Below are 57,671 nucleotides of genomic sequence, written 5' to 3'. Positions count from 1 at the left end.
CGAAAGATGAATGCGTGAAAAATTCGCAGGCAATGTTTCTTCCAGCTCCTTCATGCGTTTGTACACGACATGTTTCCCACTGCTTGTATGAAACACAACATAATCTTTCAGTCCTTCGATGATATAAACATCCTGGTATTCGAGCTGTACGATTGCACGCCCTGTTTTGAGGAATAATTTCTGAGGCGCAATGGTAGTAGGTTGTGGCTGCTCCGTACTCAGAGATAACTGGCTACTGGCTTTCATCACGGCTTTCAGAAACCGGTCAAATGTGATGGGCTTCACCAGGTAGTCGAGTGCATTTTTCTCGTAACTCTCTGCTGCAAATTCAGAATAGGCGGTAGTGAAAATGAAAAGTTGTTTGGGCGGCAACAGGCTGGCCAACTGCATGCCGGAGAGATGCGGCATATTGATGTCGAGAAAGATTAGATCGGGTCTGCTGCCTTTGAGAATTTCCAATGCTTCCAGGGCATGATAGCATTTGTGCTGCAATTCCAGGTAAGGAACCTGCAGGATGTATTCCTCCAGCAGGTTCACTGCATAAGGCTCATCATCTATCACCATGCATTGGATCTTCATACAGGAAAAATAAGCGATACTTTATAATGGTTACCGTCTTGTTCCGTTGTCAAAGTAAAATCATTTCCGAACAATAGCTGCAACCGCTTGCGTAAATTATCCAGTCCAACCCCGCTTCCGCCGGACTTTTCAACGGGATGCACAGTATTTCTTGTATTGAAATGCAGTTTCCCGTTTTCCATTTTCAGTTTGACACAGATCTCATTTTCAGGAACGGATTTATCTACTCCGTGTTTATAAATATTCTCCACAAGCGGGATCAGCAGCATCGGTGGGATGCGGACCATTTCATCCACTCCTTCATGATCAAAACTGAGCGTAGCAGCACGCAGCATCCTGATCTGTTCAAGTTCGATATAATTCTTCAGGAAGTTGATCTCTATTGAAAGCGGCACTTTCTCTTTCGGCGCCTCGTCCACAAAATAGCGCATGATACCGGAGAGCCTTGCGATCACCGTTGCAGCAAGATCACTTTTTGTATACGCGAGATAATAGATATTGTTGAGTGTATTGAAAAGAAAATGTGGCTGCACCTGCGCTTTCAGCAGGTTGAGCTCTGCAGCGGCCTGCTGCAGCTGCATGGACTCCTGTTTGCGTTGAAGATGAAAATAATCATCCAGGATATTCAGTATGGCGCCCAGGAAGAATGCCAGACTGATGGTGATGGTGCTGAACAGGAATTGAGCGAGGCTGAATTTATAGAAACCAAGCTGAGGATGATAAGGAAAAAGCAGCCAGTATTCAAAGGTCATTCGAAGGAAGATCAACGGCAGAAGAAAGAGAATGGAATAGATAAAGAATTCGGTTTTCCTCTTCCTGCGCCAGAATTTCGGCATCAGCCAGAGTGCATTGGTGTACACACAAATTATGTAAGAGCCCACTCCGATAGCACAGGACGTTACGGCCAGGTAAACCGTTTCCCATTTCTGCACACTATACAGCAATAGAAAAAGGAAAAAGAAGATCCACGTTATGCATTGCAGCCATATCAGTTTCCGGGTAAACACTACAAATCGTTTTAGGGCTTAACAAATTACACAAATTAACGGTCTGATCCACAAACAGTGATTTTCCTTCGACCCATTCCCTGTTTTTTTCGATCCATTGCACAAAAGGATTTCGGTCGAAAAAAAACGGGAAGGCAGCGAAGCCGTTTTAACACCCTGCGTCAGACATCTAATATTGCTTCACAAACCTTACACCTGCAAAATCACCTTAAAAAACAAGACAAATGAAAAAACTGGGATCTATCCTGTTCACTGCAACACTGGCCACTGCCCTTGCTGGCCAGGCGCATGCACAAAGGAATGACGAAGAGGCTTCTGTACGGGCCTGCCTGGCGCTCTACCTGAGCTTCGACGCAGCGCAAATGGAAAAAGCCTTCCATCCTTCCGGAACGGTGAAACATATCGATAACAAAACGGGAGCATATAAAGATGAAACGGTGGCTGCATTCCTTGCCCGCGTAAGAGCTATCACCACAAAGCCTGAAAGAAGATCGGAGATCGTTTCACTGAACATCGAAGGAACAGCCGCACAAGCTAAGATCAGGATCGAACAGAAGGAACTGATCTTTACTGATTACATGAACCTGCTGAAGATAGATGGTACCTGGAAAATTGTGAGCAAGATCTTCCAGCGTACAGATAAATGATATGGATGCAAGGGTGTAAGATGCCCTTACTTTGTGTTTTAAAAAAACGGTCGTCCTTTCCAGGACGACCTAATTCATTTAGGGGGATGCATTATTAATGCATACCGGGGAACATCGGCCTGGACCAGGGAATAGTGGCCAGCATAATGAGCAACGCAATGAGGAAGCACCAGAATGCTTTCTTATGTGCGGCTGCGCTGGTGGCTCTTTTTACAGCACCACGACCTACAGTGATCAGCACGATCGCAATGATCATACCGGTGATATGTTCAACAGCGAACTGGCGGTAGGCGCCGTTTTTCATCACTTCTCCCATACCCACGTTCTGGATCAGCTTCAGACCCCATGGTCCGGCGAACCACTGATACAAACCAACCAGCAGAGTAATGTGCGCGGTGATCATCAGGAAGAGATCGATCTTTTTGTCACCCGCATTCACTGGTCTTTTACTGTTCATACCAGATAAATGTCTGAGAATGGCAATGACGATCAACACGAGGATCACCCAGCGGGCGAGATTGTGTAAATGAAGAAGACCATTATACATAGCAAGAAATTTGCGTGAAGGTACAGCGCAAATCCTAATTAGACCAGTTTTTTAGCAGTGTGCTGCCAGTCGCTCGCCTCCGGCGAGTGACTTATATTTGTTCGCCTCCGGCGAACACTGTGTCGCCGGAGGCGACAAAAAAGAAATCGCTCGCCGGAGGCGAGCGACTGGTGGCAAGCCGATCAATCTTCCCAGTCAGCAATGAAAATATTGGTATCCCTGGTGCCTCCATTATTACGGTTACTGCAGAAAACGATCTGCCTCCCGGAATAACTGAACATGGGGAATGCGTCGAAACCTTTGTCCCTGCTCACTTTCTGCAGGTTACTTCCGTCGCCGTTCATCGTATACATATTGAAGGGAAATCCTCTTTTGTATTCGTGATTGGAGGCAAAAATGATGCGCTTGCTGTCAGGCATGAACGAAGGCGCCCAGTTGGCCTGTCCCAACCTGGTAACCTGCTGTACATTTTTTCCGTCTGCATCGGCAACAAATACTTCCATATTGGTGGGAGCCACCAATCCTTCCGCCAGCAGGGCTTTATATTCAGCCAGCTCTGTTTCGTTCTTTGGACGTGAGGCGCGCCAGATCAGTTTCTTTCCATCCGGGCTGAACCAGGCGCCGCCATCATACCCTGGCGTATACGTGATCCTTTTCTCTTTTCCTGTTTTCAGGTCCATCACATACAATTCAAGATCGCCATCCTTCACACTGGTGTACACCATCTTTTTTCCATCGGGGGATAAAGTGGCTTCAGCATCATATCCCGCACTATGGGTGAGTTGCTTCACGATCTTTCCATTGAGGTCCGCCATGAAAATATCATAACTGTTGTACAAAGGCCAGATGTATTTGTTACCGTATTTGGAGCGGTCGGGGACCGGCGGACATTCATCGCCTCCCAAATGCGTGGAAGCATAAATGATATGTTTGCCGTCTTTGGTGAAGAAGGCGCAGGTGGTGCGTCCCTTGCCTGTGCTGATCATTTTGTATTCGAAAGGTTTGCCGGGCTCCGGAATACGGCCCGCAAAGATCTGGTCGCAGTTCAGACCGTCTTTTGCACTGGTCCGCTGGAATACCAGCCATTTCCCATCAAAACTGAAATAAGCTTCCGCATTGTCGCCGCCGAATGTGAGCTGACGGATATTCCTGAAATGTGATTCACCCGGAAACTGAATAGTATCCCTTATTCCAGCCCATTCGGGGATCAATTGAAAAGGTTTACTGAACGCACTGAAAATGCAGGCGGAGAGAAGGATGGCCGCAGGTAACAAAAAGAACTTTCTCATGATTCACAAAGTTTAAATTGCGGGGTGTGAAGGCGGGGCAAAGGTATTTTTGTAAACCACTAATTTTGTCAGAATATTGTCATAACACACTTGCATAAAAACGGTTAGCTTTGCTGGCCTGCTGTTTGTTTGCAGGATCGATTCAATGAGCATTATGATCAACACCAGGAACAGTTTCATTTTCGGCATCTGCCTGATTGTATTGGCAGCCTGCGGAGGCTCAGACCAGTCGGCAAACAGCCTGCTGAACAAAGCGCCATACAAGGGATTGACAGATTCAATCGCCCGTTTTCCGGATGACGCGGACCTGTACAAGAAGAGAGCCGTGCTGCTTTCTCTCAATAACAAACATGAGCTGGCCACTGCCGATTACCAGCAAGCCTGGAAAATGGCGCCTGATGAAAATACAGGTCAGGAATTTGTTGCGAATCTCCTGCTCGTGAACCAGCCACTGGAAGCTGTTGCACTCCTGAAAGAATGCACCATCAAATTCCCGGAGAATCCTGAATTCAGGCGAAGACTCAGTGAAGTGCTGATCCATACCGGCAATAATTCCGCGGCACTGAAAGAATACGATGAGATAATCCGGCTCGATTCCGCCAACTTCGAAGCCTGGTATGAAAAAGGAGTGCTGTTTGCCAGAACAGGTGACACTGCGGCAGCCATCACCTCACTGCAACGCGCATACGAATTACAACCGATCTATTTCATCGGCAATACACTTGCAGACATCTATGCGGCCAGTTTGGACCCACGCACAGTTCCCTTCTGCGATACACTTATCGCCAGGGACTCTCTCAAGATCCAGGTAGAACCACATTTTATCAAAGGAAGATATTACGCTGATTCGAAACTTTATAAACAAGCCCTGGAGGAATTTGAAACCTGCATCCAACTCGACTGGAAATTCACCGATGCGCATCTCGAAAAAGGACTCGTGTATTTCGAAATGAAGGATTACAAAAAAGCATTGGAGACCTTCACCTTCACTACTACTGTTTCCAACAGCAACCCCGATGCTTGGTTCTGGATGGGACGTTGCTATGAAGCGATGGGAGATAAAGAAAATGCCATCCTCAACTACCGCAAGGCCTATGCGCTCGATAAAGGATTTTTGGAAGCCAGGGAAAGAGCCAAACAACTGAACAACTAAACAAATCATTATGCCCATTATTGCCCCCTCTTTGCTCGCCGCTGATTTTCTACATCTGCAGTCAGCATGCGATATGCTCAATAAAAGTGAAGCCGACTGGTTCCACCTTGATGTAATGGACGGCAGATTTGTTCCCAATATCAGTTATGGCCTGCCCGTGATTGAGCAGATCCGCAAAACCACCAAAAAGGTTTGCGATGTACATCTCATGATCCTCGAACCGGAAAAATATGCTGAAGCATTCAAAAATGCAGGCGCCGATATCCTCACCGTTCATCTCGAAGCCTGCGTACACCTTCACCGGAACCTCCAACAGATCAAAAGCCTGGGAATGAAAGCCGGTGTGGCCCTCAACCCGCATACACCTGTGAGCCTTTTGCAGGATGTGATACACGACATTGACCTGGTGCTGATCATGAGTGTGAACCCAGGCTTTGGTGGACAAACATTCATCCCCCATACCCTGGAAAAGCTCAAACAACTGCGCCGCATGGTGGATGAAAAGAAATTGTCTACCGTCATCGAGGTGGATGGAGGCGTAACGCTGGATAATGCGGCTTCCATCGTTCAGGCCGGCGCCACCGCACTGGTAGCGGGCAGTACCGTGTTCAACTCCTCCGACCCCATCGCTACCATCGCCCAATTGAAACAGGTTGGGTGATCGGGAAATTTCTACTAATTTCGACTGCACAAAAAAATACTGCCGGTGAGAGCTATCCTGCTAACGTTGGTTTACCTGATACTTATCCTTCCCCAGGCTGCCCTTGCCCAGAAAAAACCTGCAACACTTTCAGGGAAAGTGGTGGACGAGAACGAAAATCCACTGGCCCGGGTGTCTGTAACCATATTGGGTAAACGAAATGGCGTATCCACTTCCGATTCCGGCACATTCACTATCCAGGCGCCTTCAAACAAGGCTTTCGCACTGGTATTCTCCTTCACTGGTTACAAATCCGTTCAGCGCAATTTCCTGCTCAGTGAGAACGAAGCTGAATTTGTGGTAGTGCGCATGGAACGCGGCACCGGAATGCTGGACCCTGTAGTAGTTACTGATCAGCGGCAAAGACGGGAAGCAGGCCTCGTACTCATCAATCCAAAGAACGCCATCAATATCCCCTCTCCTGGCGGCGGCATCGAAAGCCTGATCAAAGTATTTGTAGGATCGAATAATGAACTCACTTCTCAATATTCCGTGCGCGGTGGTAATTACGACGAGAACCTCGTGTACGTAAATGATTTCGAGATCTTCCGTCCTTATCTCGTCCGCAGCGGACAGCAAGAAGGTCTCAGCTTCATCAACCCCGAGCTCGCACGCAATGTGAGCTTCTACAATGGGGGCTTCCAGGCGCGCTACGGCGACAAGATGAGCTCCGTACTCGATATCCAGTACAAGAAACCCAAAACATTCGGCGGCTCCGTGTATATCGGGTTACTGGAACAGGGCCTGCACCTGGAAGGCGCTTCGAAGAACGGCAAATTCACCTATCTCGTTGGCGTCCGCAACAGGAGCAACCGCAACTTGCTCAGCAGCCAGGAAACCAAGGGCAATTATGTTCCCTCTTCTGCCGACCTGCAGGCGCAGCTCACTTACCAGATCAATCCCCGCAATTCACTGGAACTGCTCGGAAATATCTCCCAGACCAAATTCACGCTGCTGCCGGAATACAGCCAGCTTACCAGCAGTGTGTTCTCCCCGCTTTTCAGCGCCAACCTGGGCCTCGACATCTTTTTTGAAGGAAAGGAAGAAGATCGATATCGCACCAATATGATCGGTCTCGCCTGGATCCAGCAGCCCAACAAAAACCTTCGACTCAAATGGATGGCCAGCCGTTTCGAGAATGATGAAAAAGAATCCATCGATATCATGGGCGCTTACCTCTTCGGCGATCGCTCCTTCGATAAAGGCAAGCCCGAATTCGGCATGATCACCAATCCGCTGGGCGCAGGTGTATACCAGAATTTTGCACGCAACAAACTCAATATCGCACTCTATAATTTCTCACATAAGGGAAGCTACAACCAGGGCAAACATTTTATTCAATGGGGACAAACTGTAGAACGGCAATCCATAACCGATAAACTCAATGAATGGGAATACCAGGATTCTGCCGGTTACAATATTCCCTATAATCCCAATATGTTCGAGCTCAGCAAAGTGCTGAAAGCAAAAGCTGATATCGATGTGCTGCGCCTGTCGGGCTATATCCAGGACAATATCATTTTCCAGGATTCGTCCGACTTCACCTTACAGGCCGGCATCCGTTACAATTATAATGATCTCAATAAGGAGTTCCTGCTCTCGCCCCGTATCGGATTCAGCTGGAAACCCGGCAACTGGGAACGCGATATCATTTTCCGCGGAGCAGCAGGTCTCTATCATCAACCTCCTTTTTACCGTGAGCTTCGCCGTTATGACGGCAGCATCAACAAAGACCTTAAAGCACAGAAAAGCTGGCAGATCGTGGGTGGCATGGATTACAATTTCAAATCCGGCAATCGCCCCTTCCGCTTCACCGCAGAAGCATACTACAAGAACATGTGGGATGTTGTTCCCTACGATATAGACAATGTGCGTATCCGTTACTTCGGCGAGAACCGCGCCAAAGCCTACGCCACCGGCCTGGAGCTCCGCCTCTTCGGCGAACTGGTGAAAGATGCAGAAAGTTGGGTCAGCCTCGGCTTCATGCGCACGCGCGAAGACCTCGACAAAGACACTTACTATGATTATACCCTGGACGATAACAATAATCCCACCGACAGCACCCTCAAAGAAGGAGGCTGGTTCCGCCGTCCATCCGACAGGCTGATCACTTTTGGCATGTTCCTGCAGGATTATCTCGCCACCAACAAGAATTTCAAGGTTTACCTGAACTTCCTTTATGGCAGCAACCTGCCTTACAATATTCCCAACAGCGTGAAATACCGCAATGCACTCGAGATCGATCCCTATATCCGCATAGACATTGGCTTCAGTGCCCTCCTGCTCGACAGCGAGAAGAACAACCGCCGAAGTCATAATCCTTTCCGCAACTTCGAGAATATCTGGGCCACGCTGGAAGTGTTCAATCTTATCGATCGCGACAATACCATTTCCTATATGTTGATCAAGGATTTCTCCAACACAGTTTTCGCCATGCCAAACAGGCTAACACCCCGCTTGCTAAATCTTAAATTGATTGCGCGTTTTTAGAAAATTCATCAAATTGTCACTTATCCATTATCGTTATTCAGCAGTTTCCCGCTGATGGCATCAGATTTTATAAAGGTGATACATAACCGTAATGCTCGTCCATTTTTCTTCCCAATTCCCACCCCATTCCCGTTCCGGGACTGATCCAGCCCGTGCCAATCCTATATGTAATTGATAATCAATAACTCCAAACTCTGGCATCAGTTTGGCAATTTGATAAACATCAACCGAACCGGAAAAATAACATCAAGATATTGAATAGAGGATAAGGTAAGGTTGAGGACTCTGGTTGTAGCATTTGCTGTCTCGGGTTTGTTCGATTGAGGTGAGGAAACAAACCAACGCGGGAGGTTTTTTATTGAGCTTTTGTAGAAGAGATGGAACGGTGGAACATTATTCAACTTCTTCGCTTTTGTTTCCAGGACCTCAATCGAACATACCCTCGTCAGCATCTCTCCGAATGTGCATCATTCAATGCTGATTATTCAGGCCATCACTTAATATTTAATTTTTCTATGAACACTCAAACAGTGTTCATTTTTTTTATTTCTATTTTCCCTTTCAATTAATCAAGCAATTACAAGCTACCACACTTCTTCAACCCGCTACAGTTCTTCACTTCAGTGAATCTGTCTCCTGCTCACCACAGATGTATAGAAAACACCAATTATTGAAATACGGTTAATCATTAACGTTACCACTTTATATATTTCACATTTTAGATCAGCCAGGCAATTCAAATTCAATTACTGCATTGTTCAGAGCAATTTTTGATTTATTGATTCATTAAATTAAATCATGTACAAGATCAACTCAGAATCATCAATTGAATTCAAATATGAGCTTCTTAATTTTTTGTCTGATACTTTTCCTTAATCTTCCAAAAAGAAAAACTGCCGCACTTCCAGCCCATAGAGCAAAGGGATAATGAAAAGCCGGCCTTGAAAATGTAAGCGAAGCAGCCCGGTCATATTCTCCTGTCCCATCTTTCCCCACCCTGCTCAATAAACATCCTCCTGCGCCGGTTCATTTTCCAGCCGGCGTTCATTTCCCTTTGCGACCCCATTTTCCCAGGCTTTTCCATTTCCGGGAAAAAACAAACAGCTGGCAAGATCACAATCATCTAAAAATCAATCTTATATATTTCTGGCATCTCCTTAGCATATCTCTTATCAGAATAACAAATCGAAACTTATGATCAATGAAATGCTGGTAAATCCTGATCCGTTTGCCAGATCGTTTACGCTAGAAATCAGTTGTGATCAGAATTTACACGCCATTGTCCGGTTAATTAATTCGGAAGATCGAATTATCAAGTTATTCTCCTGGTACCTGCTCAAGGGAGCGAACATCACAAACATCGATGATATTTTATTCACCAGTAGTGGTAAGTGCAGACTGGATGTGATCAATCAGCATGGTGAATTGTTACACAGTATCGATGTAACCCAATCAGATCAGGATAGTAGCAACACTCTCTGAAACCCGACCCCTAAATCCTAAACCGTAGGTCACATTTTTCATAGTTCTTCATAGGTTAATGGTTAATGGTTAAATGGTTAATGGCTCTTGATTTAAATGGCAAGCACTACATCCCCTTGCCCTAAACCGTAACAGTATTTTTGCTTGATCCCTACCCATGTCCGCTGCCTTGCATCTGAAGGCAGCTTTTTTTTATAATTTTGGGCATGGCAAAACTTAGTGTCAATATCAATAAATTCGCTACCCTGCGTAATAGTCGTGGTGGCAACAATCCCGATGTAGTGAAAGCTGCTGTGGATGCACAGTTGTTCGGCGCTGACGGCGTAACCGTTCATCCCCGCCCTGATGAGCGACATATCCGCTACCAGGATGTACGCGATATCAAGAAGATCATTACCACTGAATTCAATATTGAAGGCAATTGCCGCGAACAGAAATTCATCGATCTGGTGTTGGAAACAAAACCACACCAGGTGACGCTTGTTCCGGATGCTGAAGGACAGCTTACTTCCGATCATGGATGGGATACCATCAGGTACAAAGATTATCTGAAAGAAGTGATCCCGGTTTTCCAGCAGGCCGGCATCAGGGTTTCCATCTTTGTGGACCCTGTTGTTGAAATGGTGAATGGCGCCGCAGAAACAGGAACGGATAGAATTGAACTTTACACTGAGGGATATGCGAAATCATTCCATGCAGGAAAGGAACAGGCTGTTGCTCCATATGTGGCCGCTGCCAAACGCGCTGCTGAGCTGAAGCTCGGCATCAATGCAGGTCATGATCTGGACCTGGAAAACCTGGCATGGTTTGCGCATCAAATACCGGCGTTGGATGAAGTGAGTATTGGTCATGCATTGGTTTGTGATGCATTGTACCTGGGGTATGAGAATGCCGTGCAGTTGTATAAAAGACAATTGAGCAAGATGAAGTAGTTCGCCGGAGGCGAACAAATAGAAGTCACTCGCCAGAGGCAAGCGACTGGCCACAGGCTGACAACTGATAACAACAATAAACAAAAAACCCCGGTCAATTGCTGTGCCGGGGTTTTGCATTGTAATTATGGGTATCAGTTATAATGCAGTTTGAGTTCCACTCGTCTGTTCTTTGCACGACCGGCAGTGGTTTTGTTGTCGGCTACAGGACGATCCTGCCCAAAGCCTGCAGCGTTGATGCGATCATCGCTCACACCGCGCTTCACGAGATAATCATGAACAGCCTGCGCACGTTTTTCGCTCAGCGTAAGGTTCTTATCGGCTTTGCCGGTATTATCTGTATGACCTTCAACGTCCAGTTTGAGATTGGGATCTTCGTTCAGTAGTTTCGCCACATCATCCAGGGATTTATGGGATTTTGCCAGCAATTGATAACTGCCTGTTGCAAAGAAAATATTCTTCGCAGCCACATCGATCCTTTTCTTTATTTCTTCCTTCACTTCAGGACAACCCTGGTTGGAAACAGGTCCGGGAAGATCTGGACATTTATCTTCTTCATCATTCACGCCATCTTTATCGCGGTCTGGAACCGGGCAGCCATCGTAGCGGGCAACACCTTTCTCGTTGGGACATTTATCCACTTCATCATTGATGCCGTCCCCATCCGTATCAGGAATAGGACATCCCTGGTAACGTGCAAGACCGGCCACATCTGGACATTTATCTTCAGGATCAGGGATTCCGTCTCCATCCTTGTCAGGACAACCTTTGAACTGCGCCAGTCCGGGAATATCCGGACAGGCATCCAGGCTGTCTACGATACCATCGCCATCTGTATCTTTTGGTGGCGGTGGAGGAATGGGAACAGGAACAGGCGCGGCTGCTCTTTTCTTTTTACCGATCACACCGGCCAGGCCGATGCTGTGATAGAAATGATAATTGGCAGATTCGGTTACTGGTATACGGTACTGGGAGTTCACCACCAGGAAGGCTTCATTCAAAATGTTGAACTGAACGCCCACACCTGCTGGAATGAATGCACCGAATGTGCCTTTGTACATTGAAGCACCCAAACCCGCCTGCAAATAAGGCGATACCACGTACTTGTTGGAAAACATTTTGCCGCGTACTGAAACATCGCCTTCCAGGAGGAAATTGTCTTTTCCGAAAGTAGATCCATCCCTGCGGATATAATCCAGGAAAGAACCGGCAAGCGTAGTGGTAAAATCGAAATGCCTGTTGAGGCCTTCCATGTAATTGATAGCAAGTCCCGGACTCATGTCTTTGATCTTGCCAAACTTTTTGTCTCTCAATGCAGTTCCCAGGGAAGTGTTCCTTATATTCTGAGCCGACTTGAAGTCGTTAAAGAAAAAGTGGACGCCTAAAGTGGGGTTCTGAATATCGTCATCCTGGCCAAAAGCAATCTGAAATGAGATGAGAAAAAAGAAAAGGTGTAGTAGGATTCTCTTCATAACGAAACAGTTTTGTAATCGTATAGAACAAAAATAGCGGGGTACCTATTAAAATGAAAAATAATTTATTAACTGCGGTTAATAAGTAAAGGGCCGGTAAAGATTTGCTCACGCCTGCAACAAAACGGGCATTACGGGGTGGCTGGCTTGTTCTTGCCCAGATATTCCACTTTCACGCGCGTTAGCCCGTGACCGGTATACCCGAGTGTTTTTGCTGCAATATGACTTAGGTCAATCAGACGTTTGTTCAGGTGATGCATTCGGTCTGTGATCCTGAGGATCACGCTTCGCTTGTTCCGGATATTGGTGACGCGAACCCAGCAATTGAGAGGGAGCGTATTGCAGGCAGCGGTCATCTTCTTTTGGCTGAAAATCTCGCCATTGGCGGTTTTGCGGCCTTCAAACTTATTGTGATAGAAACTGGCTATTCCGTATTGTACTTTAGGGACCTTCTTCTTTTTGGTCATGTGAACACTGTCTTCCGCTGCTGCCTGGGCTTTTACTACAGCAGGGGTTATGAACGATAAGACAGCATAAAGGGCCCATTTTTTCATAGTCCAGGGGATTTTATTGGATGGCCTTGTCGGCAAAGTACCTTTCCTTCAGGATCTTGTCTTCTCCATAAATATCTTCATAAATTTTCAATTTTCCATCTTTTCCCTCGCAGGAAAAGTAACGGATATAGATAGGTACTCTTTTGAACCCGGATACCACATGTTTTTCTTCACGCTTGATCCAGTTCCTCAACGTATCGGGATGAAAGCGGTCTGTATCGTTCCTCACCAGGAAGTCTGCCAGCTTCATGAACTCTTTCACTCTTACACATCCATGGCTCATGGCGCGGTAACCGCGACTGAACAACCAGCGTGCATTGGTATCGTGCAGGTATACATCATGCTTGTTCGGGAAATTGAACTTCAGAACACCCAGGGAATTGTCATCGCCCTGACGCTGCTTTATCAGGTAAGGAAAATTCCCTTTGCGCAGGACGGTCCAGTCGATCAAATACGGATCAATGATGCTATCGTTGCGGTCCACCACCATCAGGTTCTCTTTACTGAGATAGTTCACATCTTTTTTGATCTTCGGCAGCATCTCTTTATAGATGATGCTGTAGGGCACTGTCCACTGGGGATAAGTGATGAAATTACTCACGGCAGAGGTCAGCAATGGCGTTCTTGTGCGCGGCTGCCCCACAATAACGCGTGACTCAAGGGCAATCGTATCTGCATCATGCACACGAAGATTATAACCGGGCAGGTTCACCAGGATATATGTCTCGGGGAAACTGTCGGTCGACATCTTATAACGGTCAAGCGTAATAGCTACTCGCTTGAATTTTTCCCAGTCGGTATAATTGAGCGCCGCTACGGTGTTCTCATTGGGGCGACCTGTGGGCTTCAATCCTTTTTTGGTTTGGTATTCTTTCAGCACTGTACGCCAGGTAGCGCTGTCTACCGGATCCGTTGCAGAAGGAAGGTAATCGTCTTCAAACAACCTTCTTTGTAATGATCTGTAAAATGCTGCACTGTCTTTCAGCGGGTAGCTATAGCTGAGTGTTGTATATCTTTTGAACGGGCCGATAGAATCGAGATAAGATTTCAGTCCCCGCTTGAGATCTGCATAACCCTGGTAAGTGGGCTCCAGCGCCTGTAAGGTGCCGGTCACATTGCGGGTTTGACGGACCTGGTCCAGCACACCGGGATAATAACCGGGGCCGAGAATGGAATCGGTACGGATATAAAGACTGTCGTCATAAAAATGTCCCTGTTTAAGATGACGGGCCACTAGCAGGAATGCATCGGTCATCATCAGTTCGGCGCGGCTCCAGAGTGCTGCATTCTTACGGGCAGAGGAATCGTGAACGATCTGGTCACGCATGCTGTTGAGTGCACGATAGTGATAATCTGAAGGGAATAATCCGTATTCTTTTGAATTGGCAATGAAATGGAAGAAGTTTTCACCGATGGCGTTCCATTGCTCCTGTGTACACCAGATGGGCTGGTGATTGCTGCGTATATAAGCTTCGTTCACCAGCTTATCGTCTGCAAGCACCACGGTATCGTTGAGCCTGCCTTTATTGTCGAGCATGTAGGACAATGCGGATTTGATGTTATCGCTTACGCGCACTTCAAATTTTTCTGGCTGCTCTACAATGTCTTTGTCCTTTGGCTTCTCTCCTCCTCCGCAGGCGGTGAGGGCCAGCAAAAAAACGAATATGCAACCAGTTACTCCAGCATTCAAGTGCTTATTCATGTAATATCCTTATTGTTCCGGTATAATTTTATTGTACCTTACTTCATGATGTAATTCATCGTCACCCAGTTGCAATGCTGTACAAAATACTATTTCACCCCAATATTCCCAAAGTCCTAGTGTTATTTCTTGCCTTACACAATGCAGCTTCGGCTCAGCAGACTATTACCAGTGCTTACGGAGTTCCGGTTGTAGTGCAGAAATCGCAGTATGAAAAGGGTGTTAAAAAAGATTCCCTACATAGGATGGTTGAACTGCGTACGGTAATTCCAGGCATTGTGTATGATCTCCGGTACGCTACCAGAAACAACTTCATGCACCGGCGAATGTATCCCAAAAATACAAATTCTACTTTTCTCCGCCTGCCGGCCGCCCTGGCGCTGCAGAAAATACAATACGAATTGAATGCCAAAGGTTACGGATTGAAAATTTTTGACGGGAAAAATACGGATTCAGGGCCTACGATACGGAGTGGTGGCATTACTACTGGCCCAATGACAGGGAATACCAGGTGCTGGATATTCCTTTCCGGCAATTGGGACCCCAATAATCCTACAGTTTTTCTACGGCAGTAACTGCTTCGATATTGATAGGGCCGTATACATGCGGATAAGTGGCAGCATTGGATGGGCTCCATTCGTAGATCAGCTGGCTTTTCAGTTTCGCAGTATCGATGCTCAGCTTCAGCAATTTCGTTTTTCCCTCGAAATAACGTTGTAGTACATCCGGGATCTGGTCTTCCTGGCTGCAATGGATAAATCCCTCCTCCTTCAGGCTGGCGGCTTCATAAAAGCCTGCCGCTTTCGCAGCGATCCATTCCGGTTCTGTTGTGATGTGAAATATTACAGGCATAGGTTTATAATACTCTTTTGATATGTTGTTCCATCAGCAAAAGATCGGCCAGCACCATGGAGGTGACGGCTTCCAGCACCACGGGCACACGAAGTGCAATGCAAAGATCATGGCGCCCCTTCACTGAAAAAGTTTCTGTCTGCTGTGTTTCCCAGTTAAGGGTCTGTTGTTCTTTGGGCGTGCTGCTGGTAGGTTTGATAGCGATACGGAATACCAACTCATTGCCATTGGTGATACCACCTACAATGCCGCCTGCATGATTGGTAGCGGTTTGTCCTTCCATGTTGAGGATGGCATCATTGTGATCACTGCCGAACATGCGCGCTGCTGCAAAGCCGGTGCCGAACTCGATCCCGCGAACAGCGGGAATAGCAAATACAGCATGACTGAGTAATGATTCTGCAGAATCGAAGAATGGCTCTCCCAATCCTGCGGGCAATCCGCTCACGCGGCATTCTACTATGCCACCGATACTGTCTTTGGCATCGATCGCTTTTTGCAGTCCTTTATCCAGGTCAGCTTCTCCTCCTATTTCCAGGATCTTCGCTTCTACATTCACGTTAGCAGTGGCTGCCAGTTTTTTAGCGATCACACCCGCAGCTACAAGGCAGACCGTAAGCCTTCCGCTGAAATGCCCGCCGCCCCTGAAGTCTTCGAAGCCTCCGAATTTCTGATGCGCTACAAGATCCGCATGGCCCGGACGCGGCACTGCACGCTGCTTTTCGTAATCACCGCTGCGCGTATTCTTATTGTCGAAGAGAATGGTCATGGGCGCCCCGGTAGACTTGTTGTTGAAGATACCGGTTTTGAAGATGGGCAGATCGTCTTCCTTGCGCGGCGTGGTGCCCTTCTGCATGCCGCCTTTCCTGCGTTCGATATCCGTTACGAAATCTTCAGCAGTGAGTGAAAGGCCGGCCGGACAACCATCGATATTCACGCCCACACTTTCTCCATGCGATTCGCCAAAGATGGTTACCCTGAATAATCTTCCAAATGCGTTCATAATATTGTCAGTTCATTATTGTAAAGATACGGTAGCGCCCAGTTGTTGCAGGTGCGCATAGAAATCGGGATAAGATTTATTGATGGCATCAGCTGATTCAATGGTTACAACCGATGATGCTTTCAATCCTGCCACGGCACAGGCCATCGCAATGCGATGATCGTGGTGCGAATAAGTGGTGGCGCCCTTCAATCCTTTGCCGCCGTGAATGATCATGAGATCATCCTGCAGATCGATCTGTACGCCCAATTTACCGAACTCTTCCTGTAATGTAAGAGCGCGGTTGCTTTCCTTATGAGTGAGCCTTTTTGCGCCTTCGATCACGGATTTGCCATCACAGTAAGCGGCTAAGGCTACCAGTGGCGGAAAGAGATCAGGGCATTCAGTGGCATTGAAATGGAATGCTTTCAATGGAGCAGGACCAATTTCAATCTTATCGGTCTGCACACTGATCTTTGCACCGCTGCTCATCAGCGCCTGCAATACCTCGCGGTCTGCCTGCGTGGAGAATACATCCAATCCCTTTACGGTGATATCTCCTGCAATGGCGCCTGCCACCAGCAGGAACGCCGCTCCGCTCCAATCCCCTTCCACCGTGTATTCCAGCTCACCGTTCTTTGGAGTGGAAGCATTAGCAGGAAAATAAAAAGATTCATAATTCCTGTTTTCCACTTTCCATCCGAAATCCTCCATCACCTTCAAAGTAAGATCGATATATGGTTTGGATTTGAGATCAGTAACGGTGAGGGCTACGTCAGCAGCACCTGCTGCTGCATAAGACATCAGCAGTCCGGTGAGGAATTGAGAACTAAGCGATCCATCCACTGTGATGGACGCCGGTTTCAACGGCCCTTTGATGATCAGGGGCAGCTTTCCTTTATTGGATTGTATTTCCACGCTTAACTGCGGTAATACCGTATCAAAAAAATCCATCGGTCTTGTTGTGAGACTGCCGGTCCCGTTGATGGCAATGGTCCTGTCTGCCAATGAAATGATGGGTGTGAACATCCTTATTCCCAATCCGCTTTCGCCGCAATTCACTTCATCCTTTACTGGCTGAACGCCATTGCTGGTTACACGTAACGTGCCATCCGCCTGCATTTCCAGCTTTGCGCCCAATGCGGTGATCACGCCGATAGCGGCCTGATCATCATTGGAATGACCAGGATTATGAATGATGGTGATACCTTTTCTCAATAAAGCGGCTGCGCATGCCCGTTGCATAGAACTTTTACTTGCAGGCGCAACGATATTTCCTTTAATGCCTGATGGTTGTACTATTGCGATCATGCCGGTAATTCCTGGATTAAAGTTTGCAATTGGTTCATCGGGATCTGTTGCACGATCCCTTTTCCGATCTTACTCAACAACACATAATTCATGCTGGCCCTTTCCTTCTTCTTATCTTTTTGCAACACTTCGAAAGCTGCATGGTGATCATATTCCGCATAGGTAGGCAACCCGTACTGGCTCAGTACACGCACTACGCGATCCGTTTCTTTGAAACCCGCAAGCGCTGCGGAAAGATGACAGGCCGCCGTCATGCCGATGGAAATAGCCTGGCCATGTGACAGTTCATACATATTCTCGATAGCATGACCAAGTGTATGTCCAAAGTTCAGCAGGCGGCGGTCGCCCTGTTCAAATTCATCTGTAATTACCACTTTCGATTTGAGCATGGCATTGCGGAGGATGAGTTTGCCCAATGCAGTTTTATCTTTTTTGTAGAAGTTCAGTTTTTTGCTTTCCAGCTCTTTGAACATGGCAAGGTCCCTGATACAGCTATGTTTGATGATCTCGGCAAAGCCGTTGATCCATTCAGCGTCCGGCAGGGTTTTCAGCAGGCTGTAATCGTAGAGCAGGAAGTCGGGTTGACGGATGGTACCTGCAAGATTTTTATAGATCCCCACGTCCACACCATTCTTGCCGCCGATACTGGCATCCACCATTGCGAGTATAGTAGAAGGAACAAAGCCGCAACGGATCCCGCGCATATAGATGGCCGCTACATAACCGGTGAGATCTGTTACAACACCACCGCCAACGCCCACCAGTGTGGTCTTGCGGTCTGCGCCGGATTCGATGAGCTGCTCTATCACACTGTCTACCGTTGCCTGCACTTTGAATGCTTCGCCTGGGTTGAGTACGATGCAGTTCCAGCCCTTGAATTTCTTTGCCTGGGCCTGAAAAATATTCTCATCGGTGATGATCACTGTATGCTCCTTCCCTGCCAGTTTTTCCAGCATAGTGAAGTCAGCATCGAAGTAGTAATCAACTTTCTTTGATGAGAACTGACATGATTTTTTTTGCATGCTATAGTTGTACTTTATCGAAAACTTCCAGTTCGCTTTCGAGCGATTTCGTCTTATGGTATTCTTCCTGCCTGCCGATGAAATCACCTACCTGCTTCACTCCTGAAGGGCTTACCGTGTAAGCGGCAAAATTCTCTTCCCATTCGAACGGTTCTGCGAGCAGATTGGAATTGTTGATCCAGTTTGACGCTTCCGTTTTGAGGGCTTTCATTACCTGCAGGAGGTTCTGCGCGGGATGCAATTGTATCAGCAGATGCAGATGATCTTCCACGCCGTTCACAGCCGTTACTTTGGTGCCCTTCGCAGACGCGTCTTGCTGCAGGTGTGCAAACAGTACGGTACGGATGGGTTTCTTCAGTAATGGTTTCCGTTCGTGAACGGTTACGATCACATGAACAAAGAGCCAGATCTTATGGTTGTTGACGACCACTTAAGCGTTCATGATCTTGTTCTGGTGGTTGATACTTTCCATGTGCACAGCGTCGAAATACTTTGTAATGAATTCCTTGCTGAGGCCGAGTTTGTCGCCCTGTTTGAAAGCGCGCTCCAGGATCTCGTTCCAGCGGTTGGTTTGCAGGATGGTGATCTCGTTGTTCTTTTTGTAGAGACCGATCTGTTCTGCCACTTTCATACGCTGTCCGAGGATCTGCATCAGTTCATCATCCAGGTGGTTGATCTGCTGGCGGAGTTTCTCGAGGGCTGCATGGAATTCTTCGGAGGCGGAATCTTCTTTTCTCCAAACGATCTCGTCGAGCATTTCAGCGAGGCGCTCTGGGGTTACCTGTTGTTTGGCATCGCTCCATGCTTTATCAGGGTCGATATGAGATTCGATGATGAATCCGTCGTAGTCGAGGTTCACGGCTTTCTGCATCACGTCCAGGAGGATATCTCTTCTTCCGCAGATATGCGAAGGGTCGTTGATGAAGGGAAGCTCAGGATTGCGGCGTTTCATCTCGATGGCGAGGTGCCACATGGGGGCATTGCGGTATTCGGAGTTACCGTATGCGCTGAATCCGCGGTGGATCAGGCCGATCTGGTCGATACCTGCTTTGGCTACGCGTTCAACAGCACCGGTCCACAATTCGAGGTCGGGGTTGATGGGATTCTTGATCAGTACAGGCACTTTCACACCTTTGAGTGCATCAGCCACTTCCTGTACGCTGAAGGGGTTAACAGTGGTGCGGGCGCCTATCCAGAGCACGTCTACATCGAAGTGAAGCGCATCTTCCACCTGTTTGGCGGTAGCCACTTCTACTGTGATGGGAAGTCCGGTGAGTTTCTTTGCCTGCTGCATCCAGGGGAGGCCCTTGGTTCCGATGCCTTCGAAGGAACCGGGACGTGTGCGGGGTTTCCAGATTCCTGCGCGGAGCATGTTCACTTTTCCGGTTTTTGCGAGACGCTGTGCTGTTTCCAGCACCTGTTCTTCTGTTTCTGCGCTACAGGGGCCTGAAATGATCAGGGGACGTTTCTTCCAGGTTGCCTGCACTGTTTCCTTCATGGTTGTTTCACTAACTGTCATACAATGAATTTGAAAATTTGAATATGTCTGTGTCTTGATTTTTTGTTTTCCAGCCGGCAGACGTATTCAAATTTTCAAATCCTGTTTTGAATTATCGTCTGCTGTCTGCGTCGTTCATTCTGATCCTTCTACCCTTGTAGTTCTTGCCGTCGATAGCGCGGATCATCTGACTTGCTGCACGTTTATCGATTTCGATCCAACTGTTCATTTCCTTCATATCGATCCTGCCGAGCACATCTTTTCTGAGATCGCTCATATCCAGGATGAACTGGAGGAAGCTGGCCTTATAGAATCCGTCCTTGGTGCCAAGATTTACGAAGAGGCGTGCATAATCTCCGCCACCGCCGTACTCACGGCCACGCGTATCCCTGCGTGTTCTGTCGCCGCCGCGCTCGAAACGTCCACGGTCCATTCCGCGGTCCATTCTTTCCCTGCGGGCATCCGGGCGAACGTTGAGGTCTTCCGCATTCTCATAATATTTGAGGAAGCGGTCGAATTCCATGGCAGCAACACGTTTCAGGATCTCCTCTTTGCTCATGTCTGCAAACTTCTCTTCCAGCATGGGAACATAAGTTTCATAGTCGCCATGGCTGATATCGGTTTGCAGCAGTTTATCCATGAAATGGTAGAACTGCTTGCGGCAAACATCCTTTCCGCTGGGGATCTCCAGTTTGTGGAACGGAGCCTGAACGATGGATTGGATCTGGCGCATCTTGCCGGTTTCACGTACATGCACAATGGACATACAGATACCTGTGTTGCCTGCGCGTCCTGTACGGCCGCTGCGGTGCGTATACACTTCCACGTCATCAGGTAACTCGTAGTTGATCACATGCGTGATATCTTTTACGTCGATACCCCTTGCTGCCACATCCGTTGCAATCAGGAGCTGTAAGGTCTTTTCCCGAAATTCGCCCATTACCTTGTCGCGTTGCTGCTGTGTTAGATCTCCATGCAGTGCATCGATATCATAGCCTTCGCGGGTCAGTTTTTCGGCGATCTCCTGTGCGTCTGCCTTGGTGCGGGTAAAGATGATGCCATAGATACCCGGGTTGAAATCGATCAGTCTTTTCAGCGCCTGGTACCTGTGTTGTGCAGAGGTAACATAGTACTGGTGATCGATATTCTTGTTGGCGGTGTTCACCTTTCCTACCGTGATCTCGAAAGGCTCTTTCATGTAGCGTTTGCTAACACGTTTGATCTCCGGTGGCATGGTAGCGCTGAACAGCCAGGTGGCCTCACGGTTAGGGGTATTCTGAAGGATGAATTCGATATCATCCTTGAAACCCATGTTCAGCATTTCATCAGCCTCATCCAGCACCACATATTTGATCTCTTCGAGATTGATCGCTTTGCGTTCGATCAGGTCAATCAGGCGGCCGGGTGTTGCCACCACGATCTGCACGCCTCTTTTCAGTTCCCTGATCTGTTGCCCGATGGATGCTCCGCCGTACACTGCGGCCACATACATCTGGGGCAGGAATTTCTTGAAACCTTCCATCTCGGTAACGATCTGGAGGCACAATTCTCTTGTAGGGCAAACTACCAGCGCCTGGGGGTGTCTCTGTTTCTCGTCTACAAGGTGCAGTAAAGGCAATCCGAATGCGGCTGTTTTCCCCGTACCGGTCTGCGCCAGCCCCACCAGATCTTTGGTGCCGCTGAGCAACACAGGAATCGCTTGTTCCTGAATAGGTGTCGGGTTTTTATAGCCAAGTGCATCGGTAGCCTGTACCAACCTGGCATCTAAACCCAACGCGTCGAAAGTCGTCATAAAGTAAAAAATTTGCGCAAAGGTACTGCATACGGCGGCGATGGCCTAAATTATCCTTCCAAAGAGCTGAAAAGCAATGCTAGCGCAGCAAAAAGAACGCAGCAATGCCCAGGCATAAGAGCCCTGCTGCGAGATTCACCCACAGCTTATAGTTTTTCCCCAGGGCCAGCTCCATCCTCTCAGACTTTGCCGATCCCCAGAATAACCATTTTGATCTTGTAATTGCCAGGTAGAGGCAGATAATGCCGAACCCGGCAAAGAACAGGGTATCGAAATTCCAGTTCATTTGATGATCCTCCTGATTTTATTGGCCTGCTCGATCAGTTCCTGCAGGTACTCGAAGTTCTCCTTTTCCAGGCAGGATTTGAATTTCCGGAGCTGGCTGATATGTTCGTTCAGCACATCCAGCACATGCTCCTTGTTCTGCATGAAGATCGGCACCCACATGGCGGGATTACTCTTGGCCAGTCTCACAGTACTTTCGAAACCACCACCGGCCAGTTCAAAGATGGCATCTTCCTCCTTCTCTTTTTCCAACACTGTATTGGCCAGGGCGAAAGATGTGATATGCGAGATATGGCTCACGTAGGCCGCATGCATATCATGACTGTCAGCATCCATATAACTCAGTCGCATGCCCAGCTGACGGTACACGTTCTCGATGATATCCACGATCACGGGATCGCTTTTCTCTTTTTCACAGATCACACAGGTCCTTCCGGTGAATGCGTCCTGCACCGCAGCTTCCGGACCGCTGTACTCTGTACCCCACATCGGGTGTGTGGCCACGAAGCGATGACGCATCGGATGATCCGCCAGTGATGCACAGAGTACAGATTTGGTTGAGCCTGCATCCACCACTATTTGTTGATCGGTCACCAGGTCCATGATCTGATTCATCACAGGGATGGTGGTATCTACGGGGATGGCAACGTAAATGAGATCGCTGGCGCGGACGGCGTCTTCGAGACTCATGGCCTCATCTATCAGTCCGAGTTCAATTGCTTTGTCTGCACTGGATTTGGTACGGCTGACGCCGATCACTTTTTTGGTGAGGCCGAGGTTCTTCAAAGCCAGGCTGAAGGATCCGCCGATCAGGCCCACACCTACTATGGTAACTGCATTGAACATGCTATGCCGTAACTTTTGCTGTTGTTAAAAAATGCTGTACGCGTTCGATGCTCTGCTGCAGTTTCTCTTCACTGCTGCAGAGGCTTACACGCACATATGGATTGCCGGCATTGCCGAAGATGCCGCCGGGTGTGATGAATACATTGGCATTGTACAACACTTCATCGCTGAGTGCAAAGCCATCCCTGGATCCCGCCGGGATCTTCGCCCACACGAACATGCCTGCCTGGCTTTCATCATATACACAATTCAGTAGCGTAAGCAGCTCGAACACTTTCTTGCGGCGCGCGCGGTAGATGCTGTTCACCTGATCATACCATTCTTTCGAAAGACCAAGCGCAGTAGCAGCGGCCAGTTGCAGAGGCAGGAACATGCCACTGTCCATATTGCTTTTGAAACGAAGCACTTCATCGATGCGTTCTTTGGCGCCGCAAAGTGTGCCAACTCTCCAGCCGGCCATGTTCTGGCTTTTGCTGAGACTGTTCAGCTCCACTACGCAATCCTTCGCACCTTCCACACTGAGCAAGCTGGTTGGTTCATCATTCAATATGAAGCTATATGGATTATCATGACAGATCAGAATATTATGTTGTTTTCCAAAAGCCACCAGCTGCTTGAAAAGCGATGCTTCAGGCAATTTACCGGTCGGCATCTGCGGGTAGTTCACCCACATCAGTTTCACTGTACCCTTACCCTGTTGGTTAAGCGCAGTTACTTCTTTTCCCAATTGCTCCAGGTCCGGGAACCAGTTGTTGGCTTCCGTTAGCTCATAGGGAACAGTGGTTCCGCCTGCGAGTTTCACGGCGCTGCTGTAGGTAGGATAACCGGGATTGGGAATGAGGGCCATATCACCAGCATCGAGGTAGGTCATGCAGATATGCATGATGCCTTCCTTGCTACCGATCAGCGGCAGGATCTCCGTATCAGGATTCAGCGATACTTTGTACCAGGTTGCATACCAGTCTGCCACTGCCTTACGCAGCACAGGAGATCCTTTGTAAGATTGATAAGCATGCACATTGGGTTTGGCGCTTTCCTGCTGCAGGGTTTTGATCACGTCCGGATGCGGCGGCAGATCGGGAGAACCGATGCCGAGGTTGATGATCTGTTTACCTTGTTGATTGAGGCCATCTATTTCCCTCAGCTTTTGAGAGAAATAGTATTCACCAATTCCTTCTAATCTTTTCGATGTAGTTATCATACGATCGCTTTGCCTTTTTTGTAAACACCGTATATTTTGAGTTCGGTGGTGATGGGTTTGATCTGGCCGATCACGGTTTCGAACTGGTCAAGGGTATCGAATTCCATGTCTGCATGAAAGCTGTACTGCCAGTCGCTTCCCGGAATAGGGAAACTCTGCAGTTTGCTGAGGTTGATGCCGCCATCTGCGATGCGGGTGAGCACGCGGGCCAGGCTTCCCCTGCTATGGTCTGTATTGAAGTTCACCGATGCTTTATTGGCGTCTGCTACAGTTTCGGCTATATCTTCCCGTTGGATCACCAGGAAACGCGTGTAATTGCTTTTCATGGTGTGGATATTGGGAGCTATCACATTCAGTTCAAAAAGGTCGGCCGCCAGTTTGCTGGCGATGGCCGCAATATGTTTGCTTTTATGCTGATGGAGTTTTTTGGCGCTGAGCGCGGTGTCTTCTGTTTCCACCAGCTTCCAGTCGTATTTGTCCAGGTATTCCAGGCATTGCTGGATGGCCATATGATGACTGTGAACTTCGCGTATATCTTCCAGTTGTACTCCGGGATTGACAAGTAGATGTTGTTTGATGGGAAGGTAAACTTCTCCTACCACACGGAGATTGCTTTTCTGTAATAAGCTGTAGTTGGGGAGGATACTGCCGGCGATGGAATTTTCGATGGCCATTAAGCCTCCATCGGATTCCTTTTTATTACCTGCGATCTTTACTACTTCGCGGAAGGTTGCGCAGGGTATCACTTCCACATCCTTTCCGAAGTATTGCTGGGCGGCCACCTGGTGGAAACTGCCTTCGTATCCTTGTATCGAGACTTTTGTTGACATAATGGACTGATCTGAAACGATTAGTAAAAACAAAAGTCCCGGCTTTTGGCCGGGACTTCTTATGTTGATTTTTTTATCTCCTAATTTGTTTTCAACAAAAGCATTCCCGGCCTCGTACTAAAATAGTAAAAGCTAAAATAAAAGAAACCGTATGCCTTGTTGATGTTCATTGAATCAAAAGTAATCACAAAACCTGAAATGCAAAATAAATTTTTGGAGAAATAGAAAGATTTATGGTGAACAAGTGTTCGTTGTTACTTACCTATAAACTGCTGAATTCCGCTACTGGAGCGGGGTGAAGCCAGTCGCTCGCCTCCGGCGACGCGGTGTTCGCCGGAGGCGAACAATTATAAGTCACTCGCCAGAGGCGAGCGACTGGCCACACCCTGATTACTCAAGGCGCTTCTGCATCTGCTCATCAATTTTTTTGAAAAGATGGAATGGTTTATAGGTTCGCCAGTTATCAAGCTCCATTAATTCAAAGAAGCGATGTAGCTTGGCCCTTTTGAAATCGTACTGTGTTTGTTCGGGCATATTGAGGATCACTACCCAACCGTTCTCATCGGTTACTTCATCAAACCATTCCTCATAGTATTCTTTATCGGAGCTATGGAAGTTGAGAACATTCTCTGCAATGAGAATGAATTTGTTGATGCCTTCATAGATCAATGGATCAGCCACTTCGCGTTTGAGCTCCATGATATCGTTCTCGATGGCATCGTTCCACTCTCCTATCAGTTCTATCACAGCATAGTGTTCTTCATAATCTGCCATCAGCACTTTGAGGTACATGGTGCGGCTTCCAAAATCATCCCATTGCGGATGGATATAATAATTGTAAATAGTTTGAGTGAATTCAAACTCCGAATATACGCGACCGTAGAACGGAGACCGTTCATCCTGCTCACTTGTATAGATGTGACGCCAATTGTAAAATGGTTCTATATCATGCATAACTGTATACAATTTACGGTCATGCGGGCGCCCTTTCCAAATATATTTTTGTGAAAAAAAATGGAATGCGGTGAGTGTCGCCGGAGGCGACGGAATACAGGTCACTCGCCGGGAGGCGAGCGACTGCCAGCAGTCGTAAGTATTTATTGCAGGGAATCCATGGCTTTCTTTACACTGCCATATTTTAGCAGCAATTGTTTTGCCTGCTCATAATCAGTGATGCCCGCCTGTTCCATCAACATTTTGGTGCCACGGTCCACCAGTTTGGCATTGGTGAGTTGCATGTTCACCATTTTATTGTCTTCCACTCTTCCGATCTGGATCATCACGGAAGTGGAGATCATATTGAGAACGAGTTTCTGTGCAGTGCCGCTCTTCATGCGGGTGCTACCGGTAACGAATTCGGGACCTACCACTACTTCAATGGGATACTCCGCAGCTGCGGCCAGTGGCGTGCCTGCATTATTGGTGATACAACCGGTGATGATTCCACGCTTTCGCGCTTCATTCAACGCACCGATCACATAAGGTGTAGTGCCGCTGGCTGCAATGCCCACCACTACATCTTTATCACTGACCTGGTGTTTTTCCAGGTCGAGCCATCCCTGTTCCCAACTGTCTTCTGCATGTTCGATCGGTTTCTGGATCGCTTCCTGTCCGCCGGCGATGATGCCAACCACCAGGCCCTGCGGGAGGCCATATGTGGGCGGGATCTCGCTGGCATCCAATACACCGAGCCTGCCGCTGGTGCCGGCGCCAATATAAAAAAGACGGCCACCGGCCAGCATTTTATCACTTATGCTGGTCACCAGCTGCTCAATCTGGGGAATGGCCTTGGCCACAACCAGCGGAACCTGCTGGTCTTCTGAATTGATGTTGGTGAGCAAATCACGGATGCTCATTTTTTCCAGGTGCCTGTACGGCCCTGATTGCTCCGTGACCTTATTGAAAGCCGCTGACATGATTGAAGGTTTCTTTTCTAAAAACGGGCCGGTTCTTAAAAAATTATCCGATATGGTACTTGATAAGGCCTGCCATCGGTGTCTTCAGCACCTTTCCCAGCTCAAATTCGTAAGCATGACAAAGTTGCTCCAACACGTCTTTGAAAGCAAAACCCACGCTGCCTACAAAGTGGATCGGCATCTTCCAGCTTTCTCCCAGTTTGCAGAGATGGGTAAAAAAGAAATCATTGAGTCCGTCTTCGATGATATTCTCGATCATGTAATGGTCGCGGTTCTCTGAAAGGAACATGGAAAAGGAAGCCAGGTACCTGTTGGGGAAAGGCTTTTTGTACACGTTATCGAGGATCTCCGGGGCGGAGGTATTGTATTTTTGTTCGAACCGGTATTTCAGGTCTTCATCGAAAGTGCCATAGAGATAATATTGGATCACTTTCTTGCCGAGATAGGCGCCACTGCCTTCGTCGCCCAGGGCGTAACCCAGGCCCGGGCTTATTTTCACGATCTTTTTGCCATTGTAATAGCAGGTATTGCTGCCCGTTCCCAGGATGCAGGCGATGCCTTTCTCGTTCTGGCAGGATGCGCGTGCAATGCCCATCAGGTCGTGGTCCACTTCAATGGGCTTCACTCCTTTAAATACGCGGGTCAGAGCTGTTTTCACCGACTTCGCGTTCACGGGATTGCTGCAACCGGTGCCGTAATAGTAGATTGCTGTAATGGATTCCAGTTCCGCTTTTTTGAAACCGGGCAATAATTCCTTCCTGACCACTTCTTCGATCTGGTCTGTATTCAGAAAATAAGGGCTGATACCCTGTGTGAATACCGTTTTCGTCTTTTTGCCTTTTCCAGCCAGGGCCCATTCCGCCTTGGTAGATCCACTATCTGCTATCAATATTGCCATAAAACTTCATTTAATCTTCGGCCCGGGAGCCATCGCTCCTACCATTTAACAACCGTTCAACGAAGGTAAAGCGCGGAATTGAGAATTAATTATGAACTTCGCCCCGAAATTTGGAAAATTTAATATTTAAGTGACCCTTGCATGAAGAAATTACAGGTATGGCTCCCATTGCTCTTTTCGATTGTGCTGATCGTTGGAATGTGGATCGGATCCGGGCTCAGGAAGAATATTCCCTTCTCCCGCGGACTCTTTGAATCCGCCCGCCCTTCAACCATCCAGGAAGTGATGGACCTGATCCACCTGCGCTATGTTGATTCAGTTAGTGCAGACTCCCTGAGCGATGATGCCGTAATGGCGATGCTCGGCCATCTGGACCCGCACTCCATCTATATCCCGGCCAACCGCCTCGCAGCAGTGAATGAAGATCTCCAGGGTAATTTCGAAGGCATCGGCGTGGAATACTTCATCCTCGGCGATACCGTTTATGCCAGCAATGTACTGGCCGATGGACCAAGCGATAAGGCAGGCATCAAAACCGGCGACCGCTTCCTCAAAGTAGACGACTCTGTAGTTACCGGCAAAGACATCAATGGCGACAAGATCCGCAAACTCCTACGCGGCCCTTCCGGCTCCAAAGTGAATATCACATTGCTGCGCGATGGAAAGCAGGTGGCCACCACCGTTACCCGTGGCATGATCCCCCTGTACTCCGTTGATGCATCCTATATGCTCGACAGCACTACCGGTTATATACACGTGAATAAATTCTCCGGCACCACTTACGAAGAATTCATGGCCGCCATGGAAGAACTCCAGAAAAAAGGATTGAAAAAACTCATGCTCGATCTCCGCGATAACGGCGGCGGCATCCTTGGTGAAGCCATCGATATGGCCGATGAATTCCTGGACGATGATAAACTCATCGTTTATACGCAGGGAAGTCATTCCAAAAAAACTGAATACCGTTGCAAACGCCCGGGCCTTTTTGAGAAAGGTGAACTGGTGGTTTTGATCGATGAGAACTCCGCTTCCGCCAGTGAAGTGCTGGCAGGTGCATTGCAGGACTGGGACCGCGCCACCATCGTAGGCCGCCGCTCTTTCGGTAAAGGACTGGTGCAGGAACAATACGAGCTGAACAATGGTTCTGCCCTGCGCCTCACCGTTGCACGTTATTATACTCCGCTTGGTCGCAATATCCAAAAACCCTACAGTAATGGCAGGGCTGCTTATCGCGAAGAGCTGGACCACCGCTTCGAGAACGGGGAAATGCTCCATGGTGATACAGCCACCACACATGAAGGTCAACAACAATACAAGACGAAAAAAGGAAAGATCGTGTACGGCGGCGGTGGCATCACACCCGATGTATTCGTACCCTACGATACAACTTCATTGTCAAGGGAAACCTTTCAACTGCTCAGCACCCCAGCTTTCAGCAGGTTCATCTTCACTTATTTCATCCAGCACAGGGATTATTTCAAACAATTCAAATCCCCGCTGGAGCTGGCACAAGGGTTCAATCCTGAAAACGGCGCTTATGCCAGCCTGGTAGACTATGCAGCGAAGAACAATATCAACCTGCAAAATATCCCCGCAAGGGATAAAGACGAACTGAACAAACGTATCCAGACCTGGATGGCCAGGCAGATCTGGAGAATGGAGGGATATTATGAAGTGAACAATTATTTCGATAATGAAGTGAAGAAAGGAAAGGAGATCCTGAAACAATAACGGTTATGATCACCCCGGAAATCGTTTTGCTGGCCCGTAAGCTCTGGGATTATCACCGGATGGGACAAGCGCTTTCCAAAGCGGACTGCATTCTCGCACTCGGAACCCAGGATACCCGCGTGGCGGAGCGGGCTGCAGAACTCTTCCACCTGGAATATGCACCACTGATCGTTTTTTCGGGAGGACTCGGTAAGATCACCGCTTCCATCTGGACGCAATCCGAAGCAGAACGATTTGCTGAAATAGCCATCAGCAAAGGCGTCCCGGAAAACGCTATCCTCATTGAGAACAAAAGCACCAATACCGGAGAGAATATTCTCTTCACACAAAAACTACTGCAGGAGAAAGGGATCGAAGTGAAAAGTTTTATCGTTGTGCAGAAACCATATATGGAAAGACGCAGCTTCGCCACATTCAAAAAACACTGGCCGGAAAAAGAACTCTATGTTACTTCTCCGGACCTATCCTTCGATCAGTACATCGTACCCGAACTGCCCATGGAACTGCTCATCAATTCCATGGTAGGCGATCTCCAACGGATCAAACTCTACCCTGAAAAGGGCTTCCAGATACACCAGGATATCCCGGAAGATGTGTGGGCGGCATTTGAAGAATTGGCTGCACTGGGCTTCAACAGGTTCCTGATCAAATAACTTACTTATCTTATTGCTATGAAATATTTACTCGTACTGTGGATCCCATTCCTGTTGTCTGGCTGCTTCTCAATTCCAGACAAAAAAGAGATTGAAGAAAAGTTGAAAGAGCTGGATGAATTGACTTCAGACGACTATCTGTACACAGATTCCAAAAACACTTTACTGGTACATCTGATCAGCGCAGACAAGATCCGATTGGAAAAAAACAGTACTGTAATCCTCCAATCAGGAGATAGTTCCATTCGCACCTATATGGGTAAGTATGAAGATAACCTCAAGTCAGGTGAATGGCGTTATCAAACCCGGTTGATTGGTAGAACAACTATCACCTGGTCTCCTTATATGATCGGTAAATTCATCAGGACCAACCTCCCTGAACGCGGCACCACAACTGTTATTGACGCAAATACAGAAAAATATAAACTCACCGTCAAAGAGGATTCCATCACCATCCTCTTTCATGCAGACACATTATCTGCACAAGTAAAGCGCAGACCTTATGAAGACCTGGTAGCAGAGCAAATGCTAAACAAAGGGTACAAACTGAGTTCAACAGAAAGCAAACTGTTGCAAGACAACAGCAATATAATTGCTATCACCAGCATGAAATTTGTTAAAGGGACTGAAAGGATCTTATACAAAACAGCCTATGCCGTATTGAAGAATGGCTATCTCGCATACGCCATGCAGTATGACCCAAAAAACCAGCTAGCAGCAGAACTCCTGTTCGATGGCGTACTCACCAATATATTCATGGATGGAGAACGGTTCTATTATCCATTCAGAAACAAAGAAGAACCCTCTAAAACCGAAACGGATTCAACCTACCCGGAATAAATGTAAGGCCGGGCCTCTCTTTTATATCGTCCCCATAATTCAACATTACATCTTTGTATTCCATCATCTGGTAATGCCTTAACATTTTTGCACTCTTACTTGAAACTAACTTGCCGCTCATAACAACTATTATTAAGAGCGCATGAAAAAGATTTTCCTTGTATGGATGGCAGGTACAATATTATTATTGAATGCCTGCAGCAAAAATGATTCAACCGCAGAACCCACTCCGGAGAACAAAGATCTCACGATCCTCGGCCTGGTGGATTTCGTGGCGGAATTCCCGATCACTGCAACCGGCGGCTGGACGGTTGAGATACCTGCAGACGCCGACTGGCTGGAGGTTGACAAGAAAATCGGAACGGGCGATGCCACACTACAGTTCAAATGCACCAAAGCCAGTACCGGCACAGCATTACAGGCTGTGGTAAAAGTAATACTCAATGGAAGGATCATCCACCTTACTGTGAAGCAGGAAGCTTTCTACACCAGCGCCGGTACTTCCATGTTTGGCGGCGAAAGCTATGATGATATCGGGAAAATACTTCCCACAGCTGATGGCGGTTATATCATGGTAGGCGCCACAGCCAGCCGAACAGGCTTGTTCAATGGCAATCCCGATCCCGGCATGACAGAAGCCTTCGCCATCAAATTCAATGAAGCAGGTACGGTTGTCTGGAAGAAATTCTATGGCGGTAACAGGAATGATGAATTTTCCGGCATCGCTCCTACAAAAGACGGAGGTTTTGTGATTGTTGGCAGGTCCGCCAGCAATACCGGTGCATTTGCCGGCAACAAAGGAGGCCCCGATATCTGGGTACAAAAAATAGATAAAGACGGCAACCCCGGATGGATGCGTTTATTTGGCAGCACCGACCAGGATTCCGGAGGCGATGTACTGGTACTTGATGATGAAACCATTATCGTCAGCGGTGTTGGCGGCGGCAATAATCATGATTTCGCAAGTACACATGGCGGAGATGGAGATGTCTGGATCGCCTGCCTCGATAAAGATGGTAACACCAAATGGAAAAAATGTTACGGCGGTTCCGATTATGAATCCGGAAGGGTCAAACTCATTCCTTCATCAGACGGTAATTTCATTTTCTCGGCCTTTACGCAAAGTACAGACGGAGACCTGGAAGGTGTTACAGGTGGAGGCGAACAGGACGGCTGGCTCTGCAAGATTGATGACCATAGCAATGTACTCTGGTCTAAAAAGATCGGAGGCTCAGGAGATGATGTGATCGTTGCCATGATCCCAACAGATGACGGCGGCGCACTGATAGCCGGCGGAGCCGGAACAGGCAATTTCTATGGAGCAACCATCACAGACAACCGGGATGGTTTTGTAATGAAAGTAAATGGCGAAGGTGTAAGGCAATGGTCTACCACAGTGAACGAAGGGGCCAACGAATCTTTCCTGAGCCTCACCAGGTACAAAGGCAATAGCATTGCAATCGCAGGAAGTCATTATTCTGAAGCCGGACTGGATGGATTGCTCTGTTTCATGGATGGTACCGGAAAAAAATTATGGACAAGGAAGATAGCAGGAAACAATACCGATGTGATCAACAATATAATCACACTCAAAAATAATTCGGTTGTAGGTGCAGGTTATAGCACCAGCACCGGCGGAGACATTCCAAAGAATGAGGGAGACTTCGATATATTTTTCCATAATTTCCGGTAAGCTATTTTTATAATACTGCAAAAGCCCGGTGATATCCATCCCGGGCTTTTGCATGTTACGGTCTACTTTATCGATTGCTGTATGCTGATCAGTTGCTGTTCCTGTTATCCAAAGTTTCCTTTTTCTCGATCCTGTAAGAGAGGATCAGACCAAGACCTCCGAAGATGCCGATCAATGCAAAATACATGGCAACATAAGCGCCGGTTTCATCCTCACTTAAATTAAACACCTTTGAAACCTGGATCAGGAAGGAGAGAAAAAGACCGATACCTGCTCCAACCATCAGCAATCCCCATTTCAGGTTCTTATACGGTGCAGGACGGTATTCTTTAGGGTTCAGCCCCTTTTCAATCATGACCAGGTTCTCCTTTCGCCACATGTAAACGATGCCAAACAAACATCCGAACATTGAAAGGAACAAAACGACTGGGACTAATGTAGCTTCCATAAAACTGTCTTTATTATTTAAGTTGATTGTTTCCTGAATGATCTGACGCCATATTCCTTTCCCGGGTTACAGCGCTTTGAAAGTTTTTTTCCGGCGGCGCTCATTCAGGAACTATGACTACTGCCATCTCCACCGGGTTACAGCTTTTTCTTTTTTATTTATTTGTACCTTACCTGTAACATGAGAAGAGCTATTGTAGTCTAATACCTTGCGATGAATATTGCACAGCTTGATACAGAGATCATTAGCAGGGTTCTTCAGGGAGAAAAGGCCTTATTTGCCGGACTGGTGAAGAAGTACCAGAACTTCGTTTTCACCATCGCCGGCCGGTACGCCTCCAACCGTGAGGACGCGGAAGAGATTGCCCAGGACGTATTCGTAAAAGCCTACAAGAACCTGGCAGACTTCCGTGGCGACGCAAAATTCAGCACATGGTTGTATACCATTACATCAACCACCTGCATTTCCTTTCTTCGTAAAAAGAAACTGGCTGTGCATTCGCTGGACCAGGAACATGTATTTGAACTGGCAGACAGGCAGGATTCCGGATTCCGCGCCAACCAGGTGGAGCAGAAATCACGCACCAATATGGTGAACCAGGCCATCCAGCTACTCAGCACGGATGATGCAAAGATCATTACACTTTTCTATAAAGGAGAACAAAGCCTGGAAGAGATCGGCTCCATTATGGGAATCGATCCTAATACCGTGAAAGTGAAACTGCACCGCGCCAGGCAAAGGCTCAGGAATAAAATGGAAGAACATTTTGCAGAAGAAGTGAAGAACATCGCAGACTGATAACAATATTGATCAAACATAAAAGGCATATATGAACAAGCCTGAAAACATGGAAACGAGATTGTGGGATTATATCGATGGGCTCAGCAATGAGCAGGAACGCTCCTTTGTAGCCAGGCTGATCGAAGAGAACAGCGCATGGCGCAACAAATACCATGAGCTTCTCGATATCCACCAACTGATGCAACAGAACATGGAACTGGAGGAGCCTTCCATGCGTTTCTCACAAAATGTGATGGATGCAATCGCCCATGAAAAGATCGCACCGGCTGCCAGCAGCTATATAAAAAAATCGGTGATCCGTGTGATCGGCGCATTCTTTTTACTCAGCATCGGGGCCTTATTGGCGTATATGATTGCGAAGATGGACTGGAATACAACAGGAAGTCAGGCTTCCCCTATTCAATTGCCTGACCTTAATCCCGGCAAATACCTGAACAATTCCGTTCTGTATGGAATGGCTATTGTAACTGTAGTTCTCTGCCTGGCAATGTTGGACAATACACTCAGGAAAAAGCAAAAATCGGCGACCAGCCGCTCGCCGGATGCGAGCAAATAGCCGTCACTCGCGGGGACGCGAGCGACTGGTCCCCGATTAATTGTAAAAGATCGTTTATACTTAGTCGTTGAATTTCTTTTTCAGTTCTGCCAGCTTGGCCTGGAAAGGATTCAGCGGCTCCGGTTTTTTGGGTTGGCTTTTTTGCGCTCCACCACTACCGGTGTTGCTTCTGCGCTCTCCGCCACCTGCTCCGGATGGTCTGCCGCCGCCCTTGCTGCTGTCTTTCATGCTCAGGCTGATCCGCTTGCGGGCTACATCCACTTCGGTTACGGTCACCGTTACTTTCTGGTTCAGCTTCACCACTTCATTGGGATCACTGATATAAGTATTGCTCATCTGTGAGATATGCACCAGTCCGTCCTGCTTCACGCCGATATCAACAAAGGCTCCGAAATTGGTGATATTCGTAACGATACCGGGCACTACCATACCGGGCTTCACGTCCTCGATGGCCTTGATGGTATCTTCGAAGCGGAACTCTTCAATCTGCGCACGGGGATCACGACCAGGCTTTTCCAGCTCTTTCAGGATATCCTCGATAGTGAACTCACCGATCTTTTCAGAAATGTATTTTTTTCGATCGATCTTTTTACGAAGTTCGGCCTGCTTGATCAGCTCTTCAGGTGTTGCGCCGAGATCCTTACTCATCTGCTCCACCACGAAATAACTCTCAGGGTGAACCGAAGAATTATCCAGCACATTCTCCGCGCCGGGAATACGCAGGAAGCCCGCACATTGCTCGAATGTTTTGGGTCCCATCAGGGAAACCTTCTTCAGTTCTTCACGGCTCTTGAAAGCGCCGTTCTTTGCACGGTATTCAACAATATTTTTTGCGAGTGTATTGCTGAGACCCGAAACGTATACCAGCAGGTGTTTGGAAGCAGTGTTCACATCAACACCTACATAGTTCACAGCGCTCTCTACTACCCTGTCCAGCGCATCTTTCAGCTTGGTCTGGTTCACATCGTGCTGGTATTGTCCAACACCGATAGATTTCGGATCGATCTTCACCAGTTCGCTCAGCGGGTCCAGCAGTCTCCTGCCGATGCTCACAGCTCCACGAACAGTTACATCCTGATCAGGGAATTCTTCACGCGCCACTTCGGATGCGGAATAGATCGATGCACCACTTTCATTCACCTGGAATACACTCACGGGTTTACCGAAATCGATACTACGCACCAGTTGCTCTGTTTCACGACCAGCAGTTCCATTACCGATACCGATAGCTTCGATATCATATTTATCTACCAGGAATTTCAATTCAGCAGATGCTTTGCTCCACTCATTCTGTGGTGGATGGGGATAGATGGCAGTGTTGTACATGAGATTACCCTGCGCATCCAAACAAACCAGTTTACAACCGGTACGAAAGCCGGGATCCAGCGCCAGTACGCGTTTGCTGCCGAGCGGAGAAGCCAGTAACAACTGACGGAGGTTCTCCGTGAACACCTGTATGGCTTCATCATCGGCTTTGTTCTTGCTAATGAGACGGAATTCGTTTTCGATAGATGGTTTCAGCAGGCGGTCGAAAGAATCTTCCACTGCTTTCTTCACTTCGCCGGCCAGCGGGCTTGAACCTTTCACGAAGATCCTGTTGAGATCATCCACAGCAGTCTGCTGATCGATATTGATATCCATCACCAGGAAGCCTTCTTTCTCTGCGCGGCGGATGGCCAGGATGCGATGGGAAGGGCTGTCCGCCAATGGTTCATTGAATTCAAAATAATCGCGGTACTTCTGCGCTTCTTCTTCCTCTTTTTTGCTGGTCAGCACTTTGGAGGAAAAACTGGCAGTTTCTGTGAACAGCTGACGCACTTTGTTGCGCGCCTGCTCATGTTCGGATACCCATTCCGCAATGATATCGCGCGCACCCTGCAAAGCCTCTTTGGAATCCTTCACCTGCTCATTGAGATACTTCTCAGCTTCTGCAGAGAGGTCTTCATTACCCTGTTCAAAGATGAGTTTGGCGAGTGGTTCCAGACCTTTTTCGATAGCCTGCGTAGCACGGGTTTTGCGTTTGGGTTTATAAGGAAGATAAAGGTCTTCCAATTCAGTGGCATCAAAGCAATCATCGATACGTTGTTTCAGTTCCGGCGTCAGCTTACCCAAACCGTCGATGGTTTTGATAACAGTATCCTTGCGTTTGTCAAGCTCATTGAAATAGTTGATCTGTTCCACCACATTTCCGATGGCCACTTCATCCATATTATTGGTGGCTTCCTTACGGTAGCGCGCCATGAAGGGAATGGTTGCGCCCTCGGCATTGAGGTCGAAAACGTTGTTGATCTGTTTGAGGGTAAGATTCAGTTTCTCCGCGATCTTTTGACTGTACTTAGGTTCCATGGTAAATGTTGATTTAACGAACGGCCGGGGTCCCTTGATTCGGGGGAGCAAATGTAAGGCTTGGTAAGAAAGAAAAAAGTTTGTTTTATTTAGTTACCGACCACTTCCGCCAATAAGTTATTCACCTTTTTCGGTTCCGTCATCACCAGCAGGTGACCAGCTTTAGGGATCACATGTGTAGGCGTGGTCAGGCGGCCGGGTAATACTTCATCCCGGGTACCGTGGATATGCATCAGTTGCTCAGGAAGCTCTTCGTTTTTCCAGGTGAGGATCGCGTGCATGGCCCACCGGATGAAGCTGGTGTCGCTTTCCTGGATGATCTGCAGGAGCAGTTTCTTATCTTCCCCTGTTTCCCGGGTGAAGAATCGTTTGCTTCTTGCCATCATCTTTACAAACCCGATCGGGACCACTTTGTGTAAACGGATGGCAGCCGCCGCGCGAAAATATTTCGGCAGGTGCGCACTCAGCGGAATGCTGCTGATCAGAACAGTCTGAACAGGACGGAATCGTTTAGCGATCTCCGTTGCCAGCATACCTCCAAAAGACAAGCCCACCAATGCAAAAGGTTCACTGACATCGATCTTTTCGGAAAGCCGCATTGCATAATCGGGCAATGATTCATCCTTTTCAGGTTTGATCCAGTTAAGATGCACCATCTCAACTCCTTCCGGCAAACGGATATGCTTGAACACCCGCTCATCAGCCGCCAGCCCGCTGATAAAATATACTCTACGGCATTTCATGCCATAAATTTAATGAATCCTGAAGCGCTGCGCTCCATCCGGCCCGTGGCAAAACCTTACCTTTGCCCGAGAATCTACATTATTATGGATATCAAACAGAATATTCTCGAAACGATTGGCAATACGCCATTGATCAGGCTCAACAAGATCACCAAGCAGCTGCCCGGGACCATCCTGGCAAAGGTGGACTACTTCAATCCCGGTAACTCCATCAAGGACCGTATGGCCCTCAAAATGGTGGAAGTGGCCGAAAAAGAAGGCAAACTCAAACCCGGCGGCACCATCATCGAGTGTACCAGCGGCAATACCGGAATGGGCCTGGCGCTGGCAGCCTGTGTGAAAGGATACAAATGTATTTTCACTACTACCGATAAACAGTCGAAAGAAAAAATGGACATCCTCAAGGCCGTTGGCGCTGAAGTGATCGTATGTCCAACCAACGTAGAACCCGACGATCCGCGCTCCTACTACTCCGTAGCGCGCCGCCTCGCCGCCGAGATCCCCAATTCTTTCCATAGCAATCAATACGATAACCTGGCCAACCGCCTCGCACACTACGAAACCACCGGACCCGAGATCTGGGAACAGACCGATGGAAAGATCACACACCTCGTTTGCACAGCCGGCACCGGTGGCACCGTTACCGGAACAGCCATGTACCTGAAAGAAAAGAACCCCAATATCAAAATATGGGCTATCGATGTTTTCGGTTCACTCCTCACCAAATATTTCAACACAGGTGAGATCGATATGAACGAAGTACATCCCTACATCTCCGAAGGGTTCGGCGAAGATTTCGTTCCCGAAAACTATGACATGAGCGTGATCGATCACTTCGAACAGGTGACCGATAAAGATGGCGCCGTGATGGCCCGCCGCCTCGCCAAAGAAGAAGGACTCTTCTGCGGATACAGCGCCGGCAGCTGTCTCCAGGGCCTCATGCAACTCGGTAGCCAACTCACCAAAGATGATGTGGTGGTCTGCATCTTCCATGATCATGGCAGCCGTTATGTTGCAAAGATCTACAATGATCAGTGGATGATGGAACGCGGTTTCTTCGATGTGAAAACTTTCCGCGATATCGTCAACGGCCGCAGCGTAAAACAAAAACTCGTTACCATCCAGCCCGCCAGCACCGTTTCAGATGCTGTTGAAATGATGAAGAAATACGATATCGAACATATCCCCGTGATGAATGGCAATGGTATCATCGGCGCCATCAGCGAAAGCGGCCTGTTCAATAAAGTGTTCAGTAATCCTGATATCAAAACCGCCACTATCGAAAGCGTGATGGAACAACCATTCCCGGTGGTCGACTTCAATACGCCACTGGAAAAATTGCGCAGCCTGATCAACAAAGACAATGGTGCTGTGTTGGGGAAGGATGATGCCGGCAATTATCACATCGTTACCAAGTATGATGTGATACAGGCGCTGGGAAGTTAATCTCTACTATATTTATTTTTGGACGAACCCTGCCGGTGTGATAATTGGCGGGGTTTGTTTTTTTAATTTGCTGGCAGGCCGGGGAGGGATATGGATGGCGGGCGGAAGAAACAAACCAACGCAGTTGTTTTTATATGGGGCTTTGGTAGGTTGGATCGAGCGGTAGTGCAGAGCCGGGCTTTTGAGCTTTTGTTTCTCAGGCCCTTTATCCATATCACCTCACCGGCCAAAGCACAACGAGAGTGCAACAACCCTTTTTTGTACCGGCGGAGATGGACAAAATAATTATTGGATTTAATCTCCCGCGCTTATCATATCAGGGAATGGTTGAGAGTGATAATTCCGGCATCGGGGTGTAAGGGATGGGGGAAAGAGTGCGTCACCCTGAGTAAATATAACATTGAAGGGTAAATGCTTTTGGGGGAATAACATCTTTCAAATTCTTTGATAGGTAAATATTGATCATTTATCCCCACCAGTTATTCTATGTAACAGCTTAACCTGATGCTCCAATTAATTTGCCTGATGCACTAAAATCAATCAGCTGTCCCCATTACTCATTACGATGCACTGGCGGAGCCATGGAGCGAAGGGATAATGAAAAGACGGTCCTGGAAACAAAAGCTCAATAGCCCGGCTCTGCACCACCGCCCAATCCAACCAACCAAAGCCCCATATACATACAACTGCGCTGGTTTGTTTCCCAACCGTCGTTCATATCCCTTCGCGACCCAAAAAAATCGGGCTGTTATACAGACTAATTTTAATACCACAGCGTTAGCACAGGGTACCAGCGTGAAAGTACGCATCAGGATAAATTCCCTGTGCATACCAAAAACGAATTAAAATCTAAGCTAATCTGAATCCATAGAAAAACTTTACCTCTGACCCCTATGAATATCTTCAGAACTGTTTTTACCTCCGTACTCACAGCGGCCATGTTGTGCGTTACGGGCAGCGCTGCTTATGCGCAGGCAGTGGTTAAAAAAGTAGTACCGGCCTCCACTACCTATTCTTCTTCCCTCACAGGTCCCAACGGGACCGGGAATCATAAATACCTCAGGTCGCATTTTTTATTGCTGGCATCGGAGATCGATCTGCCTGCAGGCACCATCATTCATTCTATCGGTTTCAGGTATGCGGGAGGATCTGATGCGCCGGCAACCGGCAGTATCAAGCTTTACCTGGAAAACTCATCCCACCTTGTGAATGCCAAATCCACCAACTGGGCAACTGCCATCGGAGGAATGACGAACGCATATAACGGTTCTTTCAATCCACCTGTTGGCGTAATAGACGAGGCTGTTGTTTCTTTGGAACTTCAATCGCCGTTCACGTATAACGGAGGATCATTGTATATCGGTTATGACTATACGGGAACTGGTTTTGCCACCATCGATGCAAGGATGCATGTGAACGATGACCTGGGCAGCAACACTGCAGTTCGTTACTCTTACTCCGCCAGTGCGGCGCCTGCCACACTGGATGCATCCTTCAACTGGAGACCACAGTTGGAACTTGGTTATGCCAATACGGAGTTGAACGACCTCGAGGTAAGACAGATCAAAACACAGAGCATACTGGGCAAATTCTGGGCAACACAGAATCCTGTGACGGCTGTGGTGAGGAACAATAGCAATCAGACCAGGAACAATATCAGTGTTACCATGACTGTAAGTGGAATCAATTCCGCTACCGCCACAGAAATTGTCCCTGCTATACCGGCGGGCGACTCTGCTGAAGTGACGTTTGAAGCCCCTGTTACCAACCAGGGAGCGCAGACCATCAGCATCAGTGTTCCCGGCGACAACAACAATACCAATAATACCCGCTCACGGATACAGACACTCGATTGCAGCAGCTTTCAATACGCATCCAATGAGAACGGCAGCGATAGCGTAGGCCTGCCTTCAACAGGAGGGATCATGGCCGTCAAGATCACTGCTCCATCGATCCCCATCAAAATTGATGCTGTCAAGTTCAGGGTATCGGGAGATCCTAACATGAACGGACATACGGTTTCTGCCGTTATCCTGGATGATTATGGAAACATCGTTACCAATTCAGATCCTTTCACACTAACGGATGCCATGATGGGGACCGATCAGGTGATTCCGCTTCTCGCGCCTGCTTATTTCAATTCCGGTGAAAACTTCTACGCCGGCATATTGCAGGAAAGCGGCGCCATTTTTCCGCTTGCAACGGCAAGACCTGCAGGCTCTCCATCCGGCATCAATTATATTTTCGATGCATCAGGAGGGATAGGTACGGAAGATACTGACAGGGGGACTTACCTGATCGGAATCAAAACCAGCAGCTTCCTCGAATTCTCTTCATCCGTATATGAACAGATCATGGACGGCACACTTGCAATGTTTGTTGCAACGCCAGGCTTTACACAATATAACTTCAAAGTCAATGGTGAATCGAAATATACAGGCCCCGATAACTTCTTTACCTATTTCCCGGCCAATGGCGATGTAGTGACGCTTGAAGTGGAGATCAATGGTTGCGCTGAAACCGCAGGAGAAGTCTATAACATCGATGTGGCGCCCATTGTGCCCGGTTCCGGTAATATCCTCTATGTGAACCGGCATGCAGTGAATACAGGTGATGGCAGCAGCTGGGCAACGCCGATGGCTGATCTTTCCGATGCACTTCGCTGGGCAAATGTCAGGCAAAGCAATTTCACCAGCGCCAACCCACTGAAAATCTTTGTTGCAGGCGGCATCTACAAACCTATGTACAGCGCAGTTGACGAAACATTCGGTATGGACGGCGGCGCTAACAACGCGTTCCTGATGGTAAAGAATGTTCAGCTCTATGGAGGATTTGCCGGACATGAAAGTTCACCTGATCAAAGAGACCTTTCAGTGTCAGCCAACAAGACCATCCTCAGCGGCGATTACAGTGATGATGATCAGATTGCCGGCGATGGCCTTTCGCTCACCATGAGCAATATGATGGAAAACGCACTTCATATTGTTGTAGCATCCGGGGATGTTGGCAATGCCGTATTGGATGGCTTCACCATAACAGGCGGCGGAGGTGAGCTATACGGCATGCCCTGGGAAGTGATCAACGGCAACCAGCTGATGGTTCAATATGGAGGAGGTATTTACATTCATGGATCTTCCCCGCGCATCAGCAATGTTGTTATTGCAGGAAACAAAGCCGATATGTTCGGCGGGGCCATCTATCTCGCTCATTCATCAGCTGCCATCACCAATGCCCTGATCTATAAGAACTATGCAGGCATCAGCGGTGGTGGTATTTATAACGATATCAATTCAGACGTTCATCATACCAACCTTACCATTACCAATAACCGGGCGCTGAGTTCCGGCAGCGCAATGGCCAATTCAGCAGCTACTGTACATCTGCGCAACAGCATTCTTTATGGGAATGGTTCAGGTATCGACAATCACAACAGCACGCTGGATGCAAACTACAGCCTGGTGCAGGGAATGCCCGCAGATGCGGCCAAACACATCCTGCCTGGCAGTACAGATCCCCTTTTCAATAATGTACCGGGCGATGATTACACACTCAAATCCATGAGCGGCCTGATCAATAAAGGCAATAACCTTTATTTCGGGGCAGGACAGATGCCCGACCTCTCAACCATCACAAAAGATCTGAATAGCAAAACGCGTATCGGTGAAGGAGTTATCGACATTGGCGCTTATGAAGCCAAACCCACACTCGATATACTACAACATCCGGGTAGTATAACCAGTTGCCTTGAAACCGAAGTGAACTTTTTTGTGATCGTGAGTTCTTCAGGATCTTCCAACCTGTCTTATCAATGGCAAGAAAGCACAGATGGCAATAACTGGACAGATATTGCAAATGCCAACCAGTCGGGCTATCTCGTGAAGGCAACCACCAATAAGCAATTCCGTTGTATAGTAAGCATTCCGGGTTATTCGGTCACTTCCAATGCTGCCACCCTGACTACCACTTTTTTTGAGCAGCCGGTGATCAATATATCCGATGAGATCTGTTTAAGCGAAAATGCAGTTGAATTGAAAGCAAGTCCTGCAGGTGGTGTGTTCGAAGGCAGCGGCGTGACAGAGAACAGCTGGAACCTGCTTGGGTTCAAGGCCGGCAAACAAACTATCAGTTACACCTATACGAGCGATAATGGCTGTATCGGTCATGTTGAAAAGACCATCAACCTGCTGTCCTGCAAATCAAATGGCCCTGTTAAGCTGTTCCAGAGTAATCCGAATCCGGCCACCAGCATCATCACCGTAAAGGTGGATGTGGGAAGGGAGATCAGGGACGCTGAGCTGATCATCAGCAGCCTGAACGGCCAATGGATGGTGCGCAAACCGGCAACTCTCTACAGAGGCATGAATGTGCACCAATTCAACATAAGCGGGCTTGGTGCAGGTATGTACTTCATCAGTGTCTACAATGAAAGTAAGAAACCGCTGGCAACCATCAGGCTGATCAAGAAATAAACGGAATAATAAAAAAAAGAACGCAGGGAGCAAAAAGCTTCCTGCGTTTATGTGAAGGGAAGGTTGGTACTCTCTTACGGATTCAGGGTTACGGACTAAAAAGGATTGCACATGCCGCTCAGGCAATTACAAGATGTAAAAGTCCCGAAACCAAAGGAAGTTTATTCGATCAACAGACAGAAATAGCCGTTCAATACACCCAAAACCCAGACAGGTAAAAACGCGTTTTCCCGCTGCATAACCTTGTGTTAATAACTAAAACGAATAGTCGAAAACAACTATTCGTTTGATGCAAATCAATAAAAACTGCTTAAAACAAGGCATTTCAGGTAGATTTACGATGACTCAATAATAAGTTTACGAAAGAACCAGATGAAATACTACGATCTCAGAAGTAAATCCCGAACATTTAATATCGAGAAGTTCTGCTCTTGCGAAGGAAGGCGCCCGGCAGTACTTTTGTTTCAGAAGTTGATTGATAACTAAATCAATCAGTCCAATATCCGAAATTAACCTGTGTAACATCCAATATCCAGGAAAATCCAAAAAATCCAGTATCAATCAACTTCCTTTTCTTTTTAAATCCAAGATCCGATCCATATCCGAAGAAAGACCAGGATCCTACATCCAATGATCAACCAGGTCCAATTGTCCGTAGAAAAACCAATTGTCCAATTGTCCGTGGAAAACCAAATGTCCAATCGTCCGAAGAAAAGCCAATTGTCCGTAGAAAAACAATCCAAATCCGGTGAAAAACGCACAATGATCCTTGATTAACCGTCCGAAGTAAAATCCAACGTCCGAAAGAAACCAAGTAGTTCCAAATCCTGTGTGTTAAGAACCGTCTGCTTTAACTCCAATACCCTCCTGCAAAAAGATGCTAATTCTTTTGCAGGAGGACAGCAGCGGTACCTTCACCATCCTTTAACCCTGTTGCTCCCCTCCAACACAGGTGAGGCTTCACACTCAACAGGCTATAATCCAACCTCCCATATTTCATTACCGCTTTCCTGCCCTCTTTTTTTATTTTGCAGGAAATTTCGCGATGCCATCATTCACTGACCAGACAGGCAGAACAGTCTCCATTCCTTCAGATCCCCAAAGGATCATCTCACTGGTTCCTTCACAAACCGAATTGCTGTATGATCTCGGCCTGGAAGAACAGGTGTCTGGCATCACCAAATTCTGCGTACACCCGGAAAAATGGTTCCGTTCCAAACCACGTATCGGCGGCACAAAGAATGTAAAGCCGGAAATGGTGCATCAACTGCATCCAGACCTCATCATTGCCAATAAGGAAGAAAATGTAAAAGAGCAGGTGGAAGAACTGGCTGCTCACTATCCTGTATGGGTAAGCGATATCCATGATCTCAATAGCGCACTTGAAATGGTCCGCCAGGTTGGATTGATCACAAACCGGGAAGAGAAGGGACAAATACTGGCTGAAAAGATAGAAGCTGATTTCCTTCAGCTGACCTACCGGTTACCCCGCCACGAAAACATCCCGGTCGCTTACCTGATCTGGCGCCATCCCTGGATGACCATCGGCGAGGATACATTCATCAATGATATGCTTATCCGCTGCGGGCTCACCAACGTATTCGCTCACCTGAAAAGATATCCGGAAATCACGATCCGGGATTTGAAAGAGTCCGGATGCCGCTGGCTCCTGCTCTCCTCCGAGCCCTACCCTTTCAAACAACAGCATATCCACGAATTGCAGAAAGAATTACCAAATACAAAGATCATCCTTGTAGATGGAGAACTGTTCAGTTGGTACGGCAGCCGCCTTCAATATGCGCCAGCCTATTTCCTGTCTCTTTTTACATCCGATATTTCTGTAATTTAGTTGCGTAGCATGTCAGCTATCGACGATAATGACCAGGCGCTTACGGAGCCCAACAAACCTTCCCGCAAGAAACCGATGTTTCCTGTGCAGGAAAGACTGCGCAGCTACCTCAAACAACATGGCCGTGAAGTGAAATTACCCGTTTCGTACAAGGACCTCCTTCATTTCACCTACTCCGTTCCCCTGCTGGATAAGAACGGACGCAATACCTATTGGGAATCTGTCCTGTACGATATGCGTGAATTCGATTTTATCCGTGAAGGACTGGTGAAAATGTATGCCATTCTCAAAACAGAAGGCGATCTCACTTTTACCAAACACCTGGATGTTGCCCGCATCGATTACTGCAGCTTCGGTAATTCCAATCCATTCCGCATCCGCATCGTGAACAAGTTCAACGACAACTACGATCACTACTATATCAAGATCGCCGATGCATCGCGGATCTACGGACTGGAGCTGGAACACCTGCTATCGCCAAACCGCATCACTTATCTTACACACCATAATACACTGGTGGAAGAACATATTCCCGGCATCCCCGGCGATGTGTTCATCTCAAAACACCTGAACGAGCCCAGCACCAATAAGATCAGGCTGGCCAAAGAATTTGTTAAGTTCAATGAACGCTGCTTCGTTCGCCTGCTCGGCGATATGCGCTCCTATAATTTTGTTGTGGACATCACCCCGGACATTGAAGATTTCCAGTATCGCATCCGCGCTATCGACTTCGATCAGCAATCCTACGAAGGAAGAAAGAATTTGTACCTGCCACAGTTCTTCAAAGAAAACATGGAATTCGTTTCGCTCTGCACCAAGCATCTCAACCAGGATTCGATTGAACAATATCAAATGGAAGAAAGAACAATGATGGCCTTCCGCGTGGCCAGTACCCGCTTCCGGCTGATGGAGCTGCTCAATATCATGGCCCGCGACAAGATCTCTACTGAAGTAAAATTACACCAGCTCCGGTCTGAGCTTGGAGAATATTTCAAAAACTCCGCCTTCCTCAAATGCAATTCCATGGGGCAACTGGTGAAACGCCAGTTGAAACAGACCCTGCAAAAAAACCTTGCGCTGATTTCCCAAAACCTGGGCAAATTCGAAGATTAGTTTCGGTGCCGCCAGTCGCTCGCCTCCGGCGAGTGACCTGTATTTGTTCGCCTCCGGCGAACACCGCGTCGCCGGGAGGCGCCTAAATAGAAGTCACTCGCCGGAGGCGAGCGACTGGCGCACTCCGTATTTCACTTACTTATGCGGGTTTCATTCCCTCCTTTCATATTCCTTCTTTTCTATTTTTCTTCTTTCAGTTTTCTACAAAACGAAAGATTTGTGTTTAATAAACGCGACCCTCTACGTATCTTAGCGCGGCATTTAAAAAAAGACCGAAATCCTTAAATTCTATTCAACAGGAGCAATTCTTTCTTAATAATTACCATAGAAAAATTATCAAATCATGAAGAAATACAAAGCCGGTGTACTTTTCGGAGAAGAACTGGAAGCCCTGTATAAGGACGCCAAGGAAAACCAGTTTGCACTCCCTGCCGTGAACACAATTGGTAGCGACAGCATCAATGCCACGCTGGAAGCGGCAGCGAAAGTAAACTCACCGGTCATCATCCAGTTTTCAAACGGAGGTGCCCAATTCATCGCAGGTAAGGGAATGCCCAACGATCAGCTCCAGGCCAATATCCAGGGGGCTGTTTCAGGCGCCCTGCATGTTCACAACGTAGCCAAATACTACGGAGTGCCAGTGGTACTGCATACAGACCATGCCGCTAAGAAATGGCTGCCATGGATCAGCGGACTGATCGATGCAGGCGAACAATATCTCAAAGAGAAAGGCCAGCCGCTTTTCAGCTCACATATGCTCGACCTTTCGGAGGAACCCATCGAAGAAAATATCGAAACCTCTGTTGAGTTCTTCAAGCGCATAGCGCCACTCGGCATGGGAATCGAGATCGAACTGGGTGTTACCGGTGGAGAGGAAGATGGTGTTGACAACAGCGGCATCGAGAACGATAAACTCTATACACAGCCACAGCACGTTGCTTATGCATACAAGGAACTGGGCAAGGTGGGAAGCCTGTTCAGCGTGGCGGCAGCATTTGGTAACGTACACGGTGTGTATAGTCCGGGCAATGTGGAGCTTCGTCCGGAAATCCTGCGCAACAGCCAGGAATATATCCAGCAGGAATTCAAAACAGGGCCCAAGCCTGTTTACTTCGTATTCCACGGAGGCAGCGGCTCTCCACAACATCAGATCCGCGAAGCCATCGGGTATGGCGCTATCAAGATGAATATCGATACCGATCTTCAATGGGCATTCTGGGAAGGCGTACTTCAATATTACAAGAAGAATGAAGCTTATCTGCAAGGCCAGCTGGGCAATCCCGAGGGCGCAGACAAGCCCAACAAGAAATTTTATGATCCCCGTGTATGGCTCCGTAAAGGCGAGGAAAGTTTTATAAAACGTTTAGAAATTGCGTTTACTGATTTGAACTGCATTAACAGAAACGCATAAAAGTTAGAATTCCTCTGATCAAGCGGCTTTACCGCTGAAGGAAAGTCAATTTACAGAAGGCGCCCGGTTCATCATGGCACTGGGATTGGTGAACGCATCCCCTATCTTTGCCGGGCGATTGCATCACCAAACACAGAAATTATCATGCCTTCTAAAAAGATTGTTGACCTCCTCGGCGATAAAGCCGCTTATTTGCTGGAACACAAGTGCGAGACGATTGATCAATCGATGATCCATCTCCCTTCTCCTGATCATGTAGAAAGAACATGGATCAACAGCAACCGTAACAACCAGGTATTACGCAGTATGCAAACCCTGTTGGGACACGGACGTTTGGGTAATACAGGCTACTGCAGCATTTTCCCCGTAGACCAGGGTATCGAGCACAGCGGCGGTTCCGCTTTCGCTCCCAATCCTATCTATTTCGATCCTGAGAATATCATCAAACTGGCCATGGAAGGCGGTTGTAACGGCGTAGCTTCCACTTACGGCGTACTCGGTATCATGAGCCGCAAATATGCACACCGTATTCCCTTTGTTGTGAAGATCAATCACAATGAATTCCTCAGCCTTCCCAACAAATTCGATCAAACCATGTTCGGCACAGTAAAGAGCGCCTGGAATATGGGAGCTATCGCTGTTGGCGCTACCATCTACTGGGGCAGCAACGAAAGTGCCCGTCAGCTGAAAGAAGTGGCGGAAGCATTCGAATATGCGCACGAACTTGGCATGGCTACCATCCTCTGGTGCTATACCCGTAACAACGGATTCAAAGTGGATGGTGTGGACTATCACACTTCTGCCGATCTTACCGGACAGGCAAACCACCTCGGTGTAACATTACAGGCAGATATCATCAAACAGAAATTGCCTACCAATAACGGGGGTTATCTTGCTACCAAACATGGCAAGACCTCTCCGTTGGTATACGAAAAACTTACTTCCGATCACCCGATCGACCTCAACCGCTACCAGGTACTGAACTGCTACAGCGGACGTGTTGGTCTCATCAACAGTGGTGGCGAAAGTAAAGGAGCAAGCGATCTCGCTGATGCCGTTTACACCGCTGTGATCAACAAACGTGCAGGTGGCATGGGACTGATCCTCGGAAGAAAAGCATTCCAGCGTCCTTTCAATGAAGGCGTACAACTGCTGCACACCACGCAGGATGTTTACCTGGATAAAGATATCACTATCGCATAACCGATAATTACGGAAAGTGACTGGCCGCCTGAGTTTCAGGCGGCCCTTTTTTTGTAATTGGTTCAATTCCGTTGAACCAATCACAAAAAAACCGGCACTGGAGCCGCGCCGGTCTTCTGTAGTAACCCTGGTCTTTTTAATACAGGTAATTCAATGCGATGATATCATTGGCATTGAACGGACGGTTAACACCATTGCCGATACAGGCCAGCATCCATGAATTGGGATCAGGCCCTGTTGGCGTTCCGGGAATATGAACAGCACCTACAGTGCTGGCGCCTTCATTCACCGGAGAACCACCGCAACTATAAGACCTGTTCATGTAATCGGTATGACGGAAACCGATACAATGCCCCACTTCATGCGCAATGATACTGGTTACAGTATTGATATTCCAGGTATCCAGGTAAGACCTGTTCACCAGCACAGAACTGTATGGATTACCACTGCTGGTTGGGAATCCGGCAGACGCCAGGTAACCTGAACCTGAAGGAGCAGGATTGATAACGATATTTCCTCCTGAGGTTACGCGTGAAAAAGTAATGCGAAGCCCCAGTGCATTGTAACGCGAAATAGCGCTGTTAACTGCTGTTACATACCTGGAAGGCAGTGAGGAATTCACACGGATAGTGATATTCCTCGGCAATCCGGTAACCAGGTTGTAAGTGCGGTACTGCTCTTCATCAGCAATACGCATCAGCATGTTCTCAGGCTTGCTGTTGAGATGATCTTTGGTAATCACAATGTCGCCCTCTACCAGGTACCCCTCACTGTGAGGTTGTACATTCTTGTTGCTGAAGCCAAGCCCGGCAATCTTTGCCAGTACATCCTGGCCGATAGGTTCAACAATTGTTTCTTTGGATGTTTTCTTACAGGAGAGTAAAACAAAGCATAATAACACAGGAAGACCTGCGATCTTGATTAGCTTTCTCATGTGCATGTTTTTTGTTTGTTAGAAAAATGGTATTCCACTTAATGCAGGGTTACTACATTTTGCATATGCAGGGGTTACTACATATCAGTGGAGCGCTGTCTACGTAAAAACAAGAAAAACGGGAGGAGAATAGTAGAATATCTGTAATTGTAAGTTAGCGCATATACATTAAGTCTATATAAAAGGTATACTGTTTTTTATTGTAACAAAGTTGCAAGTTTCAAGCAGAAAAAAAACAGATCATGATCCTTAATAACTTAGGCAGAGCAAGGGTTTCAGCGGTTTTCCGCGAATTTCGTTCGCAATACTGCAAATGAAAAGAGGGCGCCTTACAGACACCCTCTTTTTAATAAAAATTTTATCGTATTCTATTTCGATGCTGCATATCCTTCCGGCATCAGGATAGCGAAGAATTCATTCTTCCCGCCAAAGATAAGTTTGGCTGCTTCCTGTACATCGGCAGTAGTGAGCGCATTTACATTTTTCTCATAATTGAGGAATCTCTCCATATTGCCGCCATTGAGTTTGGCATCCATCAGCTGATTGAGCCAGGTGCCATTGTCTTTGTAGCTGGCTTTATATCCTTCGATCCAGGTTTTCTTCACTTTGTCCAGGTAGCTGTTGTCTACTCCTTTCTCTTTTATCAGAGCGATCTCATGCTTCAGCGCTTTAACCAGCGTATCTGCTTTCTCAGGGCCGCAGGGCAGTTGCACCATGAAGCTGTAAGCGTTGTATGGATATTTTTCCAGGCCGCCCCCGCTTTGTCCGCCATAGATACCCTGGATCTTTTCACGCAGTTCTTCAATGATACGAAGGTTGAGTACTTCACTGAGCGCATTCACTTTAAGATTCATTTCAGGACTATACGGCGTTTCACCAGTATAGAATGCAAGGATCAGGCTTTTCTGTTCAGCTCCCTTATTCATTTTGAATTCATGCGCCCCGGGAATCACACGAACTTTGGTATCCACCACTTCCATTGATTTTCCACTCACCGGCAATGAAGCGATATATTGTTCGATGAGAGGGACCATATCAGCTTCTTTGAAGCTACCGGTGAACACGAAGTGCATGCCGGCTGCATTGCCGAACATCTCTTTGTAGATCTCGATGCAACGATCAGGATTGATCTTATCGAAGTATTCAACATGAGGTACCCGGATAGGCGCCAGCGGATTATTCTGGAAGATCACCTTGTACATGGAATCAGCAAAAGCGGCTTCGGGATTGGCAGCCAGGTTAGCGAACTGCGATTGGTTGCGCTGCACAAATGATTTGAAAAGCTCGTCATCCTTCCTGGGCGCAGTCATCTGCAGATAAAGTAACTGGAACAGGGTTTCCAGGTCTTTCACAGTAGAGCTTCCGCCAACACCATGCGTATAACCGGTGACAGAAATTTTCATACCGGCAGATTTTCCTGCCAGTACCTTACGGAGATCGGTAGGCGAATAGTCACCAAGCCCCATCGTAGGTACAACTGATGCAAAATATTCTGCATTGTATTTATCAGCGAGACCATAATTGTTCTTACCACCAAAAGCAGTACCGGCAACCAGGATCTGATCATTCTTATAATCAGTTGGCTTGAGGGTAACCGTAAGACCGTTGCTTAAAGTAAGCTCGGTGGTCCCAAGTGTTGCATTTGTGGTTTTGTTGGTGACCTTACCTGCCTTGGGCAGTTCAGCCATCAGGCTGTTGCCCAGTATTTTTTCTTCGTAAGGTTTAACATCAGCTTTTGAAGCAGCATCCACCATTGCGAGCAGTTGATCCGCATTGGGCAGGCTGGCGGCTCCGCTTTCAGGGCCTGTTACATACACGAAATGTTTATCGTTCTTCATCAATTCCTTCAGGAAGGCGTTCACTTCATCAACAGTGATACCAGGCAGAACGGATTTGATGTATTCGAATTCTTTGGCAATGCCGGGACTGGGGGACTGCTCCAGGAAAAGGTTCACGTATTCGTCCACGAAGCTTCCGGACTCGGCTTTATCGCGGTTGTTGTAGGCTCTTTCGTAGGAAGCCAGGATATTCTTCTTTGTTCTTTCCAATTCAGCGGCGGTGAAACCATAACGCTTGATACGCTCCAGTTCCTCCATCATGGCAGTGAGCGCTTTCTTTACGTCGCCGGTACCAGCGGCTGCGTATGCGCTGAAAGCAGCGTACCCTCTTGCGTAGGAACCAAAGCTGGCCTGCGCTCCGAGATAAGGAGGATTCTCTTTTTGCGTGAGTTCTCCCAGACGTTGGTTCACCATGCTTTCAAACAGGCCCTTGATCTGTGCCTTGCGGAAATCGGCAACAGTTACCATTGGGTTTGTTTTGAAGGCAGAGTAATTCACGGCTACGGAGTAAGTAGTGGCTTCCGGATCGGTAACTACAATAGCTTTATTGGTAGTGTAAGGAGGCATTACCGCGCTTTCGCGTTTACGCTCCTTTGCCGGATTAACCAACCTGGTGAAATGCTTTTTGATCATGGCTTCAGCCTTCACAGGATCAACATCTCCTACAACAATAACAGCCATCAGGTTGGGACGATACCACTCCTTGTAAAAGCGGCGGATAGCATCCGGCGGAAAGGTCTTGATCAGTTCTTCCTTCCCGATCGGCAGCCTTTTGGCATACCTTGAACCGGCAAGCAGATCAGGCAGGATCTTCTTGTACATACGCTCATCGGCGCTCTTGCCCTGGCGGCCTTCTTCGATAATGATGTTGCGTTCATTGTTGATGTCATCAGTCAGATAAGATACATTGTGCGCCCAGTCTTCAAGGATCTGGAAACCGCTTTCGAGGTTACCGGGCTTGTCTGTAGGGATGGGCAGGATGTACACGGTCTGATCAAAGCTCGTATAGGCATTGAGGTCAGATCCAAATCCAACACCAATGTTTTGCAGGAAGGAAACAATCTCATTCTTCTTGAAATTCTTTGTTCCGTTGAAGGCCATATGCTCTCCCATATGCGCCAGCCCCTGCTGATCATCATCTTCCTGAATGGAACCGGCATTCACTACCAGGCGCAGTTCCACTTTTTGTTCAGGTTTCTTGTTTTGCCTGATGTAATACACGAGACCATTGGGCAGTTTGCCGGTCTTCACTTTCGGATCCAGCGGGATCTTGTCGGTCAACTTTACTTGAGCAAGCACACTTGCAGAACACAGGACCATCAGCATCATGAAGGCCCAGCGTTGAAGCGTGGTAACAGGTTTGTTCATAATCGAAAATTTTGTTGTGCAAATGTAGGGTAACCAAACATATGTTAGTTTCCGCTGGTGGAATTAAAAAAACATCTCTGTTTCTGCAAGAACTTGTTGTCGTCAAATACCGACATTATAAAACCCTATCATCAACTGGTAGTATCCTTTATCCTCGGGTTTAAGTTGAAGATCAACCGACACTCCGTTCAGATGGCTTCGAATGGAAATATGGTCTTTCTCTTCATATAAATAGTTCCCTTCGGTAATATTCGCTTTGAACTGTTTGGCTATTCTCTCATCGAGCGTGCTTTTGCTTTTGAATTCACCATTCAGCATATTGATAAAAACACTGGTAGTATTATCCTCATCCACTTCCACGGTTTTGGTGATGGACTTGCCGTTGAAAGTGAATGTGATCGGGTATTCCCCAGCCGGGATCTTTTCTGCGATCCACTGGTCCTTTGTTTTGCCCATATTGGTGACGCCTTCAATCCTTGGGATTGTGATATTGATCTCTATCGGCACATACACGGAGAGTCCCGGCTCACCTTTTATCTGCAGGTAAGTATCCTGTGAAAAGCCAAAATGGAATAGCAGGGTGAGGAAGAAGAAAAAGAATATTTTTTTCATGAAACAGAGGCTTGCGTTAGGTTTGAGAAAAATGTTTGCGATAAAGATATTTGATGGTTTCAGATTATCCAAACACAACCAGGTATGTACAGTGGATGCAGCAGCCGGCATTCCCATACACGAACGAAAAAAGCCCGCTCAGTTCAGCGGGCTCTTTTCCGAAACGCAGTTGCCGGGGGCCCCTGCTTCAAATATCAGTTTAATCAGCCACTTCTGTGATCACATGGCCTACATTTCCGCTGGGCATTTGAATGCGCAGCATGGCTGCAATAGTAGGCGCAATATCCGTCATGTATGTTTCGCGGCTGGTCTTTCCGGGTTTGATGCCCCAGCCGTACCATACGAGGGGAATATGGGAATCATAAGGGTTCCAGAGACCGTGTGTGGTGCCGGTGCTGCCGCCGTCGAAATAGGCAGGCTGGAGAACGAACTGGATATCTCCGCAACGACGGGGATAGTATCCGTTGTTGATCCTCTCCCTGATGGTCCCGTTCAGTGGAACAGTATTCAGATCATCGAGCGCAAAAGCGCGGGATACGCCCGGCTGATGACTGAGGTAATCAACAATCAGTTTCTTAACAGCTTTCTCATCCAGTTTCAGAGAATCGATCAGGCCATGATTCAGCGTGACCATATTATTCCAGGACCCGGTGATCAGTTTGGATGCCCCGAAAGCAGCCTGTAGCTTTGGTTCCAGCTCCTTCCACCATTTGGCGTCATCAATAGTTCCGCCAGGGAGTTTGTTCTCGTTGTTGAAGCCGGGCACATGAGATACACCGTGGTCGGCGCTGATGAACAGCAGGTATTGCCCCTTCCCTACTTTGCTATCGAGAAAATCGAAGAGGGAACCGAGTTCTTTGTCGAGACGCAGGAAACCATCTTCCGCTTCCATTGAATTGGGACCGAAAGCATGACCGATATAATCGGGAGAAGAGAAGCTTACTGCGAGGAAGTCTGTGATATCATCTGCACCGAGTTGTTCATTGATCACGGCAGCTTTCGCCATTTCAGCAGTCAGCGTATTTCCAAAAGGTGTGCTGGAAATGGAGCCATAGCTTTTGCCGATGAAACGTTTCAGGTCATAAGGGAAACCTTTCTGATCGGCGCCGAATGGTTTGGCTTCATAAGGCTTTTCGTCAGCTGTACTCTGCACGTACGTATTGGCGGGATAAAGCAGGTTCCAGCCTTGCTCGTAATATTTGTCTACAAGTTTTTGATTATTGAAATCTTTCACCCACTGTGGAAGATCATTCATGTAAAAAGTGGAAGTGATGAAATCCCCTGTTTTACTATCATACCAGTAAGCGCCATTGGCAGAGTGGCCGGCAGGCAGAATTGCGCCACGGTCCTTGATGGCAACTCCTACAACCTTGCTTCTGAAATTGGTAGCGAGGCGCAGCTCATCGGCCACAGTGGTAGCCAGCATGTTCTTAGGGCTCATCAAACCTGCATCGGTGGTAGTACCAACAGACTTAACAGATTTGTCTTCAGCACAATAAACAGTACGCTTCAGTTCGTTATCATACCAGTTGTTCCCGGTGATACCATGAATGGCTGGCACACTTCCTGTATATACACAAGTGTGTCCGCAGGCAGTATAGGTAGGTGTGTAAGGGATAAAAGTGTTCTCGCAGGAAAAGCCTTTGTGAAGGAGGCGTTTGAATCCGCCATCTGCAGTATAGCGGTCATAATACCTGTAGAGATAATCCCATCGCATCTGGTCTACAACAATTCCGACTACTAATTTAGGGCGGTTGGGTACGTTGTGCTGGCCTTTTTTGGACTGTGCAAATGATTGGCTTACAATCAGAACCAGGGCCAGGAAGGCAAAAATTTTTCGCATTTGCAAGTGATTTGCGACAAATGTAATGATTAAACCATTAAACGTAATTCGTGACCTGTCAATTCAAAAATTGTTATTTTTGCGGCATTGACCAGGCTTAAAAAACATTCTATTTTTTAATAATTCAATAATATGGCAGACATTTTTGACAGATTGCTGAAAAACTCAGGTGGACCTATCGGCCAGCACCGCGAAAGAGCGCATGGATATTTTGCTTTTCCAAAACTGGAAGGTGAGATCGGAAACAGAATGAATTTCCGCGGGAAGGAAATGATCGTATGGAGTCTGAATAACTACCTCGGACTGGCCAATCACCCGGAGATCAGGAAGGTGGATGGTGATGCTGCTGCGCAATTCGGTCTGGCGCTTCCCATGGGAGCCCGCATGATGAGTGGCAACAGCGTTCATCACGAGCAACTGGAAAGAGAACTCGCCGCATTTGAAGGAAAGGAAGATGCAATCCTGTTCAATTTCGGCTACCAGGGAATGGTGAGCCTGATAGATGTACTCTGCAGCCGTCATGATGTGATCGTATACGATGCAGAAAGCCATGCCTGTATCATCGATGGTCTCCGCCTTCATGTTGGACATAGCTACGTTTACAAACACAATGATATCGAGGATCTCGAAAAGCAGTTGCAACGCGCCAATGCGATCATCGAAAAACAAAAAGCCGGCGGTGTTCTCGTGATCACTGAAGGTGTATTCGGAATGGCAGGCGACCAGGGCAAACTGAAAGAGATCGTTTCCCTGAAAGAAAAATATGGTTTCAGGATCCTGCTCGATGACGCGCATGGATTCGGCACACTCGGCAAAACCGGCGCCGGCGCTGGTGAAGAGCAGGGTGTTCAGGACCAGATCGATCTATACTTCTCCACATTCGCAAAATCGATGGCTTCTATCGGCGCATTTGTTGCCGGACCCAAGGCCATCATCGATTATATCCGCTACAATATCCGCAGCCAGATCTTCGCCAAGAGCTTACCCATGCCACTCGTAATGGGCAACCTCAAACGCCTGGACATGCTGCGCAGCCAGCCAGAACTGAAAGACAAACTCTGGAGCAATGCACTGAAGCTGCAGAAAGGCCTCAAAGAAAAAGGATTCGATATTGGCAATACTGACTCCGTGGTTACTCCCGTGTATATGAAAGGTGGTGTGGAAGAAGCTACTGCCATGGTGATGGACCTGCGCGAGAATCATGGGATCTTCTGCTCTATCGTAGTGTATCCTGTAATCCCGAAAGGACATATCATCTACCGTCTGATCCCTACAGCTGTGCACACTGATGCTGATATCAATGCAACACTGGTAGCATTCGAAGCAACCAAGAAAAAACTGGATGCAGGAGAATATAAAGTGGCTGCAATCCCCGATATGGCCGAATCACGTTAACAAGCAAATAACAAAATAGTGTACGAGCCGCCTCCTCTGGAGGCGGCTTTTTTTGTGCAAAAGATACAGGCAAAAAAAAGGCCCCCCAAAAGGGAGGCCCCACTAATCAAATACCATTAACCATTAAACCTTATCCTATGAAAATTCAAATATAAGATGATAGAGGTGAAACAATGGTTGCATAGCTTACCTTTTTTTCCATAAAAGACCAAATCAGTCATCCCAGAAAACCTTTGTAGCTATTTACGCAACTGAATCCCTGCAAAATCGTTTAGTATAACGATTTTGGTGGCTTTAAACATTCGCCATTCTTTAATGAAATTTTAAGGAACGAGAGAAGTTTTTGCAGGTTGCCGGCACTCGCTCGCCTCCCGGCGAGTGAGTTTTGTTTA

General features: G+C 47.6%; 47 protein-coding genes (1 of these 47 running past the window's edge). 19 read left to right on the top strand and 28 right to left on the bottom strand.

Going from position 1 to position 57,671, the window contains the following annotated elements:
- Both D9Y29_RS25930 and D9Y29_RS25925 read right to left on the bottom strand, forming a co-directional pair.
- Positions 1-579, bottom strand: partial view of a LytR/AlgR family response regulator transcription factor gene (locus D9Y29_RS25930; protein WP_127133163.1) — the 5' portion only. 129 nt of this gene lie to the left of the window's left edge; the window shows 579 of its 708 coding nt (coding positions 1-579); its start codon is at positions 577-579; the stop codon falls past the left edge of the window.
- Complete coding sequence (locus tag D9Y29_RS25925) at positions 576-1,586, bottom strand: sensor histidine kinase (protein WP_127133162.1); 1,011 nt, start codon at positions 1,584-1,586, stop codon at positions 576-578. Before D9Y29_RS25925 ends, D9Y29_RS25930 begins: the two co-directional genes overlap by 4 nt.
- Before the next feature lie 224 nt (positions 1,587-1,810).
- Between D9Y29_RS25925 and D9Y29_RS25920 the strand changes: the two genes are divergently transcribed.
- Entirely contained in the window at positions 1,811-2,233 is a 423-nt protein-coding gene (locus tag D9Y29_RS25920) for a nuclear transport factor 2 family protein (RefSeq protein ID WP_127133161.1), read from the top strand.
- 94 nt (positions 2,234-2,327) lie between these two features.
- On the opposite strand, the gene D9Y29_RS26595 is transcribed toward D9Y29_RS25920, so the two are convergent.
- Together D9Y29_RS26595 and D9Y29_RS25910 are read right to left on the bottom strand one after the other, a co-directional pair.
- Positions 2,328-2,780 (bottom strand): hypothetical protein, encoded by a 453-nt coding sequence (locus D9Y29_RS26595; RefSeq protein ID WP_164735558.1) that lies wholly within the window; start codon positions 2,778-2,780, stop codon positions 2,328-2,330.
- Positions 2,781-2,962: 182 nt separating this feature from the next.
- Complete coding sequence (locus tag D9Y29_RS25910; RefSeq protein ID WP_127133160.1) at positions 2,963-4,069, bottom strand: TolB family protein; 1,107 nt, start codon at positions 4,067-4,069, stop codon at positions 2,963-2,965.
- Positions 4,070-4,223: 154 nt separating this feature from the next.
- On the opposite strand from D9Y29_RS25910, the gene D9Y29_RS25905 reads away from it, so the two are divergent.
- The 4 genes from D9Y29_RS25905 (at position 4,224) to D9Y29_RS25890 (ending at position 10,826) form a co-directional block, all read left to right on the top strand.
- Positions 4,224-5,222: a tetratricopeptide repeat protein gene (locus D9Y29_RS25905; RefSeq protein WP_164735557.1), complete on the top strand. Its 999-nt coding sequence runs from the start codon at positions 4,224-4,226 to the stop codon at positions 5,220-5,222.
- Between the two features lie 10 nt (positions 5,223-5,232).
- Positions 5,233-5,883: a ribulose-phosphate 3-epimerase gene (gene rpe / locus D9Y29_RS25900; RefSeq protein ID WP_127133158.1), complete on the top strand. Its 651-nt coding sequence runs from the start codon at positions 5,233-5,235 to the stop codon at positions 5,881-5,883.
- Positions 5,884-5,928: 45 nt separating this feature from the next.
- Positions 5,929-8,412: a TonB-dependent receptor gene (locus D9Y29_RS25895; protein WP_241238052.1), complete on the top strand. Its 2,484-nt coding sequence runs from the start codon at positions 5,929-5,931 to the stop codon at positions 8,410-8,412.
- A 1,688-nt stretch (positions 8,413-10,100) separates the two neighbouring features.
- Positions 10,101-10,826, top strand: a complete 726-nt coding sequence (locus D9Y29_RS25890; RefSeq protein ID WP_127133157.1) for a pyridoxine 5'-phosphate synthase — start codon at positions 10,101-10,103, stop codon at positions 10,824-10,826.
- A gap of 134 nt (positions 10,827-10,960) precedes the next feature.
- Here D9Y29_RS25890 and D9Y29_RS25885 read toward each other — a convergent pair whose 3' ends face one another.
- From D9Y29_RS25885 to D9Y29_RS25875, 3 genes are all read right to left on the bottom strand, one after another.
- Positions 10,961-12,298, bottom strand: coding sequence for an OmpA family protein (locus tag D9Y29_RS25885; protein ID WP_127133156.1), 1,338 nt, complete (start codon positions 12,296-12,298; stop codon positions 10,961-10,963).
- A 131-nt stretch (positions 12,299-12,429) separates the two neighbouring features.
- A complete protein-coding gene (locus D9Y29_RS25880; protein WP_127133155.1) occupies positions 12,430-12,852 on the bottom strand; it encodes a septal ring lytic transglycosylase RlpA family protein in 423 nt (140 codons plus the stop codon).
- A 13-nt stretch (positions 12,853-12,865) separates the two neighbouring features.
- Positions 12,866-14,554 carry a L,D-transpeptidase family protein gene (locus D9Y29_RS25875; RefSeq protein WP_127133154.1) on the bottom strand — a complete coding sequence of 563 codons (1,689 nt, stop codon included), beginning with the start codon at positions 14,552-14,554 and terminating at the stop codon, positions 12,866-12,868.
- 74 nt (positions 14,555-14,628) lie between these two features.
- On the opposite strand from D9Y29_RS25875, the gene D9Y29_RS26840 reads away from it, so the two are divergent.
- Positions 14,629-15,129, top strand: a complete 501-nt coding sequence (locus D9Y29_RS26840) for a M15 family metallopeptidase (RefSeq protein WP_338143013.1) — start codon at positions 14,629-14,631, stop codon at positions 15,127-15,129.
- Here D9Y29_RS26840 and D9Y29_RS25865 read toward each other — a convergent pair.
- From D9Y29_RS25865 to D9Y29_RS25800, 14 genes are all read right to left on the bottom strand, one after another.
- On the bottom strand, positions 15,107-15,406 hold the full coding sequence (locus tag D9Y29_RS25865; protein ID WP_127133153.1) for a DUF952 domain-containing protein: 300 nt from the start codon (positions 15,404-15,406) through the stop codon (positions 15,107-15,109). The two genes, D9Y29_RS26840 and D9Y29_RS25865, sit on opposite strands and share 23 nt — an antisense overlap.
- Positions 15,407-15,410: 4 nt before the next feature.
- Positions 15,411-16,409 (bottom strand): chorismate synthase, encoded by a 999-nt coding sequence (locus tag D9Y29_RS25860; protein ID WP_127133152.1) that lies wholly within the window; start codon positions 16,407-16,409, stop codon positions 15,411-15,413.
- Between the two features lie 15 nt (positions 16,410-16,424).
- Entirely contained in the window at positions 16,425-17,699 is a 1,275-nt protein-coding gene (aroA, locus tag D9Y29_RS25855; protein ID WP_127133151.1) for a 3-phosphoshikimate 1-carboxyvinyltransferase, read from the bottom strand.
- A complete protein-coding gene (gene aroB, locus D9Y29_RS25850) occupies positions 17,696-18,721 on the bottom strand; it encodes a 3-dehydroquinate synthase (protein ID WP_127133150.1) in 1,026 nt (341 codons plus the stop codon). The genes aroA and aroB overlap by 4 nt, the downstream gene beginning before the upstream one ends.
- A 1-nt stretch (position 18,722) precedes the next feature.
- A complete protein-coding gene (locus D9Y29_RS25845) occupies positions 18,723-19,151 on the bottom strand; it encodes a transposase (RefSeq protein WP_127133149.1) in 429 nt (142 codons plus the stop codon).
- On the bottom strand, positions 19,152-20,240 hold the full coding sequence (locus D9Y29_RS25840; RefSeq protein ID WP_241238050.1) for a chorismate mutase: 1,089 nt from the start codon (positions 20,238-20,240) through the stop codon (positions 19,152-19,154).
- Between the two features lie 91 nt (positions 20,241-20,331).
- Positions 20,332-22,011 (bottom strand): DEAD/DEAH box helicase, encoded by a 1,680-nt coding sequence (locus D9Y29_RS25835; protein WP_127133148.1) that lies wholly within the window; start codon positions 22,009-22,011, stop codon positions 20,332-20,334.
- Between the two features lie 79 nt (positions 22,012-22,090).
- Positions 22,091-22,297 carry a hypothetical protein gene (locus D9Y29_RS25830; RefSeq protein ID WP_127133147.1) on the bottom strand — a complete coding sequence of 69 codons (207 nt, stop codon included), beginning with the start codon at positions 22,295-22,297 and terminating at the stop codon, positions 22,091-22,093.
- On the bottom strand, positions 22,294-23,142 hold the full coding sequence (locus tag D9Y29_RS25825; protein ID WP_127133146.1) for a prephenate dehydrogenase: 849 nt from the start codon (positions 23,140-23,142) through the stop codon (positions 22,294-22,296). The genes D9Y29_RS25830 and D9Y29_RS25825 overlap by 4 nt, the downstream gene beginning before the upstream one ends.
- A gap of 1 nt (position 23,143) precedes the next feature.
- Positions 23,144-24,343 carry a pyridoxal phosphate-dependent aminotransferase gene (locus D9Y29_RS25820; protein ID WP_127133145.1) on the bottom strand — a complete coding sequence of 400 codons (1,200 nt, stop codon included), beginning with the start codon at positions 24,341-24,343 and terminating at the stop codon, positions 23,144-23,146.
- Positions 24,340-25,173: a prephenate dehydratase gene (locus D9Y29_RS25815; RefSeq protein WP_127133144.1), complete on the bottom strand. Its 834-nt coding sequence runs from the start codon at positions 25,171-25,173 to the stop codon at positions 24,340-24,342. Before D9Y29_RS25815 ends, D9Y29_RS25820 begins: the two co-directional genes overlap by 4 nt.
- Positions 25,174-25,563: 390 nt before the next feature.
- Positions 25,564-26,127: a hypothetical protein gene (locus tag D9Y29_RS25810; RefSeq protein ID WP_127133143.1), complete on the bottom strand. Its 564-nt coding sequence runs from the start codon at positions 26,125-26,127 to the stop codon at positions 25,564-25,566.
- Between the two features lie 143 nt (positions 26,128-26,270).
- Positions 26,271-27,089 carry an N-acetylmuramic acid 6-phosphate etherase gene (gene murQ, locus D9Y29_RS25805; protein WP_127133142.1) on the bottom strand — a complete coding sequence of 273 codons (819 nt, stop codon included), beginning with the start codon at positions 27,087-27,089 and terminating at the stop codon, positions 26,271-26,273.
- Positions 27,090-27,132: 43 nt separating this feature from the next.
- Positions 27,133-27,987, bottom strand: coding sequence for an N-acetylglucosamine kinase (locus D9Y29_RS25800; protein ID WP_127133141.1), 855 nt, complete (start codon positions 27,985-27,987; stop codon positions 27,133-27,135).
- A gap of 141 nt (positions 27,988-28,128) precedes the next feature.
- Between D9Y29_RS25800 and D9Y29_RS25795 the strand changes: the two genes are divergently transcribed.
- From D9Y29_RS25795 to D9Y29_RS25780, 4 genes are all read left to right on the top strand, one after another.
- A complete protein-coding gene (locus tag D9Y29_RS25795) occupies positions 28,129-29,718 on the top strand; it encodes a S41 family peptidase (RefSeq protein ID WP_127133140.1) in 1,590 nt (529 codons plus the stop codon).
- Positions 29,719-29,723: 5 nt separating this feature from the next.
- Positions 29,724-30,371, top strand: coding sequence for a YdcF family protein (locus tag D9Y29_RS25790; RefSeq protein ID WP_127133139.1), 648 nt, complete (start codon positions 29,724-29,726; stop codon positions 30,369-30,371).
- An 18-nt stretch (positions 30,372-30,389) separates the two neighbouring features.
- Positions 30,390-31,211, top strand: coding sequence for a hypothetical protein (locus D9Y29_RS25785; RefSeq protein WP_127133138.1), 822 nt, complete (start codon positions 30,390-30,392; stop codon positions 31,209-31,211).
- A gap of 142 nt (positions 31,212-31,353) precedes the next feature.
- On the top strand, positions 31,354-32,904 hold the full coding sequence (locus tag D9Y29_RS25780; protein WP_127133137.1) for a BACON domain-containing protein: 1,551 nt from the start codon (positions 31,354-31,356) through the stop codon (positions 32,902-32,904).
- 88 nt (positions 32,905-32,992) lie between these two features.
- Here D9Y29_RS25780 and D9Y29_RS25775 read toward each other — a convergent pair whose 3' ends face one another.
- Positions 32,993-33,352, bottom strand: a complete 360-nt coding sequence (locus D9Y29_RS25775; RefSeq protein ID WP_127133136.1) for a DUF6249 domain-containing protein — start codon at positions 33,350-33,352, stop codon at positions 32,993-32,995.
- Positions 33,353-33,565: 213 nt separating this feature from the next.
- On the opposite strand from D9Y29_RS25775, the gene D9Y29_RS25770 reads away from it, so the two are divergent.
- Together D9Y29_RS25770 and D9Y29_RS25765 are read left to right on the top strand one after the other, a co-directional pair.
- A complete protein-coding gene (locus D9Y29_RS25770) occupies positions 33,566-34,150 on the top strand; it encodes an RNA polymerase sigma factor (RefSeq protein WP_127133135.1) in 585 nt (194 codons plus the stop codon).
- A 31-nt stretch (positions 34,151-34,181) separates the two neighbouring features.
- Positions 34,182-34,709, top strand: coding sequence for an anti-sigma factor family protein (locus tag D9Y29_RS25765; protein WP_127133134.1), 528 nt, complete (start codon positions 34,182-34,184; stop codon positions 34,707-34,709).
- A 60-nt stretch (positions 34,710-34,769) separates the two neighbouring features.
- On the opposite strand, the gene D9Y29_RS25760 is transcribed toward D9Y29_RS25765, so the two are convergent.
- Together D9Y29_RS25760 and D9Y29_RS25755 are read right to left on the bottom strand one after the other, a co-directional pair.
- On the bottom strand, positions 34,770-37,055 hold the full coding sequence (locus tag D9Y29_RS25760) for a Tex family protein (RefSeq protein ID WP_127133133.1): 2,286 nt from the start codon (positions 37,053-37,055) through the stop codon (positions 34,770-34,772).
- Positions 37,056-37,144: 89 nt separating this feature from the next.
- Positions 37,145-37,798, bottom strand: a complete 654-nt coding sequence (locus tag D9Y29_RS25755) for an alpha/beta fold hydrolase (RefSeq protein ID WP_127133132.1) — start codon at positions 37,796-37,798, stop codon at positions 37,145-37,147.
- Between the two features lie 84 nt (positions 37,799-37,882).
- Here D9Y29_RS25755 and D9Y29_RS25750 point away from each other — a divergent pair, with 84 nt between their 5' ends.
- The 6 genes from D9Y29_RS25750 to D9Y29_RS25725 all read left to right on the top strand — a co-directional run bounded on the left by D9Y29_RS25750 (position 37,883) and on the right by D9Y29_RS25725 (position 49,289).
- Positions 37,883-39,244 (top strand): pyridoxal-phosphate dependent enzyme, encoded by a 1,362-nt coding sequence (locus D9Y29_RS25750; protein ID WP_127133131.1) that lies wholly within the window; start codon positions 37,883-37,885, stop codon positions 39,242-39,244.
- 893 nt (positions 39,245-40,137) lie between these two features.
- Positions 40,138-43,713 (top strand): T9SS type A sorting domain-containing protein, encoded by a 3,576-nt coding sequence (locus D9Y29_RS25745; protein ID WP_127133130.1) that lies wholly within the window; start codon positions 40,138-40,140, stop codon positions 43,711-43,713.
- 1,045 nt (positions 43,714-44,758) lie between these two features.
- A complete protein-coding gene (locus tag D9Y29_RS25740; RefSeq protein ID WP_127133129.1) occupies positions 44,759-45,562 on the top strand; it encodes a helical backbone metal receptor in 804 nt (267 codons plus the stop codon).
- Positions 45,563-45,571: 9 nt separating this feature from the next.
- Complete coding sequence (locus D9Y29_RS25735) at positions 45,572-46,675, top strand: hypothetical protein (protein WP_127133128.1); 1,104 nt, start codon at positions 45,572-45,574, stop codon at positions 46,673-46,675.
- Between the two features lie 343 nt (positions 46,676-47,018).
- A complete protein-coding gene (gene fbaA, locus D9Y29_RS25730; RefSeq protein ID WP_127133127.1) occupies positions 47,019-48,086 on the top strand; it encodes a class II fructose-bisphosphate aldolase in 1,068 nt (355 codons plus the stop codon).
- A 144-nt stretch (positions 48,087-48,230) separates the two neighbouring features.
- Positions 48,231-49,289, top strand: a complete 1,059-nt coding sequence (locus tag D9Y29_RS25725; protein WP_127133126.1) for a class I fructose-bisphosphate aldolase — start codon at positions 48,231-48,233, stop codon at positions 49,287-49,289.
- 136 nt (positions 49,290-49,425) lie between these two features.
- Here D9Y29_RS25725 and D9Y29_RS25720 read toward each other — a convergent pair whose 3' ends face one another.
- The 4 genes from D9Y29_RS25720 to pafA form a co-directional block, all read right to left on the bottom strand.
- Positions 49,426-50,223 (bottom strand): M57 family metalloprotease, encoded by a 798-nt coding sequence (locus tag D9Y29_RS25720; RefSeq protein WP_206513879.1) that lies wholly within the window; start codon positions 50,221-50,223, stop codon positions 49,426-49,428.
- 368 nt (positions 50,224-50,591) lie between these two features.
- Positions 50,592-53,429, bottom strand: coding sequence for a M16 family metallopeptidase (locus D9Y29_RS25715; RefSeq protein ID WP_127133124.1), 2,838 nt, complete (start codon positions 53,427-53,429; stop codon positions 50,592-50,594).
- Positions 53,430-53,531: 102 nt separating this feature from the next.
- A complete protein-coding gene (locus D9Y29_RS25710; protein WP_127133123.1) occupies positions 53,532-54,041 on the bottom strand; it encodes a hypothetical protein in 510 nt (169 codons plus the stop codon).
- A gap of 199 nt (positions 54,042-54,240) precedes the next feature.
- Complete coding sequence (pafA, locus tag D9Y29_RS25705; protein WP_127133122.1) at positions 54,241-55,884, bottom strand: alkaline phosphatase PafA; 1,644 nt, start codon at positions 55,882-55,884, stop codon at positions 54,241-54,243.
- 132 nt (positions 55,885-56,016) lie between these two features.
- Here pafA and D9Y29_RS25700 point away from each other — a divergent pair, with 132 nt between their 5' ends.
- A complete protein-coding gene (locus D9Y29_RS25700; RefSeq protein ID WP_127133121.1) occupies positions 56,017-57,279 on the top strand; it encodes an aminotransferase class I/II-fold pyridoxal phosphate-dependent enzyme in 1,263 nt (420 codons plus the stop codon).
- Positions 57,280-57,671 lie beyond the last annotated feature (392 nt).

This window comes from Pseudoflavitalea rhizosphaerae (assembly GCF_003991355.1).
In the GTDB taxonomy this organism is placed as follows: Bacteria; Bacteroidota; Bacteroidia; order Chitinophagales; family Chitinophagaceae; genus Pseudobacter; species Pseudobacter rhizosphaerae.
Note: the sequence above shows the minus strand (reverse complement) of the source record. Positions and strands in the feature narration are given on the sequence as shown.

Bases quoted from the DNA above. Each gene is read 5' to 3' on its own strand.
- murQ (WP_127133142.1), bottom strand. From the start codon at position 27,089: ATGTCAGCGGCTTTCAATAAGGTCACGGAGCAATCAGGGCCGTACAGG.
- pafA (WP_127133122.1), bottom strand. From the start codon at position 55,884: ATGCGAAAAATTTTTGCCTTCCTGGCCCTGGTTCTGATTGTAAGCCAA.
- D9Y29_RS25835 (WP_127133148.1), bottom strand. From the start codon at position 22,011: ATGACGACTTTCGACGCGTTGGGTTTAGATGCCAGGTTGGTACAGGCT.
- D9Y29_RS25765 (WP_127133134.1), top strand. From the start codon at position 34,182: ATGAACAAGCCTGAAAACATGGAAACGAGATTGTGGGATTATATCGAT.
- D9Y29_RS25735 (WP_127133128.1), top strand. From the start codon at position 45,572: ATGTCAGCTATCGACGATAATGACCAGGCGCTTACGGAGCCCAACAAA.
- D9Y29_RS25715 (WP_127133124.1), bottom strand. From the start codon at position 53,429: ATGAACAAACCTGTTACCACGCTTCAACGCTGGGCCTTCATGATGCTG.
- D9Y29_RS25780 (WP_127133137.1), top strand. From the start codon at position 31,354: ATGAAAAAGATTTTCCTTGTATGGATGGCAGGTACAATATTATTATTG.
- D9Y29_RS25920 (WP_127133161.1), top strand. From the start codon at position 1,811: ATGAAAAAACTGGGATCTATCCTGTTCACTGCAACACTGGCCACTGCC.
- D9Y29_RS25885 (WP_127133156.1), bottom strand. From the start codon at position 12,298: ATGAAGAGAATCCTACTACACCTTTTCTTTTTTCTCATCTCATTTCAG.
- D9Y29_RS25785 (WP_127133138.1), top strand. From the start codon at position 30,390: ATGAAATATTTACTCGTACTGTGGATCCCATTCCTGTTGTCTGGCTGC.
- D9Y29_RS25800 (WP_127133141.1), bottom strand. From the start codon at position 27,987: ATGGCAATATTGATAGCAGATAGTGGATCTACCAAGGCGGAATGGGCC.
- D9Y29_RS25905 (WP_164735557.1), top strand. From the start codon at position 4,224: ATGATCAACACCAGGAACAGTTTCATTTTCGGCATCTGCCTGATTGTA.
- fbaA (WP_127133127.1), top strand. From the start codon at position 47,019: ATGAAGAAATACAAAGCCGGTGTACTTTTCGGAGAAGAACTGGAAGCC.
- D9Y29_RS25710 (WP_127133123.1), bottom strand. From the start codon at position 54,041: ATGAAAAAAATATTCTTTTTCTTCTTCCTCACCCTGCTATTCCATTTT.
- D9Y29_RS25790 (WP_127133139.1), top strand. From the start codon at position 29,724: ATGATCACCCCGGAAATCGTTTTGCTGGCCCGTAAGCTCTGGGATTAT.
- D9Y29_RS25760 (WP_127133133.1), bottom strand. From the start codon at position 37,055: ATGGAACCTAAGTACAGTCAAAAGATCGCGGAGAAACTGAATCTTACC.
- D9Y29_RS25820 (WP_127133145.1), bottom strand. From the start codon at position 24,343: ATGATAACTACATCGAAAAGATTAGAAGGAATTGGTGAATACTATTTC.
- D9Y29_RS25740 (WP_127133129.1), top strand. From the start codon at position 44,759: ATGCCATCATTCACTGACCAGACAGGCAGAACAGTCTCCATTCCTTCA.
- D9Y29_RS25890 (WP_127133157.1), top strand. From the start codon at position 10,101: ATGGCAAAACTTAGTGTCAATATCAATAAATTCGCTACCCTGCGTAAT.
- D9Y29_RS25865 (WP_127133153.1), bottom strand. From the start codon at position 15,406: ATGCCTGTAATATTTCACATCACAACAGAACCGGAATGGATCGCTGCG.
- D9Y29_RS25755 (WP_127133132.1), bottom strand. From the start codon at position 37,798: ATGAAATGCCGTAGAGTATATTTTATCAGCGGGCTGGCGGCTGATGAG.
- D9Y29_RS25745 (WP_127133130.1), top strand. From the start codon at position 40,138: ATGAATATCTTCAGAACTGTTTTTACCTCCGTACTCACAGCGGCCATG.
- D9Y29_RS25825 (WP_127133146.1), bottom strand. From the start codon at position 23,142: ATGTTCAATGCAGTTACCATAGTAGGTGTGGGCCTGATCGGCGGATCC.
- D9Y29_RS25720 (WP_206513879.1), bottom strand. From the start codon at position 50,223: ATGAGAAAGCTAATCAAGATCGCAGGTCTTCCTGTGTTATTATGCTTT.
- D9Y29_RS25750 (WP_127133131.1), top strand. From the start codon at position 37,883: ATGGATATCAAACAGAATATTCTCGAAACGATTGGCAATACGCCATTG.
- D9Y29_RS25725 (WP_127133126.1), top strand. From the start codon at position 48,231: ATGCCTTCTAAAAAGATTGTTGACCTCCTCGGCGATAAAGCCGCTTAT.
- D9Y29_RS25880 (WP_127133155.1), bottom strand. From the start codon at position 12,852: ATGAAAAAATGGGCCCTTTATGCTGTCTTATCGTTCATAACCCCTGCT.
- D9Y29_RS26840 (WP_338143013.1), top strand. From the start codon at position 14,629: ATGCTGTACAAAATACTATTTCACCCCAATATTCCCAAAGTCCTAGTG.
- D9Y29_RS25830 (WP_127133147.1), bottom strand. From the start codon at position 22,297: ATGAACTGGAATTTCGATACCCTGTTCTTTGCCGGGTTCGGCATTATC.
- D9Y29_RS25910 (WP_127133160.1), bottom strand. From the start codon at position 4,069: ATGAGAAAGTTCTTTTTGTTACCTGCGGCCATCCTTCTCTCCGCCTGC.
- D9Y29_RS25770 (WP_127133135.1), top strand. From the start codon at position 33,566: ATGAATATTGCACAGCTTGATACAGAGATCATTAGCAGGGTTCTTCAG.
- aroA (WP_127133151.1), bottom strand. From the start codon at position 17,699: ATGATCGCAATAGTACAACCATCAGGCATTAAAGGAAATATCGTTGCG.
- D9Y29_RS25840 (WP_241238050.1), bottom strand. From the start codon at position 20,240: ATGACAGTTAGTGAAACAACCATGAAGGAAACAGTGCAGGCAACCTGG.
- D9Y29_RS25795 (WP_127133140.1), top strand. From the start codon at position 28,129: ATGAAGAAATTACAGGTATGGCTCCCATTGCTCTTTTCGATTGTGCTG.
- D9Y29_RS25700 (WP_127133121.1), top strand. From the start codon at position 56,017: ATGGCAGACATTTTTGACAGATTGCTGAAAAACTCAGGTGGACCTATC.
- D9Y29_RS25875 (WP_127133154.1), bottom strand. From the start codon at position 14,554: ATGAATAAGCACTTGAATGCTGGAGTAACTGGTTGCATATTCGTTTTT.
- rpe (WP_127133158.1), top strand. From the start codon at position 5,233: ATGCCCATTATTGCCCCCTCTTTGCTCGCCGCTGATTTTCTACATCTG.
- aroB (WP_127133150.1), bottom strand. From the start codon at position 18,721: ATGCAAAAAAAATCATGTCAGTTCTCATCAAAGAAAGTTGATTACTAC.
- D9Y29_RS25810 (WP_127133143.1), bottom strand. From the start codon at position 26,127: ATGCATGATATAGAACCATTTTACAATTGGCGTCACATCTATACAAGT.
- D9Y29_RS26595 (WP_164735558.1), bottom strand. From the start codon at position 2,780: ATGTATAATGGTCTTCTTCATTTACACAATCTCGCCCGCTGGGTGATC.
- D9Y29_RS25860 (WP_127133152.1), bottom strand. From the start codon at position 16,409: ATGAACGCATTTGGAAGATTATTCAGGGTAACCATCTTTGGCGAATCG.
- D9Y29_RS25815 (WP_127133144.1), bottom strand. From the start codon at position 25,173: ATGTCAACAAAAGTCTCGATACAAGGATACGAAGGCAGTTTCCACCAG.
- D9Y29_RS25775 (WP_127133136.1), bottom strand. From the start codon at position 33,352: ATGGAAGCTACATTAGTCCCAGTCGTTTTGTTCCTTTCAATGTTCGGA.